The 56,130-nt window shown below is 63.3% G+C and carries 56 protein-coding genes and 4 pseudogenes (1 of these 60 running past the window's edge); 29 read left to right on the top strand and 31 right to left on the bottom strand.

Features of this window, described 5'->3' with window-relative positions:
• Positions 1-263: 263 nt before the first annotated feature.
• The 9 genes and pseudogenes from KI242_RS08465 to KI242_RS08425 form a co-directional block, all read right to left on the bottom strand.
• Positions 264-3,835, bottom strand: a pseudogene (locus KI242_RS08465) (glycosyltransferase).
• 121 nt (positions 3,836-3,956) lie between these two features.
• Complete coding sequence (locus tag KI242_RS08460; RefSeq protein ID WP_011059955.1) at positions 3,957-5,525, bottom strand: flagellar hook-associated protein 3; 1,569 nt, start codon at positions 5,523-5,525, stop codon at positions 3,957-3,959.
• 13 nt (positions 5,526-5,538) lie between these two features.
• Positions 5,539-7,590 carry a flagellar hook-associated protein FlgK gene (flgK, locus tag KI242_RS08455; protein ID WP_011059954.1) on the bottom strand — a complete coding sequence of 684 codons (2,052 nt, stop codon included), beginning with the start codon at positions 7,588-7,590 and terminating at the stop codon, positions 5,539-5,541.
• Between the two features lie 10 nt (positions 7,591-7,600).
• The gene (gene flgJ / locus KI242_RS08450; protein WP_053156921.1) at positions 7,601-8,863 is read right to left on the bottom strand and encodes a flagellar assembly peptidoglycan hydrolase FlgJ; all 1,263 of its coding nucleotides are present in this window, start codon (positions 8,861-8,863) and stop codon (positions 7,601-7,603) included.
• 10 nt (positions 8,864-8,873) lie between these two features.
• Complete coding sequence (locus tag KI242_RS08445; RefSeq protein ID WP_011059952.1) at positions 8,874-9,983, bottom strand: flagellar basal body P-ring protein FlgI; 1,110 nt, start codon at positions 9,981-9,983, stop codon at positions 8,874-8,876.
• Between the two features lie 15 nt (positions 9,984-9,998).
• Entirely contained in the window at positions 9,999-10,694 is a 696-nt protein-coding gene (flgH, locus tag KI242_RS08440) for a flagellar basal body L-ring protein FlgH (protein ID WP_011059951.1), read from the bottom strand.
• A gap of 61 nt (positions 10,695-10,755) precedes the next feature.
• Positions 10,756-11,541, bottom strand: a complete 786-nt coding sequence (gene flgG / locus KI242_RS08435; RefSeq protein WP_011059950.1) for a flagellar basal-body rod protein FlgG — start codon at positions 11,539-11,541, stop codon at positions 10,756-10,758.
• Positions 11,542-11,586: 45 nt separating this feature from the next.
• On the bottom strand, positions 11,587-12,327 hold the full coding sequence (gene flgF, locus KI242_RS08430; protein WP_015634616.1) for a flagellar basal-body rod protein FlgF: 741 nt from the start codon (positions 12,325-12,327) through the stop codon (positions 11,587-11,589).
• Between the two features lie 205 nt (positions 12,328-12,532).
• Positions 12,533-14,101: a sigma-54-dependent phenylalanine hydroxylase transcriptional regulator PhhR gene (locus KI242_RS08425; RefSeq protein WP_015634615.1), complete on the bottom strand. Its 1,569-nt coding sequence runs from the start codon at positions 14,099-14,101 to the stop codon at positions 12,533-12,535.
• A gap of 307 nt (positions 14,102-14,408) precedes the next feature.
• On the opposite strand from KI242_RS08425, the gene phhA reads away from it, so the two are divergent.
• The 6 genes from phhA to KI242_RS08400 all read left to right on the top strand — a co-directional run bounded on the left by phhA (position 14,409) and on the right by KI242_RS08400 (position 18,725).
• A complete protein-coding gene (gene phhA / locus KI242_RS08420) occupies positions 14,409-15,200 on the top strand; it encodes a phenylalanine 4-monooxygenase (protein WP_011059947.1) in 792 nt (263 codons plus the stop codon).
• 70 nt (positions 15,201-15,270) lie between these two features.
• Positions 15,271-15,627, top strand: coding sequence for a 4a-hydroxytetrahydrobiopterin dehydratase (locus tag KI242_RS08415; protein ID WP_007930096.1), 357 nt, complete (start codon positions 15,271-15,273; stop codon positions 15,625-15,627).
• Entirely contained in the window at positions 15,627-16,817 is a 1,191-nt protein-coding gene (locus KI242_RS08410; RefSeq protein ID WP_053156918.1) for an amino acid aminotransferase, read from the top strand. The genes KI242_RS08415 and KI242_RS08410 overlap by 1 nt, the downstream gene beginning before the upstream one ends.
• Before the next feature lie 194 nt (positions 16,818-17,011).
• Positions 17,012-17,143: a hypothetical protein gene (locus KI242_RS31965; RefSeq protein WP_015634613.1), complete on the top strand. Its 132-nt coding sequence runs from the start codon at positions 17,012-17,014 to the stop codon at positions 17,141-17,143.
• Positions 17,144-17,226: 83 nt separating this feature from the next.
• Positions 17,227-17,409: a hypothetical protein gene (locus KI242_RS08405; RefSeq protein ID WP_072444233.1), complete on the top strand. Its 183-nt coding sequence runs from the start codon at positions 17,227-17,229 to the stop codon at positions 17,407-17,409.
• Between the two features lie 116 nt (positions 17,410-17,525).
• Positions 17,526-18,725 (top strand): MFS transporter, encoded by a 1,200-nt coding sequence (locus KI242_RS08400; protein ID WP_011059944.1) that lies wholly within the window; start codon positions 17,526-17,528, stop codon positions 18,723-18,725.
• On the opposite strand, the gene arfB is transcribed toward KI242_RS08400, so the two are convergent.
• The 3 genes from arfB to KI242_RS08385 all read right to left on the bottom strand — a co-directional run bounded on the left by arfB (position 18,722) and on the right by KI242_RS08385 (position 21,733).
• Positions 18,722-19,135: an alternative ribosome rescue aminoacyl-tRNA hydrolase ArfB gene (gene arfB, locus KI242_RS08395; RefSeq protein WP_212806052.1), complete on the bottom strand. Its 414-nt coding sequence runs from the start codon at positions 19,133-19,135 to the stop codon at positions 18,722-18,724. The genes KI242_RS08400 and arfB overlap by 4 nt on opposite strands.
• Positions 19,136-19,339: 204 nt before the next feature.
• Positions 19,340-20,761, bottom strand: a complete 1,422-nt coding sequence (locus tag KI242_RS08390; RefSeq protein WP_011059942.1) for an amino acid permease — start codon at positions 20,759-20,761, stop codon at positions 19,340-19,342.
• A gap of 651 nt (positions 20,762-21,412) precedes the next feature.
• Positions 21,413-21,733 (bottom strand): hypothetical protein, encoded by a 321-nt coding sequence (locus KI242_RS08385; protein ID WP_134532568.1) that lies wholly within the window; start codon positions 21,731-21,733, stop codon positions 21,413-21,415.
• 49 nt (positions 21,734-21,782) lie between these two features.
• Here KI242_RS08385 and KI242_RS08380 point away from each other — a divergent pair, with 49 nt between their 5' ends.
• The gene (locus tag KI242_RS08380; protein WP_011059941.1) at positions 21,783-21,920 is read left to right on the top strand and encodes a hypothetical protein; all 138 of its coding nucleotides are present in this window, start codon (positions 21,783-21,785) and stop codon (positions 21,918-21,920) included.
• A gap of 63 nt (positions 21,921-21,983) precedes the next feature.
• A pseudogene (locus KI242_RS08375) lies at positions 21,984-22,948 on the top strand (leucyl aminopeptidase).
• A 139-nt stretch (positions 22,949-23,087) separates the two neighbouring features.
• Here KI242_RS08375 and rluB read toward each other — a convergent pair.
• From rluB to KI242_RS08345, 6 genes are all read right to left on the bottom strand, one after another.
• A complete protein-coding gene (rluB, locus tag KI242_RS08370) occupies positions 23,088-24,278 on the bottom strand; it encodes a 23S rRNA pseudouridine(2605) synthase RluB (RefSeq protein ID WP_015634611.1) in 1,191 nt (396 codons plus the stop codon).
• Between the two features lie 145 nt (positions 24,279-24,423).
• Positions 24,424-24,615 (bottom strand): DUF1289 domain-containing protein, encoded by a 192-nt coding sequence (locus KI242_RS08365; RefSeq protein WP_011059938.1) that lies wholly within the window; start codon positions 24,613-24,615, stop codon positions 24,424-24,426.
• Positions 24,616-24,692: 77 nt separating this feature from the next.
• Positions 24,693-25,706, bottom strand: a complete 1,014-nt coding sequence (gene scpB, locus KI242_RS08360; RefSeq protein WP_212806051.1) for an SMC-Scp complex subunit ScpB — start codon at positions 25,704-25,706, stop codon at positions 24,693-24,695.
• Between the two features lie 12 nt (positions 25,707-25,718).
• Positions 25,719-26,417 carry a ScpA family protein gene (locus tag KI242_RS08355; RefSeq protein WP_169893818.1) on the bottom strand — a complete coding sequence of 233 codons (699 nt, stop codon included), beginning with the start codon at positions 26,415-26,417 and terminating at the stop codon, positions 25,719-25,721.
• Positions 26,418-26,537: 120 nt separating this feature from the next.
• Positions 26,538-27,167 (bottom strand): L-threonylcarbamoyladenylate synthase, encoded by a 630-nt coding sequence (locus KI242_RS08350; RefSeq protein ID WP_011059935.1) that lies wholly within the window; start codon positions 27,165-27,167, stop codon positions 26,538-26,540.
• A gap of 13 nt (positions 27,168-27,180) precedes the next feature.
• Complete coding sequence (locus KI242_RS08345) at positions 27,181-28,041, bottom strand: PHP domain-containing protein (protein WP_011059934.1); 861 nt, start codon at positions 28,039-28,041, stop codon at positions 27,181-27,183.
• Between the two features lie 87 nt (positions 28,042-28,128).
• Between KI242_RS08345 and KI242_RS08340 the strand changes: the two genes are divergently transcribed.
• From KI242_RS08340 to KI242_RS08315, 6 genes are all read left to right on the top strand, one after another.
• The gene (locus KI242_RS08340) at positions 28,129-28,725 is read left to right on the top strand and encodes a septation protein A (protein WP_011059933.1); all 597 of its coding nucleotides are present in this window, start codon (positions 28,129-28,131) and stop codon (positions 28,723-28,725) included.
• 1 nt (position 28,726) lies between these two features.
• The gene (locus tag KI242_RS08335; RefSeq protein ID WP_011059932.1) at positions 28,727-29,026 is read left to right on the top strand and encodes a YciI family protein; all 300 of its coding nucleotides are present in this window, start codon (positions 28,727-28,729) and stop codon (positions 29,024-29,026) included.
• A gap of 110 nt (positions 29,027-29,136) precedes the next feature.
• Positions 29,137-29,547 carry a translation initiation factor 2 gene (locus KI242_RS08330; protein ID WP_019093743.1) on the top strand — a complete coding sequence of 137 codons (411 nt, stop codon included), beginning with the start codon at positions 29,137-29,139 and terminating at the stop codon, positions 29,545-29,547.
• Between the two features lie 7 nt (positions 29,548-29,554).
• Entirely contained in the window at positions 29,555-30,232 is a 678-nt protein-coding gene (locus KI242_RS08325) for a response regulator transcription factor (protein WP_011059931.1), read from the top strand.
• A gap of 143 nt (positions 30,233-30,375) precedes the next feature.
• Positions 30,376-30,813 (top strand): hypothetical protein, encoded by a 438-nt coding sequence (locus tag KI242_RS08320; RefSeq protein WP_015634603.1) that lies wholly within the window; start codon positions 30,376-30,378, stop codon positions 30,811-30,813.
• Between the two features lie 66 nt (positions 30,814-30,879).
• Positions 30,880-32,220 carry a HAMP domain-containing sensor histidine kinase gene (locus tag KI242_RS08315; RefSeq protein ID WP_077933578.1) on the top strand — a complete coding sequence of 447 codons (1,341 nt, stop codon included), beginning with the start codon at positions 30,880-30,882 and terminating at the stop codon, positions 32,218-32,220.
• A gap of 81 nt (positions 32,221-32,301) precedes the next feature.
• Here KI242_RS08315 and KI242_RS08310 read toward each other — a convergent pair whose 3' ends face one another.
• Positions 32,302-32,868, bottom strand: coding sequence for a nitroreductase family protein (locus tag KI242_RS08310; RefSeq protein ID WP_011059928.1), 567 nt, complete (start codon positions 32,866-32,868; stop codon positions 32,302-32,304).
• A gap of 122 nt (positions 32,869-32,990) precedes the next feature.
• Here KI242_RS08310 and KI242_RS08305 point away from each other — a divergent pair, with 122 nt between their 5' ends.
• Positions 32,991-34,445, top strand: a complete 1,455-nt coding sequence (locus KI242_RS08305) for a TrkH family potassium uptake protein (protein WP_011059927.1) — start codon at positions 32,991-32,993, stop codon at positions 34,443-34,445.
• On the opposite strand, the gene KI242_RS08300 is transcribed toward KI242_RS08305, so the two are convergent.
• Entirely contained in the window at positions 34,402-35,463 is a 1,062-nt protein-coding gene (locus KI242_RS08300; protein ID WP_011059926.1) for an AraC family transcriptional regulator, read from the bottom strand. The genes KI242_RS08305 and KI242_RS08300 overlap by 44 nt on opposite strands.
• A 159-nt stretch (positions 35,464-35,622) precedes the next feature.
• Between KI242_RS08300 and KI242_RS08295 the strand changes: the two genes are divergently transcribed.
• Both KI242_RS08295 and KI242_RS08290 read left to right on the top strand, forming a co-directional pair.
• Positions 35,623-35,934, top strand: a complete 312-nt coding sequence (locus KI242_RS08295; protein ID WP_011059925.1) for a DUF962 domain-containing protein — start codon at positions 35,623-35,625, stop codon at positions 35,932-35,934.
• A gap of 74 nt (positions 35,935-36,008) precedes the next feature.
• Complete coding sequence (locus KI242_RS08290) at positions 36,009-36,599, top strand: hypothetical protein (RefSeq protein ID WP_015634600.1); 591 nt, start codon at positions 36,009-36,011, stop codon at positions 36,597-36,599.
• A gap of 22 nt (positions 36,600-36,621) precedes the next feature.
• Here the strand turns inward: KI242_RS08290 and KI242_RS08285 are convergent, their stop codons facing one another.
• Positions 36,622-37,443 (bottom strand): UDP-2,3-diacylglucosamine diphosphatase, encoded by an 822-nt coding sequence (locus tag KI242_RS08285; protein ID WP_015634599.1) that lies wholly within the window; start codon positions 37,441-37,443, stop codon positions 36,622-36,624.
• A gap of 132 nt (positions 37,444-37,575) precedes the next feature.
• Between KI242_RS08285 and KI242_RS08280 the strand changes: the two genes are divergently transcribed.
• Both KI242_RS08280 and KI242_RS08275 read left to right on the top strand, forming a co-directional pair.
• Entirely contained in the window at positions 37,576-38,391 is an 816-nt protein-coding gene (locus tag KI242_RS08280) for an AraC family transcriptional regulator (protein WP_015634598.1), read from the top strand.
• A gap of 51 nt (positions 38,392-38,442) precedes the next feature.
• A complete protein-coding gene (locus KI242_RS08275; RefSeq protein WP_015634597.1) occupies positions 38,443-39,336 on the top strand; it encodes a DMT family transporter in 894 nt (297 codons plus the stop codon).
• Here the strand turns inward: KI242_RS08275 and KI242_RS08270 are convergent.
• Complete coding sequence (locus KI242_RS08270; RefSeq protein ID WP_011059920.1) at positions 39,330-39,617, bottom strand: SelT/SelW/SelH family protein; 288 nt, start codon at positions 39,615-39,617, stop codon at positions 39,330-39,332. The two genes, KI242_RS08275 and KI242_RS08270, sit on opposite strands and share 7 nt — an antisense overlap.
• A 71-nt stretch (positions 39,618-39,688) precedes the next feature.
• On the opposite strand from KI242_RS08270, the gene KI242_RS08265 reads away from it, so the two are divergent.
• Entirely contained in the window at positions 39,689-41,878 is a 2,190-nt protein-coding gene (locus tag KI242_RS08265; RefSeq protein WP_015634596.1) for a patatin-like phospholipase family protein, read from the top strand.
• Between the two features lie 96 nt (positions 41,879-41,974).
• Here the strand turns inward: KI242_RS08265 and KI242_RS08260 are convergent, their stop codons facing one another.
• Both KI242_RS08260 and recQ read right to left on the bottom strand, forming a co-directional pair.
• Positions 41,975-42,409 carry a MarR family transcriptional regulator gene (locus KI242_RS08260; protein WP_011059918.1) on the bottom strand — a complete coding sequence of 145 codons (435 nt, stop codon included), beginning with the start codon at positions 42,407-42,409 and terminating at the stop codon, positions 41,975-41,977.
• A gap of 119 nt (positions 42,410-42,528) precedes the next feature.
• A complete protein-coding gene (recQ, locus tag KI242_RS08255) occupies positions 42,529-44,655 on the bottom strand; it encodes a DNA helicase RecQ (RefSeq protein WP_011059917.1) in 2,127 nt (708 codons plus the stop codon).
• Between the two features lie 274 nt (positions 44,656-44,929).
• On the opposite strand from recQ, the gene KI242_RS08250 reads away from it, so the two are divergent.
• Together KI242_RS08250 and KI242_RS08245 are read left to right on the top strand one after the other, a co-directional pair.
• Positions 44,930-45,517, top strand: a complete 588-nt coding sequence (locus tag KI242_RS08250) for a YecA family protein (RefSeq protein WP_041116614.1) — start codon at positions 44,930-44,932, stop codon at positions 45,515-45,517.
• 10 nt (positions 45,518-45,527) lie between these two features.
• The gene (locus tag KI242_RS08245) at positions 45,528-45,923 is read left to right on the top strand and encodes a YbaN family protein (RefSeq protein WP_011059915.1); all 396 of its coding nucleotides are present in this window, start codon (positions 45,528-45,530) and stop codon (positions 45,921-45,923) included.
• An 80-nt stretch (positions 45,924-46,003) separates the two neighbouring features.
• Here KI242_RS08245 and KI242_RS08240 read toward each other — a convergent pair whose 3' ends face one another.
• Positions 46,004-46,600: a DTW domain-containing protein gene (locus KI242_RS08240; protein ID WP_015634594.1), complete on the bottom strand. Its 597-nt coding sequence runs from the start codon at positions 46,598-46,600 to the stop codon at positions 46,004-46,006.
• A 9-nt stretch (positions 46,601-46,609) separates the two neighbouring features.
• A pseudogene (locus KI242_RS08235) lies at positions 46,610-47,502 on the bottom strand (LysR family transcriptional regulator).
• Between the two features lie 359 nt (positions 47,503-47,861).
• Here KI242_RS08235 and speB point away from each other — a divergent pair.
• The 6 genes and pseudogenes from speB (at position 47,862) to KI242_RS08210 (ending at position 51,768) form a co-directional block, all read left to right on the top strand.
• Positions 47,862-48,812 carry an agmatinase gene (speB, locus tag KI242_RS08230; RefSeq protein WP_011059912.1) on the top strand — a complete coding sequence of 317 codons (951 nt, stop codon included), beginning with the start codon at positions 47,862-47,864 and terminating at the stop codon, positions 48,810-48,812.
• A gap of 62 nt (positions 48,813-48,874) precedes the next feature.
• Positions 48,875-49,169 (top strand): annotated as a pseudogene (locus tag KI242_RS31695) (DUF4440 domain-containing protein); the annotation flags it as partial.
• Between the two features lie 21 nt (positions 49,170-49,190).
• Entirely contained in the window at positions 49,191-49,406 is a 216-nt protein-coding gene (locus tag KI242_RS08225; protein WP_019093738.1) for a hypothetical protein, read from the top strand.
• Positions 49,407-49,538: 132 nt separating this feature from the next.
• Positions 49,539-50,918 (top strand): sodium:solute symporter, encoded by a 1,380-nt coding sequence (locus KI242_RS08220; protein ID WP_011059911.1) that lies wholly within the window; start codon positions 49,539-49,541, stop codon positions 50,916-50,918.
• 304 nt (positions 50,919-51,222) lie between these two features.
• The gene (locus KI242_RS08215; protein ID WP_072444248.1) at positions 51,223-51,480 is read left to right on the top strand and encodes a phosphopantetheine-binding protein; all 258 of its coding nucleotides are present in this window, start codon (positions 51,223-51,225) and stop codon (positions 51,478-51,480) included.
• Between the two features lie 27 nt (positions 51,481-51,507).
• Complete coding sequence (locus KI242_RS08210; protein ID WP_011059909.1) at positions 51,508-51,768, top strand: hypothetical protein; 261 nt, start codon at positions 51,508-51,510, stop codon at positions 51,766-51,768.
• 88 nt (positions 51,769-51,856) lie between these two features.
• On the opposite strand, the gene KI242_RS31960 is transcribed toward KI242_RS08210, so the two are convergent.
• Together KI242_RS31960 and KI242_RS08205 are read right to left on the bottom strand one after the other, a co-directional pair.
• Positions 51,857-51,985, bottom strand: a complete 129-nt coding sequence (locus tag KI242_RS31960) for a PA1414 family protein (RefSeq protein WP_011059908.1) — start codon at positions 51,983-51,985, stop codon at positions 51,857-51,859.
• Between the two features lie 133 nt (positions 51,986-52,118).
• Entirely contained in the window at positions 52,119-53,012 is an 894-nt protein-coding gene (locus tag KI242_RS08205) for a LysR family transcriptional regulator (RefSeq protein ID WP_011059907.1), read from the bottom strand.
• 104 nt (positions 53,013-53,116) lie between these two features.
• Here KI242_RS08205 and KI242_RS08200 point away from each other — a divergent pair, with 104 nt between their 5' ends.
• Entirely contained in the window at positions 53,117-54,277 is a 1,161-nt protein-coding gene (locus KI242_RS08200; protein ID WP_212806050.1) for a YbfB/YjiJ family MFS transporter, read from the top strand.
• Between the two features lie 8 nt (positions 54,278-54,285).
• Here KI242_RS08200 and KI242_RS08195 read toward each other — a convergent pair whose 3' ends face one another.
• From KI242_RS08195 to KI242_RS08185, 3 genes are all read right to left on the bottom strand, one after another.
• Positions 54,286-55,209 carry a DMT family transporter gene (locus KI242_RS08195; RefSeq protein ID WP_041774558.1) on the bottom strand — a complete coding sequence of 308 codons (924 nt, stop codon included), beginning with the start codon at positions 55,207-55,209 and terminating at the stop codon, positions 54,286-54,288.
• Positions 55,210-55,295: 86 nt separating this feature from the next.
• Complete coding sequence (locus tag KI242_RS08190) at positions 55,296-55,718, bottom strand: DUF2177 family protein (protein ID WP_053149681.1); 423 nt, start codon at positions 55,716-55,718, stop codon at positions 55,296-55,298.
• 28 nt (positions 55,719-55,746) lie between these two features.
• Positions 55,747-56,130, bottom strand: partial view of a S1-like domain-containing RNA-binding protein gene (locus KI242_RS08185; protein ID WP_015634586.1) — the 3' end only. It continues 453 nt past the right edge of the window; 384 of the gene's 837 nt are visible here — the last part of the coding sequence; its start codon lies beyond the right edge, outside the window; its stop codon occupies positions 55,747-55,749.

Below are 56,130 nucleotides of genomic sequence, written 5' to 3'. Positions count from 1 at the left end.
ACCTGGCCAACGCTACGCCTGACTCCAGGCACCGGCCACAACAGGCGAGCCGGAAGCTACCCGCACGCGTGCGCTACACCCATGAGCGCCGGAAGACACACCCGATCATCGACAGCGTTCGTTTTATGACAATTGCCAGCAAGGCTGCAGGAAACGCGCCAGTTCCATCGGTGCGTAGAGCGCAGCCCCCGCCACTGCGAGAGGCCACGCAAGAAACAAAAAAGCCACGCTTGGCAGGCGTGGCTTTTTTTGCAGCGGTTTCTTCAGTCTGCCAACCAGCCCCACATCCAGTGCTGCAGGTTGTCGGGGCCCAGCATGAAGTCGCGCCGCACCGCCTCGCGCAATTCATCTCCCATGCGGTAGCTGGCAACAGGGTCGCTGAGGTGCATGCGGATCGCCTGCAGCCACTCTTCGGTCGTGTTGCTGCGAACCCTGGTGCAAGGCAGGAAGCCACGATAGGCCTCAGTGTCGGTGCAAATGACCGGGTAGCCGCAGGCTCCGTACTCCAGCAACCGCAAGTTGCTCTTGCAGTCATTGAAAATATGGAACTCCAGAGGTGCCAGAGCCAGGTCGAGGTTCAGGCTGGCGAGCTTGAGGGGGTAAGCCTGCAAGCCGATCGCCGGATGGAACTCGTGCACATAAGGGCGCAAGGCGTCGGGGCACATGCCGAAGAACACCCATTCCACCTCAGAGGCCAGTTCACGCACGACATCGGCAATGACCTCCAGGTCCCCGGTGTGACTGGTGCCCCCACCCCAGCCAACCCGCGGCTTGCTGGAAGTACCGCGACGGCTGCTCAGCCCCGCCCAGGGCTCAGGGGCGAGCATATTGGGTACTACCCTGATATCGCTGTGCATGTCCGACAGGACATCCGCCAGCGGCTGAGTGGTGACCACCAGCCGATCGCACAGGGCAATGCCGTCGCGCAGCATCTGCTCGATGTTCGCCGGCTTGTTGCGAGCATGGCTGTTTTTCTTTGGCGCGCTGACCACGTAATCATCGAGTTCGAAGACCCGCAACGCACTGGAGTACTTCTTCATTCGCAGAATGTCGCTGGCCGCGCCGTCGCTGTAGCGCCCCTGGAGCACGATGGTATCGGGCGACAAACGCTCGATTTCCACGGTGGTCGGAGATTCGTATGCCACCCGAGCGATGACCCTGCCTGCAGCTTCCAGCTCGCGCAGTGGCCCGGTGACCCGGTAATGCCCGACCGCGCTGCTGTTGACCGGCAAGCCGAGCACCAGCGGCAAGGCTCGTGAGCAGAACGGGTTCCAGTTGTTGCGCAGGCTGGGTTCCAGGCTGAAACTGGAGAACCCCAGGCTCAGGGCCGGATTGTAGGCTGGATCGCGAGCGATCTTCGGCAGCCACTGACGGTAGAAGCGCTCCTGTTCAGCCTCCTGCATCTGCTGCTGCTCAGGCGCCTGCGGTGGCGCCAACGCCGGGGCCAGCATCAGGGTGGCGTGGGGGTCCAGACCACCAGGTAGCCATCGCGATCGACGCGCAGGCACAGGTCGGCTTCACCCAGGTCAGCGCCGAAACTCTGTTCATCCAGCCCGCCCAGACTGTCGAACACGTCCTTGCGGATCATCAGGCAGTCGCGGCTGACCGCACTCCAGTTCTGCACCACCTGCAGACGCTGCATATAACCACGGGCACCCAGTGCTTCGCCGATGAACGGCGAGCCCACGGGCCCAGACATGCCCAGTACCTGCCCGGCATGCAGGATGGAGCCATCGGTAGCAAGGATGCGCGCCCCCACGACAGCCACCTCCGGACGCTGGGCCTGGTTGAGCAACTCGTCCAGCCAGTCGCTGGTGCAGATCCGTGTGTCGTGGCTGAGCAACAGCAGGTAGTCGCCGCGAGCCTGGGCCGCAATGCTGTTGGTCAAGGCCGCCTGGTTGGCGGGGCCGGCATAAGGCAAGACCCGCAGCATGTTGCCCCCCAACTGCCCCATGGCCGCCAGCCAGTCAGCCATGTCCGGGTCGCGACTGCCGGCAGCCACCAGCAGGATCTCGTAATGGTTGTAGGCGGTCTGCTCGATCAGGCCTTCGACGCAACGCTGCAAGGCCGGCAGCGAATCCCCGCAGGTGATGATGATCGACACCAGCGGCCGCGCACCGTGCTGATAGTCGATGCGATTGAGCAAAGGCAAATCATCATGGCGGATCCGGTACTGCACGCCGATGCGCTGCAAGTGCGCAGCGACCAGCCCCTCACTGGCTTCGATGACCTGGGGCCGGGACAGCCACTTTGCGAACGGGAACTCGGACTCGATCTGGATATCGGCAATATGCTCGATGGTTTGCGGGCCCACATTTTCCACCAGCCGCCACAACAGATCCTGGGGCGCCAGCTCGCCACGTGCGCAATCGAAGCCTCCCTCGCTCAGGAAACGCTCGCGGGAAAAGGCCAGCGAGCGCCCGACATAAGGGTAGGCACGCATCAAATCGAGGTTGAAGTCGGGCTTGAACACCGGTTCGGTTGACTGACCATCAAGCAATGCGCCTTCGTCACTGTAGGCGCAGAGCATGGCCGGGGTGTTGGCGATCCGCTCGGCCAGCACCAGCAATGCCGTGTCACGCAGTTGGTCACCCGACTGCAACAGATAGAACCAGTCACAGGTATCCAGGCGAGGGATCAGTTCGTTGAGTTGCCCGGCCCAGTCGGCCCGCAAGGGTTGACGCAGCACAGCCTCCCCGGCTGTACCGGCAGCGGTGGACAACACCACGATCGTTTCGGCTGGGTACAACTGGCCGGCCAGGCTGCCCAGGGTCCGCTCGAGAGCGGCGCCATCACCTGCCAGGTCCATGACGATCGGCACGATCCGCACCCGCCGCGGCCAGCTTTCGATGCGCTGCGGCAGCAACCGCTGTTCCGCCGCCGACAGGCAACGTGCCGCCAGCCATTGCTGGTAGAACTCCTCGTAGCTTTGACTCTCGCCCCCTACCCGACCGTTGACCACGGCGCTGCGATTGCCCAGCACATGGAGCACCCCCAGCTCACGCCATGGCCGTGGCTGCTCGGCGGCTCGCGCCAGTTCAACGTAACGCACCCAGCCCGCAGCGGGCGCCGACTCGCCAGAACGCTCGGAGAGCATCCGCAATAGCCATTCCCATTCGGTGGCAACGGCCTTGAGCACTTGCGGCGTGCGGCTGAAACGCCCCTGATACAGGCGCTCGCAACTCAACACGGTGGACAGGGCCGCCAGATTGCCGCGGCGCATCAGGCAGATGAACAGCGCCAGGTCCAGCAAGGCGACAAAACCGGCGCCCTTGTGGATCAGGGCTGGCAGTACCTCCAGCACGTCGGCTCGACGCATCAGTGCCGCACTGAAGTTGCCGAGGAAGTTTTTCCGCGTGCCCTCGAAGATCGCCAGCATGTCATCGCCTTTGAGCAGCACGTCGAGCGGCGCAAAGCGGCAGTTTTCAATCCGCGGCGGAAGAATGGAGTTGCCTTCGTCGTTGAATACCCGTAGTGCGAACACCAGATTGACCTCAGGGTGCTCGATCAGCACTTGCGCCTGCAGGGCGATGCTCGGCGCAAACAGCCGGTCATCGTCGCAAAGCACCTTGATCAGCTCGCCCCGGGCCTCTTTCACGCAGCGCAACAGGTTTTTCTGCAACCCCAAAGGTTGCGGGTTGCGCACGTAACGCACCGGGTGCGCGGGTTCGCTCAGCCCTTGTACAACCTGCTGGATTTCATCGCCGGGACTGTCGTCGCAAACAACGATCTCCAGTGGCTGATAGGTCTGCGCCAAGGCACTTTCCAGAGCCTGGCTGAAGAAGCGTGGGTTGAAGGCGGGAATGACGATGCTGACTAGAGGGGCTTGGCTCACGGCGGGAAACTCTCGAGCGGCGAGCCCTGGCCAGTGATGCCAGGGCTGCAAGACCGCTTAAAAAAGACGGCTGGCTGCTCGAAGATCGCGGCGTCCGGGCGCCAGCCCGAACGCCACGCACTCAGACCTTGTTGAACAGACCCAGTTGGGCAATCTTGCTGAAGGCCAGCTGCGAGGCTTGCAGCATGGTCTGTTGCAGGGTCAGGCGGGTCATCACTTCGGCCGGATCGGAGTCGCTGATGGCCGAGCGGGTCTTGGTGTTGGCAGCTGCCAGGCTTTCGTTGATTTCGGTCTGGGTGTCCAGGGCCGAACCACGACCACCCACCGAACTGATACCGATGGACAGCTGGTCGATGCCACTGGCCAGGTTGGCCATCCCCGAGGCGAGGTCGGCCAGTTGCTTCTGGGTCGCCAGGGTGTTACCGGCGGTTGGCGTGTTCAAGGCGTTTTTCAGCTGGCTCACGGTATCCAGTATGTTCTGGGTCTCGTGGGTGTTGACCGACACACTGAACTGATCGTTGGCCGCCGGAGAAGGCGCGCCGGTCAGGGTGAAGCTCACGCCCGCCGCGGTGGCGACGTTGCCCGGCCCGACCACGCCCGAGGACACCGGCTTGCTATCAGCGGTCAGTGGCGCAGCGTACAGATCGAAATTGGTAGCGCTGGTGAACTTGAGGATCGCCGAACCACTGGGGAAGGTGGAGTTGTAGGCCACCGGATCGGTAATGCTGGTGTTCGAGACCTGAGTCATGCTCGGGTTGCCCGGAGAGCGCGCCACATTGAAGGTGTCCGGCTTGGAGCCCAGGGTGAAGGTATGCCCCGGCAGCACGGCGTTGGCGTCGTCACCGGACTTGAGGTTGACGTTCAGGCTCAGGTCGACCCCACGGAAGCTCACGGTCTGGTTCGGCGCAGTGCCGAAAACACCGCCTTTGCTGGCCTCGGCCGTCACATCGTTGCCACTGCCGTCGACGATCTTCAGCTGGGTGCCGGACACGAAGGACACGGTGTAAGGCTCGCCGCTGCGGAATTGGCTGTTGTAGGCACCGTTGTTGGCCACCTGGCCGTTGGACAGGGAAATCCGCCCGTCATCCACGGCTGGCGCGGTCATGGTGACCTGGCTGCGGCTGGTGTTCAGTGCCTGCTGGAACACGTCCCAACCGGTGCTGTTGGCGGCCATCATCATGGTGTCGCCGACCGGCAGTTGCAGGCTGCTCTGGTCACCGTTGTAGCTGTAGGTGCCATCGGAGTTGCGGCTGAACGGCGGAACGTCATCCTTGGAGCCACCGAAGATGTACTTGCCGTTTTCGTCCTGGGAGTTCATCAGGCTCAGCAACTGCTCTTCGATCTGCCCCAGTTCCGAAGCATTGGCCTGGCGGTCGGCGTCGGTGTAACCGGCGTTGCCGGCACCGGAGGCCAGTTCCTTGGCGCGGGCCAGCACGTTGTTGATGCTGGTCATCACCGATTCGGTCTGGCCCAGGGAGGCCTTGATCGAGTTGGTGTTGGTCTTGTACTGGTCCAGCAACGAAGCCTGTTGGCCCAGCTGCAGCAGGCGCGCGGCACCTACCGGATCGTCGGCAGCGGTCTTGACGCGAACCAGGCTGCTGGCCTCTTCGCTGCTCTGGACCACTTTGGAAAAGTTCTTCTGGTAGTTGGTAGCCGAGGACTCGTAAAACTGGGAGGTGGAAATGCGCATGGGCTACGACTCCTTAAAGGCTGTTGATCAGCGTGCTGAAGGTTTCCTGCGCAGCCTTGATGATCTGCGACGACGCTGTGTAGTACTGCTGGAACTTGACCAGGTTGCCGGTCTCATCATCCAGGTTGACCCCGGACAGCGAGTCCCGGGCGCCCTTGGCGTTAGCCAGGATGGTGCCGGTAGCGGCGCTGTCGAGGCTGCCCTGACTGGCCTTGGCGCCGACGTTCTCGATCAGCTTGCCGTAGGCATCCACCAGGGTGATGCCTTTGCTGGCAGAACCTGTATCGACTGTCTGCTTGCTCTGCAAACCGGCCAGCGCCAGGCCGTTGCGGTTGTCCGAAGAGCCGGCGCCGTTCACCGAGATGTTCATGCTGTCGCCGGCAGCGGGAGCGCCGGCCACGGTCATCTGCACGCCGAACGTCTTGGTCACCGGTGGCGTGCCGCCGTCGGTGATCGGCGCACCGCTGGCATCCAGCATGTTGATCTGCAGGTTGAGGGTGTTGGTCTGCCCGGGAACGATGGAGCCGCTGCCCATCTTGTTGCCCTTGGCATCGAAATAGTCGTAGCTCTGGCTGCCGCCTGCCGGCGCATTGAACACCACTTTGACCGGGCCCGAATTCTTGATTGCGGTCTGCATCTCAAGCTTGGCTGCGGCGTCGTAGTTGTCGATCGGCACACTCAAGGAAGGCTGCGCGGAAATGCTCAGGGAGCTCTTGAGCCCGGCAGCCAGCTCGGCCTTCAGCGGAGCCGCGAGGGCCAGGCGCTTGGGGTCGGTCATTTCGGTCTGGATGGTGGTAGCGGCATTGCGGGTCGGGGTGATCTTGAAGCTGTCACCGGCACCGACCGTACCATTGAGTTTCAGCGAGAAGCCATCGATCACCGGTGCCGGGCTGGTGGTGGTGCTGAAGCTGCCCATGTCGGTGCCATCGGAGCGCTTGACGCTGTAGTCGGTGGCACTGCTGAAGGTCACGGTGTAGTCGCTGGTGCTCAGCTTGCCGGTGTCCTTGATGGTGACATCGAAGTTGCCCGAGCCTGCGCTGTTGGTGGCACTGCCAATGCTGCGCTGGCTGATCATCCGGGCACTGTTGATGTCGTTGAACAGGTTGCCGCCGAAATCACCGTTCTTGTCGATGCCTTGAGCCATCAGGCTGTTCATCTGGTCGGCGACCACGAGGGCTACGCGGCCCAGCTCGTTCATCGCCGGATCCAGCACTTCGCTGCGGTAGCGCAGCAGGCCGCCGATCTCGCCACCGGTGGTGAGGTTGGTGATGTCGATGCTGCTCGAGCCCCGGTTCAACTGCAGCGCGGAGCGGCTCGGGTCGTTCTTGCCCTGCACCACTTCCAGGGTATTGGCCGAGTTACCCATGACCAGCGGCTGGCCGCTGCCCAGGTACAGGTCGACGCTGGAGCCACGCTCCGAGACCTGCACGCCGATGAAGGTCGAAAGCTGGCGCACGGTTTCATTACGCGCATCGAGCAGATCGTTGGGCATGCCGTTGCCGTTGGTCGACAGCTCGGAAATCTTCTGGTTGAGCTGGGCCACGGTGTTGGCCAGCTTGTTGACCTGGTCCGCCATGTTCGCCAGGTTGCCGTTGATATTGGTGTTCTGCTGGTTGAGCTGGCTGGATACCGAGTTGAAACGGTTGCTCAGGGCCTGGGTGTCGCTGAGCAGCAACTGCCGGGAAGCCTCGTCGGTAGGCTTGGCGTTGAGGTTCTGCACCGAGGCGAAGAACTTGGTCAGGGCGCCGGTCATGCCGGTGCCGCTGTCCGACAGCAATTGGTCGATCGGACTGATCTGCCCCTGGAACGCCGCGGCATCGCTGTTGAGCGAGGTGGCGGTGCGCAACTGGGCATCGAGGAAGCTGTTATAGACCCGGCGCACGTCCGCCAGGGTGGTGCCGGTGCCGATGAAGACGTTGCCATTCTGGCTGGAGGCCTTGGTGCCCTGCACGGTCTGCTGACGCGAGTACCCGGCGGTGTCGGCGTTGGCAATGTTGTTACCCGTGGTCATCAACGACGTTTGGCTGGCGGCCAGCCCCGACATCCCGATATTGAGCAAACTCATGATTCAGACCTTATAAATTCGTGGAAACGCCAGCCGCAGCGTAGTTCTGGTAATTCTTCATCTGCTTGGCTATCTGCGAAATCTTGCTTGCGTAATCCGGGTCCGTTGCATACCCGGCTTTTTGCAACTCGCGAACAAACTGTTCTGGTTTATCGGCCACCTTCAGCACTTCTTGATAGCGATTGTTGCTCTGCAACAAGGTCACCAGATCGTGGAAGCTGTCCTGATAGGAATCGTAGGAACGGAACGCCGCCGTCTCCTTGACCATCTGCCCGTTGCGGAACTCGCTGGTGATCGCCCGGGCCTGTGCACCCTGCCAACTGCTGCCGGCCTTGATGCCGAACAGGTTGTGGCTGCTGCTGCCATCCTGCTGGCGCATCACCGATTTGCCCCAGCCGGTTTCCAGGGCGGCCTGGGCCACCAGGTAGCGCGGATCGATCCCGATACGCTGGGCCGCCTGCTGCGCCATCGGCAGCATGGTGGCGACGAAGTCGTCGGCGGAACTGAAGGCACGCTTGGCCGGTGCCAGCGGCGGCTGGGCCATGGCCCGGCCATAGACCCGCATCTTGCCCTGGGACGCGGCGTAGCCCTGATTGACCCGCCACTCGCCCCGCAGCACGGCATCGGCGGCCGGGCTGTTGCGGGTCGGCGCGGCGTTCTGTGCGCCGCCCTCGACGGCACCGGCCGACGGCACGATGCCGGTCAACAGGCGATCGGTGAGCTTGCTGGGCAGGGACAGACGACGCTGGTTGAGCAGCACCATGTCGTTATGCGCCACGCTCGTGCGCAAAGGATCGTGGGCCCGCGAAGCCCACATCGGGCGCTGGCCGTTGACCCGGCTCAACGGACCATCCTGGGCCGTGGTACCGGCAGCGATCGGCGTCGGAGTCGCCACCGGCGCCGCGGCCGGCAAAGTCGTGGTGGCCGCATTCGGATGAGCCGGCTTGTTCTTCATCATCTGGCGCATCAGCACATTGGCCAGGCCGATACCGCCACCCTCGCGAGACAGGGACACCGCCAACTGCTGGTCATACATGTCCTGGTACTGCTTGGCGGCCGGGGTATTGAGCGGGTTGTCCTGGCCTATGACGTCAGTGGCCTTGCGCATGGACTTGAGCATTTCATTGAGAAACAGCGACTCGAACTCCTGCGCCACTTTGCGCACGTTGGCTTCGCTGTCCTTGTCGCCGACCTTCAGTTGCTGCAGGCGGTTGAGGTCGGAGTAAGACCCGGAATCGCCGCTGCCAATCAGTCCGCTCTTACGAATATCCATGGCGCTCACCTCAAATCACGATCAGGTCGGCCTGCAAGGCGCCGGCCTGTTTCAAGGCTTCAAGGATGGCCATCAAGTCGCCTGGCGCCGCGCCCACCTGGTTCACCGCCCGGACGATCTCATCCAGAGTGGTGCCCGGGCCGAACTTGAACATCGGCTTGGCTTCCTGCTGAGCATTGACCCGCGAGCGGGGCACCACCGCGGTCTGGCCATTGGACAGAGGGCCGGGCTGGCTGACGATCGGGTCTTCGGTAATGGTCACGGTCAGGCTGCCGTGGGTCACCGCCGCCGGCGAGACCTTGACGTTCTGGCCAATGACGATGGTGCCGGTACGGGAGTTGATGATGACCTTGGCCACCGCCTGCCCCGGATCGATCTCCAGGTTCTCCAGGATCGACAGGTAGTCCACACGCTGACTTGGGTCCAGGGGCGCGGTCACCCGGATCGAGCCACCGTCGATGGCTTGGGCCACGCCTGGGCCGAGCATGTCGTTGATCTTGTCGACGATGCGCTTGGCGGTGGTGAAATCCGAACGGTTGAGGTTCAGGGTCAGGCTGTTGCCCTGGTTGAAACCACTGGGCACGGCACGCTCGACCGAGGCGCCACCAGGAATCCGCCCGGCCGACGGTACGTTGACGGTGATCTTCGAACCGTCGCGTCCTTCGGCATCGAAACCACCCACCACCAGGTTGCCCTGGGCGATGGCGTAGACGTTGCCGTCGATGCCCTTGAGCGGCGTCAGCAGCAAGGTGCCGCCGCGCAGGCTCTTGGAGTTACCAATGGAGGACACGGTGATATCCACCTGCTGGCCCGGCTTGGCGAACGCCGGCAGATCGGCACTCACCGACACCGCCGCGACGTTCTTCAACTGCACGTTGCCGGAGCCGGCCGGCACCTTGATGCCGAACTGCGACAGCATGTTGTTGAAGGTCTGCAAGGTGAAAGGCGTCTGGGTAGTCTGGTCGCCGGTACCGTTAAGCCCGACCACCAGGCCATAGCCGATCAATTGGTTGGAACGCACGCCGGAAATGCTGGCGATGTCCTTCAACCGCTCGGCCTGGACGCCAAGGGAAGTGGACAGCAACAACGCCGCCGCCATCAGGTGCTTGAAATTGAGCATGAGTCTTTTCATCACCTAGAAAGGGAACAGCGGGCTGAGGAAGAAACGGTCGAACCAGCCAGGCTGGTTGGCATCGGCAAACGAGCCGGTGCCCGAATAGGTAATGCGTGCATCCGCGACCCGGGTCGAGGACACGGTGTTGTCGGTGGCGATGTCGTCCGCCCGTACCAGGCCTGCAATCCGCACCAGCTCATCGCCGGTGTTGAGGGTCATCCACTTCTCGCCACGCACCGCGATGATGCCGTTGGGCAGTACGTCGGCCACGGTCACGGTGATCGAACCGGTCAGGCTATTGCTCTGGGCCGCCTTGCTGTCGCCCTTGGTGGCGCGATTGCCGCTGTAGCCGGCATTCAGGGTCAGGTCGCCGTCGCCCAGCGGGTTGTTGGTGTTGGGCACGGCACCGAACAGCGAGGTCAGGCCAATGCTGTTGGAACTGGTCTTGGTCAGCGCCGAGTTGGCACCCTTGCTGGCGTTGGTCCGCTCGTTCAGGGTGATGGTGATGATGTCACCGACCCGGAACGCCTTGCGGTCGCTGTACAGGTTCTGCTCGAAGCCGGCCTGGTAGATCGAACCGTTGTTGGACGCGGAAGGCAGCGGCGTACGCGGCAGCACCGGCGCGTAGTAAGGGTCATTGGGCTTGGGCGGCGGGGCGACACAGCCCGCGAGCACGGCACTCCCACTCAGCGCTAGAACACAAATAAACCGATTCATGACCCTTCCTCACGATGTTGCCGGTGCACCACTTCAGACCCGTGGCGACCTCAAGACTTGATTACAGCTTCTGCGTAATGAACGAGAGCATCTGGTCCGCGGTGGAGATCACCTTGGAGTTCATCTCGTAAGCGCGCTGAGTGGTGATCATGTTGACCATCTCCTCAACGGTGCTGACGTTGGAGGCTTCCAGGGTGTTCTGCAGCGTGGTGCCGAAACCGTTGAGGCCCGGGGTACCGATCTGCGGCGCGCCACTGGCGGCGGTTTCCAGGAACAGGTTGTTGCCCTGGGCCTGCAGGCCCGCCGGGTTGATGAAGTCGGCGGTTTGCAGGTTGCCGATCACCTGGGACGCCGGGTTGCCGGCAATGGTGATGGACACGGTGCCGTCCTGGCCTACGGTGAAGGTCTGCGCATCGTTGGGCACGACAACCGCAGGCTCCAGGGCAAAACCGCTGGCGGTGACGATCTGGCCGTCGGAGTTCAGGTGGAAAGTACCGTCACGGGTGTAGGCCGTGGTGCCATCGGGCTGCAGGATCTGGAAGAAACCGCGTCCGTTGATGGCCAGGTCCAGAGGTTGCTCGGTGGTCTGCAGGCTGCCGGCGGTGAAGTTCTTCTGGGTGCCGACAATGCGCACACCGGTACCGACCTGCAGGCCGGTTGGCAGCTCGCTGTCCTGGGTGGACTGGGCCCCCGGCTGACGCTTGATCTGGTACAGCAGGTCCTGGAACTCGGCGCGATCACGTTTGAAGCCCGTGGTCGAGACGTTCGCCAGGTTGTTGGAAATGACGGTCAGGTTGGTGTCCTGGGCGGACAGACCGGTTTTGGCAACCCATAGAGCCGGAAGCATTGATTTCTCCTCTCGCGCCTGTTTTACGGCGCTAGATACTGGTAATTAGCTGATCTGCAAGACCCGAGCCATGGCCTGGTCGTCTTCTTTGGCGCTGTTCATCATCTTCACGTGCAATTCGAACTGCCGGGACAGGGCCAGCACCGCGGTCATCTCTTCAACAGCGTTGACGTTGCTCGACTCCAGGAAGCCCGAGACCACCTGGACATTGGCATCGGCGGGTGCCGGCTGGCCGTCCTTGGTCTTGATCGAGCCGTCCAGGCCTTTGGTGAGGTTCTTGATGTCCGGGTTGACCAGCTTGATGCGGTCGACCTCGGCCATGACTCGCGGGCCCTCGCCCATGGCACGGATACTGATGGTGCCGTCCTGGCCAACTTCGATCTTCTGCTCGGGTGGCACGGCGATCGGGCCGCCATTGCCCATCACCGGCATGCCGTTGCCGGCGCGCAGCACACCCAGGGCGTCGACATTCAAACTGCCGGTACGCACATAGCTTTCGCTGCCGTCGGGGCTCTGCACGGCGATCCAGCCGTTGCCGCTGACGGCCACGTCCAGGTCACGACCGGTCTCCACCATCGAGCCGGCACTGAAATCCGTTGCCGGGCGCTCGCTCATGGCAAAGGCGCGCGCCGGAAAGCTGTCACCAAATACCGGCATCGCACGGGCCTGCTCCAGGTCGCGCTGAAAACCATTGGTAGAGATGTTCGCCAGATTGTTGGCATGAGCCTTTTGCGCCAGTGCATTCTGGCTGGCGCCGGTCATTGCCACATAAAGGTACTTGTCCACAGTCTTTCCTCTGTCTGCCGGACGTTTGCCGCCCACCGCTGTACTGCGAAGCCATAAGCAATAAGCGCACCAACTTTTTCACGCAGTGGTGATCCCCAGGCGGGGCAAGGCTTTGCCTGATTACAGAGGAAAAAACAGCGCTGGCAGAAGACGGAAAAACGGCGGTCTTATGCCGCTACCGGCAAGTAACGGCCCGGATACAAGCCTAGGGATTGTCGCCGGCATTCCTGCCGACCTCGTATTCGCGCAGTTTGTTGGCGATGGTGGTGTGGGAAACCCCCAGCCGCTTGCCCAGCTGACGGCTACTGGGGTGCTCGGCGTACAGACTCTCGAGCACGGCCTTTTCAAAGCGCCCGACAATCTGTTCCAGGCCACCCTCCAGGGAGAAATCGCCAAGCGGCTGGCGCGCACCATAGTCCGGCAGCCGGATGTGCTCGGTCTTGACCGTACCGCCATCGCACAGGGAAACCGCCTGAAACAGCACGTTCTCCAGTTGCCGCACATTGCCCGGCCAGTGGTAGTGACTGAGGCGTTCCATGGCCGCCGGCGCCAGACGCGGCAACGGGCAACCGATCTGCCGGCTGGCCTGGTCGAGAAAGTGCTCCACCAGGGGGGTCAGGCCGTCGAGGCATTCGCGCAATGGCGGAATGTGCAGGGACAGCACATTCAACCGGTGATAGAGGTCCTGACGGAACTCGCCCCTGGCGCACAACTCGGAAAGATCCACCTGGGTCGCGCAGATCACCCGCACATCCAGGTACACCTCTTCATCGCTGCCGACCCGGCGGAAGCAGCCATCCTGCAGGAAGCGCAGCAGCTTGACCTGCAAGCGCGGGCTCATCTCCCCTACCCCGTCGAGAAACAGGGTGCCACCGGCGGTCAGCTCCAGCAGCCCCAGCTTGCCCTCTGCCCGAGCCCCCTCGAAGGCGCCGGGGCCGTAGCCGAACAGCTCGGTCTCGGCCATGGACTCCGGCAACCCGGCGCAGTTCAGGGCCATCAGCGGCGACTGCCCGCGCGGGCTGGCCAGGTGACAGGCACGGGCCAGCAGCTCCTTGCCGGTCCCGGTCTCGCCCTCGATCAAAAGCGGCGCATCCAGCGGCGCCATGCGCCGAGCCTCACGCACCACCGCCGCCATGACCTTCGAACTCTGGAAGATGCTGTCGAAGCCCCGCAGCTCCTGCTTGCGCACGTTGTAGATGCGCTCGCCAACGCGATCCGCCCGGTGCAAGGTCAATACCGCGCCGGCCATGGCTTCGCTGTCGTCATGTTCCGATTGCAGCGGCGCGATGTCCGCCAGGAACACATCGCCCCTGACCTTGACTCGCAACCCGTTGATCCGCGACTGGTTGGCCCGCACCAGTTCCGGCAGGTCGAAGTCTTCGGCGTAGCGCGACAGGGGAATGCCCGGCACCTCGTCCACCCGCACCCCGAGCAACTGCGCTGCGGCCCGGTTCGCCGCCACGATGGAGCCGCCCATGTCGATGGACAGCACCGGGAACTCCAGAGCCCCCAACAGCGCATTGAGCTCCATGTGCCGGCGCTCGCTGGGCATCAACCCGACTCGCTTGACGCCAAACACCCCGGCGATGGACTCGAACTTGGGGCGCAGCGCCTGGAATTGCAGGTTGATCAGGTTCGGGCAGTGCAGATAGATGGCATTGCCATGCTCGCCCCCCACCTCGCCACGGGCCACGTTGATCCCGTATTCCACCAGCAGGTTGAGAATGTCGCGCAGGATGCCGATGCGATTCTGGCAGTGAACTTTGATACGCATAGAAGGAAGGCCCTGGGACTGACAGTGAAAGGCATAAGCGCCGAAAACCGACGCTTATGGCATCGGGCTTTACAAACTTTCTGCAGGATGGCGCAGATAGTCGTCAAGATTATGTGACAGCAAACCGCTTTTTCAAACCTGAAAACCCACCACAGGGTGGAGACTCCGCCAGATTCGTAACGTTTACTTTACAAATTGATGCGCAACAGCCCTCCAACCGCACCGGCCACCTGCTGCAAAGCGTCGCACCCTCGGGTATCACTGGGGTCACACATAACAAGAACGCATCCCCTGGCAGGAGAGCAGCATGAAGCAGACGCAGTACGTGGCCCGCGAGCCCGACGCGCAAGGTTTTATCGACTATCCACCCGAAGAGCACGCGGTGTGGAACACCCTGATCACACGCCAGTTGAAAGTGATCGAGGGTCGTGCGTGCCAGGAATACCTGGACGGCATCGACAAGCTCGGCTTGCCCCACGACCGTATTCCGCAACTGGGCGAAATCAACAAGGTCCTGGGTGAAACCACCGGCTGGCAAGTGGCCCGGGTACCAGCGCTGATCCCCTTCCAGACTTTCTTCGAACTGCTGGCCAGCAAGCGCTTTCCCGTGGCGACCTTCATTCGCACCCGCGAAGAACTCGACTACCTGCAAGAGCCGGACATCTTCCACGAGATCTTTGGCCACTGCCCGCTGCTGACCAACCCCTGGTTCGCCGAATTCACCCACACCTACGGCAAGCTCGGCCTACAAGCCACCAAGGAAGAGCGGGTGTACCTTGCGCGCCTGTACTGGATGACCATCGAGTTCGGCCTGGTGGACACCCCGGCCGGGCGGCGCATCTATGGCGGCGGCATCCTGTCCTCGCCCAAGGAGACCGTGTACAGCTTGTCCGAAGAGCCGGAACACCAGGCCTTCGACCCGCTGGAAGCCATGCGCACGCCGTATCGCATCGACATCCTGCAGCCGATCTATTTCACCCTGCCCAACCTCAAGCGCCTGTTCGACCTGGCCCACGAAGACATCATGGCCCTGGTCCACCAAGGCATGCAGCTGGGCCTGCACGCCCCCAAGTTTCCGCCAAAACCCAAGGCGGCCTGAGCGGCCCGCACTCGCGAGCCGCTGCGAAAGATAGTAACTTCCAACAAGAATTGAATCCTGGGAACCCACCATGACCGCTCTGAACCAAGCCCATTGCGAAGCCTGCCGTGCCGATGCTCCTCAAGTCAGCGACGAAGAACTGCCGGTACTGATCAAGCAGATCCCTGACTGGAACATCGAAGTTCGCGATGGCGTGATGCAGCTGGAAAAAGTCTTCCTGTTCAAGAACTTCAAATTTGCCCTGGCCTTCACCAACGCCATGGGCGAGATCTCCGAGGCCGAAGGCCACCACCCGGGCCTGCTCACCGAGTGGGGCAAGGTCACCGTGACCTGGTGGAGCCACTCGATCAAGGGCCTGCACCGCAACGACTTCATCATGGCAGCCCGCACCGATGAAGTGGCCAAGACCGCAGAAGGACGCAAGTAATGCACTTCGACGCCATCGGCCGGGTTCCCGGCGACCCGATTCTCGGCCTGATGGGGGCCTACGCCAACGATCCCAACCCGCGCAAGTTCGACCTCGGCGTGGGGGTCTACAAGGACTCCCAGGGCCTGACGCCGATCCCGCGCTCGGTGAAGCTGGCCGAACAGCGCCTGGTGGACAGCCAGGACACCAAGATCTACATCGGCGGCCATGGCGACGCGGCCTTCGGCAAGGTGATCAATGAACTGGTACTGGGCAGCGATTCGAAACTGATCGCCACCCAGCGTGCGGGCGCCACGCAAACCCCGGGCGGCACTGGCGCCCTGCGCCTGAGTGCCGACTTCATCGCCCACTGCCTGCCGGGCCGTGGCGTGTGGCTGAGCAACCCGACCTGGCCGATCCACGAGACCATCTTTGCCGCGGCCGGGGTCAAGGTCAGTCACTACCCCTATGTGGGCAGCGACAACCGCCTGGACGTCGAGGCCATGCTGGCGACCCTGAACCAGGTGCCCGAGGGCGACGTGGTGCTGCTGCACGCCTGCTGCCACAACCCCACCGGCTTCGACCTCGGCCACGCCGACTGGCAACGCGTGCTGGACGTGGTACGCAGCCGCAAGCTGCTGCCGCTGATCGACTTCGCCTACCAGGGCTTCGGCGACGGCCTGGAGCAGGATGCCTGGGCAGTGCGGCTGTTCGCCGCCGAACTGCCGGAAGTGCTGATCACCAGCTCCTGCTCGAAGAACTTCGGCCTGTACCGCGACCGGACCGGCGCTTTGATCGTCTGCACCCAGGACGCCGAGAAACTGCTCGATGTGCGCAGCCAACTGGCCCATATCGCCCGTAACCTGTGGTCCACGCCACCGGATCACGGCGCGGCGGTGGTCGCCACCATCCTCGGCGACCCGGAGCTGAAAAGCCTCTGGGCCGACGAAGTGGAAACCATGCGCCTGCGGATCGCGCAACTGCGCGCCGGCCTGCTGGAGGCCTTGCAGCCTTACGGCCTGGCCGAACGTTTCGCGCATATCGGCGTGCAACGGGGAATGTTCTCCTACACCGGCCTGAGCCCTGCCCAGGTCCAGGAACTGCGTGACCACCACAGCGTGTACATGGTCAGCTCCGGCCGCGCCAACGTGGCCGGGATCGACGCCAGCCGCCTGGACTTGCTGGCTGAAGCCATCGCCCGGGTCGTATAGCAACTTGCGCACCGTCACAGGCAGCCCTCTGGCTGCCTGTGACGGCAAGCCGCACCACTCGATGAAATCCCTTTCATCCCAAAAAGCGCGATAAAAATCTTTTTGTCATTTCCAGTGCTGTATCCTGCCCAAGCTTTTTAAAAGCGCGGATCTACCCAGCGATTTAAAAAACAGACTTTGCGAGGAGCAACGACATGCATGAGATCCCGAATCTCCCCTTCCCAAGCCTGCACGAAACTGAGCAGACAACTCCGCCACAAGCCAGTGCCGACAAGCCTGTAGTGCAAGAAGCCGCCGACAGCCGCAAGGCCGACAGCGAAGACTGAAAGCTGTAACCAGACCGTGTGGAAAGCGCTACTCAAGCGCTTTCCACACCGCCTGAAACCCTCCTCCCGAGCCCCGCCGCACCATGACCGAATCCTTCAGCGAAACCCAAGCCAGCGTGCTGATCGGCACTGCCGAACAGATGATCGACGTGTGGAATCGCCTCAGCGATGAAAAACAGGCCGCCCTGCTGGCCCGCTTCGGCACCCAGGAAAATGCCCTGGCCGCCTTGGTCACCACCCGGTTGCTGGGCAACAATGACGCCTGAACCGACTCCGGCCAGGTAAAAACCTGAACAACACGTCGATTTCCCCCACAACCCCTCCCTGCACATCGGTATCATAAGCAGCCTATCTATTGAGCTGTCGCAGTGGTCCCCTTCCCATGCCAGATACCCAGCGCCCCTTGACGGTCACGCTGCACGTCGTCTCCATCGTCCTGTTCACCTTTATCGGCTACCTGAATATCGGCATTCCGCTGGCAGTATTGCCGGGCTACGTGCACAGCGAGCTGGGCTTTGGCGCGGTGATCGCCGGCCTGGTGATCAGCGTGCAATACCTGGCCACCCTGCTCAGCCGGCCCTATGCCGGGCGCATCATCGACAATCTGGGCAGCAAGCGCGCGGTGATGTACGGCCTGGCCGGCTGCGGCTTGAGCGGGGTGTTCATGCTGCTTTCGGCCTGGCTGCACAACCTGCCGACCCTGAGCCTGATCAGCCTGCTGATCGGCCGCCTGGTCCTGGGCAGCGCGGAAAGCCTGGTGGGCTCGGGTTCCATCGGCTGGGGCATCGGCCGGGTCGGGGCGCAGAATACCGCCAAGGTGATTTCCTGGAACGGCATCGCCAGCTACGGCGCCCTGGCCATTGGCGCGCCGCTGGGGGTGTGGCTGGTAAGCCGGCTGGGGCTGTGGAGCATGGGAGCGAGCATCATCCTGCTGGCGCTGCTCGGCCTGCTGCTGGCCTGGCCGAAACTCGCCGCGCCGATCGTTGCCGGCGAGCGCTTGCCGTTCATCCACGTGCTGGGCAAGGTGTTTCCCCACGGCTGCGGCCTGGCCCTGGGCTCCATCGGCTTTGGCACCATCGCCACCTTCATCACCCTGTACTACGCCACCCGACACTGGGACAACGCCGTACTGTGCCTGAGCCTGTTCGGTGCCAGCTTCATCGGCGCGCGACTGCTGTTCGGCAACCTGATCAACCGCCTCGGCGGCTTTCGCGTGGCGATTGCCTGCCTGTCGGTGGAAACCCTCGGCCTGTTGCTGCTGTGGCTGGCCCCGGATGCCAATTGGGCCCTGGCCGGCGCAGCCCTGAGCGGCTTCGGCTTCTCCCTGGTATTCCCGGCCCTGGGGGTGGAAGCGGTGAACCTGGTGCCAGCCTCCAGCCGCGGCGCGGCAGTGGGGGCCTACTCGCTGTTCATCGACCTGTCGCTGGGCATCACCGGCCCGCTGGCGGGGGCGATTGCTGCCGGTTTCGGCTTTGCCTCGATCTTCCTGTTCGCCGCCATCGCTGCCTGCACCGGCCTGGTGCTGAGCCTGTACCTGTACCACCAGGCGCCCAAGCTGCGCCAGGAACGCGAGGCGCGCTAGAAGTCCACTTTGCCGCGCCCGGCCTTGATGCTGCCGCGCTTGGCCTTGGTCTCCAGGCGGCGCTTCTTCGAACCCAGGGTCGGCTTGGTCGGGCGGCGCTTCTTCTCCACCTTGATGGCGCTGAGAATCAGCTCGGTGAGGCGCTCCAGGGCATCGGCGCGGTTCTGCTCCTGGGTGCGGTACTGCTGGGCCTTGAGAATGATCACGCCGTCACCGGTGATGCGGCTGTCGCGCAACGCCAGCAGGCGCTCCTTGTAGAACGGAGGCAGGGAGGAAGCCGGAATGTCGAAGCGCAGGTGCACCGCGCTGGACACCTTGTTGACGTTCTGCCCACCGGCGCCCTGGGCACGGATGGCGGTCAGCTCGATCTCGGCATCCGGCAGATGCACGTTGTTGGAAATCACCAGCATGGAACAGGAATCCGTCTTCAGGGCGCATAGGATACCCCCATTCCCCACGCTCTTGCGGGCCTCTTCGCTGGCAAGCCAGCCCCCTACAGCGGGCAGGCACACCGTAGGAGCCGGCTTGCCGGCGAAAGCGATCTCAGCCCCCGACAAAAATCACGGCCATGAAAAACCCGGCCGGAGCCGGGTTAGTCGTTGCCAGGGCCGCGCTTACTTCAGCGAAGCACTGGCTGCCTGCAGCGCGTGCTGGGCACTGCGCTTGTTCTTGATGCAGTAGCAGACCCACATGAACACCACCCACACCGGGATCGCGTACACCGAGATCTGGATGCCCGGGATCATCAGCATGATGCCCAGGATGAACACCACGAACGCCAGGCAGACGTAGTTGCCGTAGGGGTACCACAGCGCCTTGAACAGCGAGGTCTGGCCGGTACGCTCCATGTGCTGGCGGAACTTGAAGTGCGAGTAGCTGATCATCGCCCAGTTGATCACCAGGGTCGCCACCACCAGGGACATCAGCAGCTCCAGGGCGTGCTGCGGAATCAGGTAGTTGAGCACCACGGCGACGAAGGTCACCAGCGCCGAAGCGAGGATCGACATCACCGGCACGCCGCGCTTGTCGATCTTGGCCAGGGCCTTGGGCGCATCGCCCTGCTCGGCCATGCCCAGGAGCATGCGGCTGTTGCAATAGGTGCCGCTGTTGTACACCGACAGCGCCGCGGTCAGGACCACGAAGTTGAGGATGTGCGCCGCGGTGTTGCTGCCCAGCATCGAGAACACCTGGACGAACGGGCTGCCGCTGTAGGCATCGCCGGAAGCGTTCAGGGTCACCAGCAGGGTGTCCCACGGCGTCAGCGACAGCAGCACCACCAGGGCGCCGATGTAGAAAATCAGGATGCGATAGATCACCTGGTTGATCGCCTTGGGGATCACGGTCTTCGGCTTGTCGGCTTCCGCTGCAGTGAAACCGAGCATTTCCAGGCCGCCGAAGGAGAACATGATGATTGCCATGGCCATCACCAGGCCGCTGACCCCATTGGGGAAGAAGCCGCCGTGGGACCACAGGTTGCTCACCGAGGCCTGCGGGCCGCCGTGGCCACTGACCAGCAGGTAGCTGCCCAGGGCGATCATGCCGACGATGGCGACCACCTTGATGATGGCGAACCAGAACTCGGCCTCGCCGAAGACCTTGACGTTGGCCAGGTTGATGGCGTTGATCATGACGAAGAACACGGCTGCCGAGGCCCAGGTCGGGACGTCCGGCCACCAGTAGTGCACATACTTGCCGACCGCGGTCAGCTCCGACATGCCCACCAGGATATAGAGGATCCAGCAGTTCCAGCCCGAGAGGAAACCGGCAAAGCCGCCCCAGTATTTATGGGCAAAGTGGCTGAAGGAGCCGGCCACCGGCTCCTCGACGATCATCTCGCCGAGCTGGCGCATGATCATGAAAGCGATGAAACCGCAGATGGCATAACCGAGGATCATCGACGGGCCGGCGGACTTGAGCACCCCGGCCGACCCCAGGAACAAACCGGTACCAATCGCGCCGCCCAGGGCGATCAGTTGAATATGGCGATTCTTCAGGCCGCGTTTCAGCTCGCCCGAATGCGAGTTTTGTCCACTCATGAAAAGGCTCTCACGCAAGGTAATGTGTGTCAGACGTTGCCGCCCGGTAAAGGCTTAAGCGGCGCGGATCAAACCCCAGCGCAGGCACCAGAAGTTCAGCGTTCTTTTAACGGTCATGCGTCACCTGTTTGTTTTTATCTGTGACGAAATCGAACCCACCACGCTCGTGACGCGGCGGAGTGAACAAGGTGGATAACCTTGAGTTTATTGGCCTTGCAGCGAGCTCTTCAGCGCCTCGCAAGCGGTCTGGAAAGCACGTTTCAGGCGCAAAATGCGCGGGTACGCAGTTGGGTCACAGTTAAAACGCCGCGCATTGTACACCCCTGACTCCCTGCCGCCAGACACCGCTTTCTCAGCGTGCCGGTAACCGGAATCCTGCGGGGCCAGCCCGATGCTCGGCATCGGCGGCGCGAAAGTGGACGGACCGAGTGGGATCGTCGATGAATGAGCGAAGGCCATCGCCCATCGAAGGGTGTGGGTGAAAATCGGTTACGGCGTTCATTGCGCCTCCTTCTTGTTATGCACCTGTACGCAGGCAGATGTGCATCTCACCTGCCTTGGCGCCCCGGAACAAGCGGGCTAGAGCCTCGGCGGCGGCTTTCCCGAACAACTGCCGGCAGCTTTTCCTTACAGCACATCCATCGCCGCGGATTACAGGCGGATCACGGCGCATTTCGTAATTTTTTCTTTACGAGGCGTAACGATAAATTGCCAAACCAGATCAACTGGCGAACCGACTGCAAATTGACACCCACGCCGCCCGACAAGCGGAAAAGCCTTAGCTTTTTGTTTTCTGGGAATAAATATTTCACCTAAAAATAGAAAATAAAGTTCAGCAGAAAATAATCTAATTATTTTTTTGCACTTCAAAATGCCCTGGACTAGGTTTCCAGCCACTTGCCGGCTCAGCCAGCCGACAAGTTCCGGGAGTGGATGAGCGGCCCAGCAACCTTCCCGTTCTCCGCTGTTCAACTGCTCCGCCAATGGACTGCTTACACGCACTGTATCTAGGAGAGACACCATGCAAGCACTGGAACAAGACCTGGAAACCGAACTGCAACTGGACGACTGGTTCGAAGCCGCCACCCATGAAGCAGCAGTGGAAATGATGCAGGCTGACGCGGTGGTGCCATTCGGCACTGCCATGTGGCCGATGTAAGGCGCCCGGACCGGTGCAGGCCTGGTGCCTGCGCCGGTCACCTTTGTCCTCCAGGGAGGTTTTATGGACCAGACCCGCGCCATCCGCCATTTCCTGTACTACCTCGAGCGGCATCCGGCCTTGAGCGGCGCCCAGCCCTCCAAGGTGGTGATCGGCCACACCGCCGAGTACCAGGCCATGGTCAGCGCCATCCTCGAACAGTCGCGCCAGGCCACCCCACTGACAGTCAGCGCCCTGCGCCTGGACCAGGAGCCGGCGGCGACCCTTGCCCAGGCCATCATCGACTGTGACCTGTACATCTTCTTCTACGACTCCTCGACCCTGCCCCAGCCACGCCCCGACGGCCCGGAGTTCCTGCGGCCACTGCATGGGCTGATGGCCGAGCACTGGAAGAAATCCCTGCTGTTCAAGGATTACGGCGAGTACTTCTACGACACCTTCAGCGTCGAGCCGCAACGCATTGCCGACCTCAACGCCACTCTGATCCGCCGCCTGTCCCAGGCCACCACCCTGAGCTTCAGCGACCTTCAGGGCTCATATTTCGAAGCGCCCTTGAACAGCGTGAAGAAATGGACCGACATCAACGGCGTCGGCAACTACGACCTGGCACCGGGGGAAATCGCCACCCACAGCGATGCCATCAACGGCCATGTGAAGTTTCTCGGCACCTTCCTCAGCACCATCCCTTTCGCCCGCAAGTACGGGATACTGAAAGCACCGCTGGAACTGTGGATCGAGAACTCCAGCATCAGCCGGGTGGCCACCGAGGTGCCAGGGCTGGCCAATGACTTCAACAAGTACCTGGATGCCAACCCGTCCAACCGGCGCATAGAGGAACTGGGAATCGGCACCAACGAGGGCATCAGGTCCCTCTACGGGCGCAACTCCGGCTTCGAAGAGCGCCATTGCGGCCTGCACCTGGGCCTGGGGGCGGCGCCAAAGGCAGCCATCACCTGGACCTGATCTTCAGTTCCGGAGTGCTGGCGGTGGATAACAAGCCTGTGTTCGACGGCCAGTTCGCCTTCTAGCGTAGGAGCTGGCAAGCGAAGGCCGCTATCAGCCTGCGCAAGCCGGGCGGCCCGGTTCGCCGGCAAGCCGGCTTCTACGCAGTTGCAGGCAAAAAAAACGCCAACCCGGAGGTTGGCGTTTTTGTCGGCAGGCCGGGAATCACTCCGGCTTGCGGCGACCAAAACCGGGACGCTGGCCGGAACCGGCCGGGGCGCCACGGCGCTTGCCGGACGGGGCGTCCTTGTCCAGCACCAGGCTTGGGCGCTTGGACTTGGGCGCCGGCTTGGCCGGACGCTTGGTGTCCGCCGGGCGGTCGGCCACCGGAGTGCCGCGGCCAGTAGCCGGACGCGGAGCACGGGAGCCACGCTCGCCATCCGGACGGGCAGCCGGCTTGCGGCCAGGACGCTCGCCTTCGATCTGCGGCTCGCGGGAAACACGCGGGGTGGCCGCGCTGCCATTGGCCGGACGCAGGGTGCGCACGCGCTCGCTCTTGCCCACCGGACGCGAGGATTTGCGCTGCATGCGCTCCAGCTTGTCCTTGGACTTGGCATTGAGCTGCGGCATGGCCACCGGCGTCAGGCCGACTTCGGCGCTGAGCACATCGACTTCGTACTGGCTCATTTCGCGCCAGCGGCCCATGGGCAGGTCGGAGTTGAGGAACACCGGACCGAAGCGCACGCGCTTCAGGCGGCTGACCACCAGGCCCTGGGATTCCCACAAGCGGCGCACTTCACGGTTGCGACCTTCCATCACCACGCAGTGGTACCAGTGGTTGAAACCTTCGCCACCGGGCGCCTGCTGAATGTCAGTGAACTTGGCCGGGCCGTCTTCGAGCATGACGCCGGCCTTGAGGCGCTCGATCATCTCGTCGTCGACCTCGCCACGCACACGCACCGCGTACTCACGGTCCATCTCGTAGGAAGGGTGCATCAGGCGGTTGGCCAGCTCACCGTCGGTGGTGAACATCAAAAGACCGGTGGTGTTGATGTCCAGGCGGCCAATGTTGATCCAGCGGCCTTCGCGCGGACGCGGCAGCTTGTCGAACACGGTCGGGCGGCCTTCCGGGTCGTCGCGGGTGCAGATCTCGCCGTCGGGCTTGTTGTACATGATCACGCGGCGCACCGATTCGGCGGCCTCTTCGCGCTTGATCACCTTGCCATCGATGGAAATGGCGTCATGCAGGTCGACGCGCAGGCCCAGGGTGGCCTCTTTGCCGTTGACCTTGATCCGGCCCTGGCTGATCCAGGACTCGACATCGCGGCGCGAGCCGACGCCGATGCGGGCGAGGACTTTCTGCAGTTTTTCGCCGGCTGGACGGATTTCCTGGTCGTTCTGATCGGTATCGCTCATCTGGGCACCTCCCGGTGTGTCGCTTCAGGCTTGAGCGGCCTGAAGGGTGGAAAACAGGGTCTGTGGCGAAGGGATCGCCAAAGGGTCGCGAATCATACGCTCATGGCGGCGGTTGCGCATCACAGACTAGTTGATAAGTCGCCCCTCAGGACTTTTTCCGCCGGCCGGTGGCGCGCAATTGCAGCAGGCGCATGGCGGCTTCAGCCAGCACTTGACGGCGCTCGGCCTTGTCGAGCTTCTTCCAGGCCTTGATCTCACGCTTGCTGCGCCCGCAGCCGATGCAGATGTCATCGCTGAACTTGCACACGCTGATGCAGGGATCCTTGGCAGAACTCATCCATCACCTCTGTAGGAGCCGGCTTGCCGGCGAAAAAAACCGCCAGCCATACGCCGAGCCGGCCAACGACTACAAGGTCAATCGTCCAGCAGGCGGCGTTCGTTTTCGATGGCTTCGGCCAGGGCCAGGGCTTCGGCCTCTTCCTCGCTCAACTGCGGCGTAGCAGGCTCTAGTGCGGCTACTGCGGCGAGCAACTTGGCCCGGGCCTCGGCCACGCCCAGCACATCATCCTCTGCTTCGACCGGCGGCCGGTCCTCGGGTTCGACCGGGAATTCATCGGGCTCATCGGCGAGGACCTCAGATTCGGTCCGGGCCTCCTCCTGCGGGAGATCCGTCACCGGCTCTTGTATCCCTCCCTGCTCCGGTTCCACCACACCATCACGGTGCAAGTCTTCGAAATCGGTCTTGATCCCCTCCTCCATGGAATCCAGCTCCAGCAGCAGGGTATGGAAGCTGGTTTCTTCCTTGGGTTCCTCCGGCTCGGCGCTGGCATCGGCCAGTTGTTGCAGGTGCTCGGGCACCGGCGCGTCGTCGAATTCCAATACCGGCTCGGCCTCGATCTCCCGCAGTTCCGCCAAAGGCGGCAGGTCGTCGAGGTTCTTCAGGTTGAAGTGATCGAGAAACGCCTTGGTGGTGGCGAACATCGCCGGCTTGCCCGGTACGTCGCGATACCCCACCACGCGGACCCACTCACGTTCCAGCAAGGTCTTGACGATATGGCTGTTGACCGCCACGCCACGCACGTCCTCGATCTCGCCCCGGGTGATGGGTTGGCGATAGGCGATCAGGGCCATGGTTTCCAGCATGGCGCGCGAGTAACGCTGTGGGCGCTCTTCCCACAGGCGGCCGACCCAGGGCGCGAACTTCTCGCGGATCTGCAGGCGATAGCCGGAGGCCACTTCCTTGAGCTCGAAGGCCCTCCCTTCGCAGGACTTGCCGAGCAGGGCCAGGGCTTTCTTGAAGACCGCCGGGTCCGGCCGCTCGGCTTCTTCGAAGAGCTCGAACAGGCGTTCCAGGGACTGGGGTTTTCCCGAGGCCAACAGAAAGGCTTCGAGCAGGGGCGCCAGCTCGCGGGGTTCATTCAGGTTCATGATTTAAGCTCGTTATTCGGCTCGCGCCCGTACGTGGATGGCCGCAAAGGGCTCATTCTGCACCAGCTCGACCAGGGATTCCTTGACCAGTTCGAGGATCGCCATGAAGGTCACCACCACCCCCAGGCGCCCTTCCTCGGCGGTGAACAGCTCGACAAAGGGCACGAAACCGCCGCCCTTGAGCCGCTCCAGCACATCGCTCATGCGCTCGCGGGTGGACAGCGCCTCGCGGCTCACCTGATGGCTTTCGAACATGTCGCCACGGCGCAGCACCTCGGCCATGGACATCAGCAACTCTTCCAGGGCCACATCCGGCAGCAGCTTGCGCGCCCGGGCCTCCGGGGCGTCGAGCTTGGGCACCAGCACATCGCGACCGACCCGGCTCAGGCCGTCGATGCCCTCGGCGGCCGCCTTGAAGCGCTCGTATTCCTGCAGGCGGCGGATCAGTTCGGCCCGCGGATCGTCCTCTTCTTCCTCGACCTCGGCTGAGCGCGGCAGGAGCATGCGCGACTTGATCTCGGCAAGCATTGCCGCCATCACCAGGTACTCGGCGGCCAGTTCCAGGCGCACCGACTGCATCAGCTCCACATAACCCATGTACTGGCGGGTGATCTCCGCCACCGGGATGTCGAGGATGTTGATGTTCTGCTTGCGGATCAGGTACAGCAGCAGGTCCAGCGGGCCTTCGAAGGCTTCGAGAAAGACTTCCAGGGCATCCGGGGGGATGTACAGGTCCAGGGGCATTTCCATGACCGCCTGGCCGTAGACCATGGCGAAGGGCAGCTCCTGCTGGGCGCCGGCCTGGTCGTCGACGGTTTCCACTGCGGACATCTAGGCCTCGGCCATGAACGGCGCGGGGTCGCCGCAACCGACGCGGATCACTTCCGGCTCGCCGTCGGCGAGGTTGATCACCGTGGACGACTCGGTGCTGCCGAAACCGCCATCGATGATCAGGTCCACCTGGTGCTCCAGCAACTGGCGCATCTCGTAGGGATCGCTCAGGGCCTCGGTATCACCGGGCATGATCAGGCTGACGCTCATCAGCGGCTCGCCCAGCTCGGCCAGCAGCGCCAGGGCGATCGGGTTGCTCGGCACCCGCAGGCCGATGGTCCGGCGCTTGGGGTGCAGCAGCAGGCGCGGCACTTCCCGGGTGGCGTTGAGAATGAAGGTGTAGGGCCCCGGCACATGGGCCTTGAGCAGACGGAAGGTGCCCGTGTCGATCTTGGCGAACAGGCCCAACTGCGAAAGGTCGCTGCAGATCAGCGCGAAGTTGTGCTTGTCGTCCAGCTGGCGCAGGCGTCGAACCCGTTCGATTGCGCCCTTGTCGCCCATCTGGCAGGCGACGGCGTAGGACGAATCCGTGGGATAGATCACCACACCGCCGCCGCGAATGATCTCGACGGCCTGTTTGATCAGGCGTGGCTGGGGGTTTTCCGGGTGGATCTGGAAAAATTGACTCACTGTCTCTACCTGTTCAGGCGGCAATAATTGGCTCATGTTTGAACCGACACCAAAGGGGCGGCAGGTCTTCCGGGACCGGGCGATACTCACCAATCTCGGACCAGCCTCCAGGGCCATGAAAGTCACTGCCAGCGCTGACCAGCAGTCCGAATTCACGAGCAAGGATAGCCAAACTGCCCACTTGCTCTGCAGGTTGGTGGCCATTGACCACTTCGATAGCATGACCACCGGCTTGAATATAGTCGGCAATCAAGCGGCGACGCTTGCTGCGGGTGAAATCGTAATGCCAGGGATGGGCCAGGCTGACCCAGGCCCCCGCGGCCCGCAGTGTGCCGACGGTTTCTTCCAGGGTCGGCCAGTGCTGCTTGACGTCCCCCAGCTTGCCGGCCCCCAGCCATTTGCGAAACGCCTCGGCGCGATCCTTCACGAAACCGGCACGCACCAGGTAGTCGGCAAAGTGCGGCCGCGCCGGTGCATTGCCACTGTCCCCCAGTTCCTGCTGGATCGCCCGGGCGCCTTCCAGCGCTCCCGGCATGCCCTTGAGGGCCAGCTTGCGGCTGATCTCCTCCGAACGCAGCCAGCGGCCTTCGTGGAGCTTTTCGATGGCTTGCACCAAAGCCGGGGCCTGGGTATCGAAGCCGTAGCCCAGCACATGGATAGTGGCGCCGCCCCAGGTGCAGGAAAGCTCGACGCCATTGACCAGCTGCATGCCCAGTTGCTGCGCCGCCTGGCGCGCTTCGTCCAGCCCTTCGAGGGTGTCGTGGTCGGTCAGGGACAGGATTCGCACGCCTCTCTCGTACGCACGCGCAACCAGAACCGCGGGCGCCAGGGCGCCGTCGGAGGCCGTGCTATGGCAGTGCAAATCAACATTCACAGGACGATAAAACCTCAAGTCAGCTGGCGCTTTCGCTACCAAGGATGTTTGTTATTATGCCGGGACATCCTGCTTCTGGCTGCCACTGTGAAACAATTCATCGACTTCATCCCGCTGTTCCTGTTTTTCATCGTCTATAAAATTGATCCCCGCGTCGTCGACCTTGCCGGTCACGAAGTCACCCTGGGCGGCATCTACAGCGCCACAGCGGTGCTGATCATCAGTTCCCTGGTGGTGTATGGCGCCCTGTTCATCTCCCAGCGCAAGCTGGAAAAAAGCCAGTGGCTGACCCTGATCGCCTGCCTGGTCTTCGGCAGCCTGACCCTGGCCTTCCACAGCGAAACCTTCCTTAAATGGAAAGCTCCGGTGGTCAACTGGCTGTTCGCCCTGGCCTTCATCGGCAGCCACTTCGTCGGCGACCGCCTGCTGATCAAGCGCATCATGGGCCACGCCCTGACGTTGCCAGACCCGGTATGGACCCGCTTGAACATCGCCTGGATCGCCTTCTTCCTGTTCTGCGGCGCCGCCAACCTGTTTGTCGCCTTCACCTTCCAGAGCATCTGGGTCGACTTCAAGGTCTTCGGCAGCCTGGGCATGACCGTATTGTTCCTGGTGGGCCAGGGTATCTACCTCTCGCGCCACCTGCATGACGCCGATCCCACCACCCCGAAAACCGAGGACTGACATGCTTTACGCAATCATTGCCACAGACGTCGCCAACTCCCTGGAAAAACGCCTGGCCAACCGGCCGGCGCACCTGGAGCGGCTGCAAGTGCTCAAGGATCAGGGGCGCGTGGTACTCGCCGGCCCGCACCCGGCGATCGACAGCAATGACCCGGGCGCGGCCGGTTTCAGCGGCAGCCTGATCGTCGCCGAGTTCGACTCCCTGAGCGCCGCCCAGGCCTGGGCCGACGCCGACCCGTTCGTGACCTGCGGCGTCTACGCCCATGTACTGGTCAAGCCGTTCAAGCAATCGATGCCGTAAATCCTCCCGGGTGCGATGAACCTTCGAGGTTCATCGCGCGCTCAATCGCTCATTATTCTCGTTTGACTGCCGACAACCTGCCCAACACTCGATTGGAATCAGGAGTTTCGATGCGCCAAGGTCCGCTGTGCCTGCTGTTGGTCATGTTGTCGATCGGGGCTCCAGCCCTTGCCGAGGAAACCCAGGACACCGGCCATTCCACGCCGCTGTCCCTGAGCGCCGGCAGTCAGATCACCGAGTTGCAGCAACGCTTGAAAGAAAGCGAGCGCCTGCGCGATGAACTGAGCAAACAATTGCAAAATACCGATGCCGAACGGGAAAGCCCCCAACTGACCCGCTTGCGCCAGGAGAACCAGCGCCTCAAGCTGCAACTCAAAGAGGCCCAGGCCAACCCGGCACCCCGCCTGTTGACCGATCAACAGCAGTGGTTCGTCACCGGCGGCGGCGTGGCCCTGCTGGCCCTGCTCTGCGGGATCTTCGCCAGTGGCGGGCATCGCAAGCGTCGACAATGGCTAAATTGAGAGATTCATGAGCGACCTGTTACTGATTGATGATGACCAGGAGCTGTGCGAGCTCCTGAGCAGCTGGCTGAGCCAGGAAGGTTTTCTGGTGCGGGCCTGCCACGATGGCCTGAGCGCCCGTCGCGCCCTGGCCGAAACGGCGCCGTCAGCGGTGGTACTGGACGTGATGCTGCCCGACGGCAGCGGCCTGGAGCTGCTCAAGCAACTGCGCAATGAGCACCCCGACCTGCCGGTGCTGATGCTCTCGGCCCGTGGCGAACCCCTGGACCGCATCCTCGGCCTGGAACTGGGTGCCGACGATTACCTGGCCAAGCCCTGCGACCCCCGTGAACTCACCGCCCGCCTGCGTGCCGTACTGCGCCGCAGCCATCCGGTGGCGGCCTCCAGCCAGATGGAACTGGGCGACCTGTGCTTCAGCCCGCTGCGCGGTGTGGTCAACATCGACGAGCAGGACATTACCCTGACCGTTTCCGAAAGCCGCCTGCTCGAAGCCCTGCTCAAGCAACCGGGCGAGCCCCTGGACAAGCAGGAACTGGCGCAGATCGCCCTGGGCCGCAAGCTGACCCTGTATGACCGCAGCCTGGACATGCATGTCAGCAACCTGCGCAAGAAGATCGGCCCGCACCCCGACGGCCGTCCACGGATCGTCGCCCTGCGCAGCCGCGGCTACTACTACAGCCTCTGACCCCGATGTGCCCTGGCAGATATGTCAGGGCCGTGAAATACCTTCTTTACCCAAGCTTTACCCTCCGCTGACTGCCGCTGACCTTGATCTGGGTAACCTGAACTCATCCGGAACTTACCGGGAATGAGACAAGGAGATACACCATGCGCAAGACCCTGATCGCTCTGATGTTCGCCGCCGCCCTGCCAACCGTGGCCATGGCCATGCCGGAAGGTCACGGCCCGATGGGCCCCATGGACGGCCCTCGGCACAGCGAGCACATGCGCGGCAAAGGCCCTTTCAGCCAACTGGACCTGAGCCGTGAACAGCGCCAGCAGATCGGCAAGCTGATGGGCGAGCAAATGCACGACCGCAAGGCCGTGGTGGAAAAGTACCTGGAGAAACTCTCGCCGGCCGACCAGAAAGCCATGAAGGATGAGCTGACCGCCAAGCACCAGAAGACCCAGGCCGATATCCGCGCCCTGCTCAAGCCAGAGCAGCAGAAAGAGTTTGACGCCATCGTCAAGAAACAAGAGGAGCGTCGCGCCGAATGGGCCGAGTTCAAGGCCTGGAAAGCGCAGCAACCGCAAAAAGCGCAATAATGCGTTAGCGTCCACCCCCAGCCCAGTGGCCTCCCCCCACTGGGCTTTCGCGTTCGAGGAGTTCCTGTGCGTTCATTGTTCTGGCGCATCCTGGCCAGCTTCTGGCTGGCCATCACCCTGGTTGCAGGGCTGTCGATCCTGCTCGGGCACATGCTCAACCAGGATGCCTGGATCCTCAGCCGTCACCCCGGCCTCAACAGCCTGACCGAGGAATGGACACAGACCTACGAGAACCAGGGCGAGGACGCTGCCCAGGACATCCTCCAGCAGCGCAAGCGCCAGTACCACATCGATGTCCAGGTGCTCAACGAGAGCGGCGACCCAGTGGTTCGCGGCACCTTCCCGCGCCGCGCCGCGGCCTTCGAAGCCCGGCAGAACAATGACGACCGGCACCTGCCCTGGCGCCGCCTGACGGCGGAATACACCAGCCCGAAAACCGGCGACACCTACCTGTTCATCTATCGCATCCCCCATCCGGAACTGGACGCCTGGCACCGCGACAGCCTGACCTGGCCCCTCAGCGCCCTGGCCATCGCCCTGGTGGTGCTGACCCTGTTCAGCCTCCTGGTCACCCTGTCCATCACTCGTCCCCTGAGCCGCCTGCGCGGCGCGGTACACGACCTGGGCCAGGCCACCTACCAGCAGAACAGCCTGGCGCGCCTGTCCAACCGCCGCGACGAATTCGGTGTACTGGCCCGGGACTTCAACCGCATGGGCTCGCGCCTGCAGAGCCTGATCGGCAGCCAGCGCCAACTGCTGCGGGACGTGTCCCACGAACTGCGCTCGCCCCTGGCCCGCCTGCGCATCGCCCTGGCATTGGCGGAACGGGCCGCCCCCGAAGAACGGGAAAAGCTCTGGCCGCGGCTGACCCGCGAATGTGACCGCCTGGAAGCGCTGATCAGCGAGATTCTGGTGTTGGCCCGGGTCGATGCGGACAACGCCAGCGCCGAAGAAGTGGACCTCAACGCCTTGCTGGTCGCCGTGCAGAAAGACGCGCAACTGGCCTGCCCGGAACAGCCGGTGCTGATAACCGCCCCGCCACAGCTGCACCTGCGCGGTTGGCCGACCATGCTGGAGCGGGCAGTGGACAACCTGCTGCGCAACGCTCAGCGCTTCAACCCCGCCGGGCAAGCGATCGAAGTCACGGCCCAACGCCAGGGCGAGAAGATCCAGATCAGCGTGCGCGATCATGGACCCGGCGTAGAAGCCGAGCACTTGAGCCAGCTGGGAGAGCCCTTCTTCCGCGCCCCGGGGCAAAGCGCTCCGGGCCATGGCCTGGGGCTGGCCATCGCCCGCCGCGCCGCAGAGCGTCACGGTGGCAGCCTGCTGCTGGCCAACCATCCTCAGGACGGATTCATCGCCACCCTGGAACTGCCCCTGGTCCCCGGCGCCGTGGTGCAGGCCTGAACGCAACGCGGGCAAGCCGCTGCCGCCGGGTCCGGCAACAGCGGGTTTGCCCGCGAGGTACACAGCGTTAGAAGAGGAAAATCAGGCCTTGGCAGTCCAGGCGCTGACGAACTCGGCGGTATCGACCTTGGGGGCGATCCGCGGCTCATTCAGCGGCGTGCCAAGATAAAGGAAGGCAATGATCTCTTCGCCGTCCTCCAGGCCCAGGCCCTTGGCTACATGGGGCGAGTAGGACAACTCGCCAGTACGCCACACCGCGCCGATCCCCTGGGCGTAGGCCGCCAGCAGGATACCGTGGGCCGCGCAGCCCGCTGCCAGCAACTGCTCGCTCCTGGGCACCTTGAAGTGCTCCTGCAAACGGGCGACCACCACAACCACCAGTGGTGCGCGCAGGGGCATGGCGCGGGCCTTGTCCAGGGCCGCCTGGGTCACTTCGCCGCCCTGCAGCTGTACCGCCTCCACCAGCAACTCGCCCAACTGCTCGCGTGCCGCACCTTCGACGGTAAGGAACCGCCAGGGGCGCAACTGACCATGATCCGGCGCGCGCAGGGCGGCGGCGAACAAGGCTTCGCGCTGCGCGGCGCTAGGCGCGGGCTCCACCAGGCGCGGCACGGAAACACGGTTGAGCAAAGCGTCGAGAGCCTCCATCGGCCACCTCCTGAAAAAAATGTCCGGCCATTCTAGCGGGATCTGCCGGCCGGGTGCCGGTTTACATGCCCTGCCCCGCAGGTAGAATGGGCGCCCTTCATCTACCAGCCCGAGCGGAACACATGGCGTTGCCGACCTTAAGGATCATTGGTTTCATCATCGGCATCTTCCTCATCACCCTGGCGATCGCCATGGTGGTGCCGATGGCGACCCTGGTGGTCTTCGAACGTACCGGCGACCTGCCGTCCTTCCTCTGGGCCAGCATGATCACCTTTATCGCCGGCCTGGCCCTGGTGATCCCCGGGCGCCCCGAGCACGTTCACCTGCGCCCCCGCGACATGTACCTGCTGACCGTCTCCAGTTGGCTGGTGGTGTGCATCTTTGCCGCCCTGCCATTCCTGCTGACCCAGCACATCAGCTACACCGACTCGTTCTTTGAAAGCATGTCCGGCATCACCGCCACCGGCGCCACGGTGCTCAGCGGCCTGGACAGCATGTCGCCTGGGATCCTGATCTGGCGTTCGATGCTGCACTGGCTGGGGGGCATCGGCTTTATCGGCATGGCGGTGGCGATCCTGCCGTTGCTGCGTATCGGTGGTATGCGCCTGTTCCAGACCGAATCCTCGGACCGCTCGGAAAAGGTCATGCCGCGCTCGCACATGGTCGCCCGGCTGATCGTCGCCACCTACGTGGGCATTACCATCTTTGGCAGCCTGGCGTTCTGGTGGGCCGGGATGAACGTGTTCGATGCCATCAACCACGCCATGTCGGCGATCTCCACCGGCGGTTTCTCCACCTCGGACGATTCCCTGGCCCACTGGAAACAACCGGCGGTGCACTGGGTGGCGGTGGTGGTGATGATCCTCGGCAGCCTGCCCTTCACCCTCTATGTGGCCACTTTGCGTGGCAACCGCCGGGCGCTGATCAAGGATCAGCAGGTCCAGGGCCTGCTCGGGCTGCTGCTGGTGACCTGGCTGGTACTCGGCACCTGGTACTGGTGGACCACCAACCTGCACTGGCTCGAGGCCCTGCGCCACGTGGCGCTGAACGTGACGTCGGTGGTCACCACCACCGGCTTCGCCCTGGGCGACTACAGCCTGTGGGGCAATTTCTCACTGATGCTGTTCTTTTACCTGGGGTTTGTCGGCGGCTGTTCCGGCTCCACTGCCGGCGGGATCAAGATCTTCCGCTTCCAGGTCGCCTACATCCTGCTCAAGGCCAACCTCAATCAACTGATTCACCCGAGGGCGGTGATCAAGCAGAAGTACAACGGCCATCGCCTGGACGAAGAAATCGTCCGCTCGATCCTGACCTTCTCGTTCTTCTTCGCCATCACCATCTGCATGATCGCCCTGGCCCTGTCGCTGCTGGGCCTGGACTGGATGACCGCCCTCACCGGTGCCGCCAGCACCGTGTCGGGCGTGGGCCCGGGCCTGGGCGAAACCATCGGCCCGGCCGGCAACTTCTCGACCCTGCCGGACGCCGCCAAGTGGATCCTGTCCCTGGGCATGCTCCTGGGCCGGCTGGAAATCATCACGGTGTTCGTGTTGTGTATTCCGGCATTCTGGCGTCATTGACCGGGGCCGGCGCGGCCTGTAACCGCGCTCGGTACTCACCGGGCGTGGCATCGAACCAGCGGCGGAATGCACGGAAGAAGTTGCTCGGGTCGGCAAACCCCAGCAAGTAGGCAATTTCCAGCAGGGTCATGCGCGGCTGCGCCAGGTACTGCTCTGCCAGTTCCCGGCGGGTGTCATCCAGCAGCGCCTGAAAGCTGGTGCCCTCTTCCTGCAGGCGGCGCTGCAAGGTGCGCTGGGACAGGTGCAGCGTCTGCGCCACCATCTCGCGCTTGGGCTCCCCCTGGGGCAGCAGGCGACACAAGACCTGCCGCGCCTTGTGGGTCACCCGGCTTTCGGAGAAGCGCGCCAGGTATTCGCCGGCGAAACGATCGTGCAGCAGGGCCATGGCCTCGTTGGCGGTGGGCAGCGTGGCCTCCATGTCGGCACGCTCGAAGATCAGCGCATCAAAGGGCGCGGCAAACACCAGGGGCGCGTGGAACATGTCCTTGTAGGGTTGCAGGTCCCCGGGCTGCTCGCCCTGCAGCAACACCTTGCGCGGCTGCAACGCGCGCCCCGTCAGCCAGCCGCACAAGGCCAGGGCACAGGCCAGCGAAGCCTCGGCACTTTGCCGGGTGGGCGGTAAATGGTCGCCATGCACCGTCAGGATCAGTGCATAGCCCTCGGGAAGAAGGCGGAAACTCAAGTCAGCGCTTTCGGCAATGATCCGCTGATAACGCACCAGCCGCTGAAACCCCTCCGCCAGGGTACGACTCGACATCAATGCATACCCGGCCACGTGAAAAGACGCCGGACGCACCACCTTGCCCATGTTCAGGCCGATCGCCGGGTTGCCGGAAAGCTCGACGGCGCGCTGCCAGAGCCGGGTCATGGAGTCCTGGGTGAAGCGCGCGTCGGGATCTTCCAGGGCACCGTAGTCGAGCCCCAGCTGCTTGAACAGGGCCCGGCAATCCAGGCCGTCCATCTCCAGGGCCTTGACGATTCCCAGGGTCCAGCTTGCAGAAGTCGTTCGTTCGCTCATGAGGGGTTCTTACATGATGAGCCGCATGCTACGGCCAATTTCCCAAGGATACTAAAGTGGCGCCTATTGTCACTGGCCTGCGCCGCCAAGGACTCTAGACTCAAATAAGCTCCCCGCCGAACATCCGCCGACAGAACAACAGACACAGAGATCGCGGCCATGGAAAACATCCGACAGTTCAACAGCTTCGCCGAGTTCTACCCCTACTACCTGAGCGAGCACAGCGACAGCACCTGCCGACGCCTGCACTTCATCGGCACCAGCCTGGTGATCTTTATCCTCGCCCTGGCCATCGGCAAAGGCGCCTGGTGGCTGCTGCTGGTGTTGCCGATAGCCGGCTATGGCTTCGCCTGGGTCGGGCATTTCTTCTTCGAGAAAAACCGCCCGGCCACCTTCCAGCATCCGCTGTACAGCCTGCTGGGGGACTTCGTCATGTACCGCGACATGATCCTCGGCAAGGTGCCCTTCTAGACCCCAGGGCCGCCAGCGGCTCCCCAGAGGGCCAGGCCTTGCAGACCCGCCCCATGACAACAAGAGGATGGCCGATGAACACCCATGCGCGCTTTACCCATATGCAGGACGGCACCCAGGAGGACTGGGCGATCATCGCCGCGGATTTCAGTGCCTACGCCAAGCAGTTGCCGACACGCATCCTGGCCCACCTGCAATTGCTGGAAGGCGACTTCGGCGGCTTCCCGGTGGACCGCCTGACCCATTCGCTGCAGACCGCCAGCCGTGCCTGGCACGACGGGCGCGACGAGGAATACGTGGTCTGCGCCCTGCTCCACGACATTGGCGATACCCTGGGTTCCTATAACCATCCGGATATCGCCGCCGCCATTCTCAAGCCCTTTGTCAGCCCGGAAAACCTGTGGATGGTGGAGAAGCACGGGATCTTCCAGGGTTACTACTTCTTCCATCACCTGGGCATGGATCGTCACCTGCGCGAGCAGTTCAGTGACCACCCGCTGTACCAGTACACCGCCGAGTTCTGCGCCAAGTACGACGCCGCCGCCTTCGATCCGGCCTACGAGAGCCTGCCCCTGAGCTTCTTCGAGCCCATGCTGCAACGGCTGTTCGCCCAGCCCCGGCAGTCGCTGTACAAGGCGGCCATGGAGCAGGCCAGCCCGGCCTGAAAAACGGTGGCCGGCCCAGGGCTCAGGCCGGCTCCGCGACTTTCATCCGCTCAGCCTTGAGCAGGGCCTCACGGGCCTGGGCCTCGGCCAGGCGATAGAGTTCGATGCTGCCGTCCCAGTGCTCGATCAGGGCCGTGCAGGACTCCACCCAGTCACCGCAATTGAGGTAATCCACCTCGCCCACCTTGCGGATCTCGGCATGGTGAATATGGCCACAGACCACCCCGTGCAACTCGCGCTTGACGCATTCGTGGGCAATGGCTTCCTCGAAATCGCTGATGAAGCTCACCGCCGTCTTGACCTTGTGCTTGAGGTAGGCCGACAGCGACCAGTAGCCATAGCCATAACGCGCCCGCCAGTGGTTGAGCCAGCGGTTGAGGGTCAGAGTGAACTCGTAGGCCGAGTCGCCGAGAAAGGCCAGCCAGCGGTGATAGCGGGTAATCACATCGAACTGATCGCCGTGGATCACCAGCAGATGACGCCCGTCCGCAGTGACATGTACCGCCTCGTCCACCAGTTGGATATTGCCGAGAATCAGCCTGGAGTAGCGCCGCAGGAATTCGTCGTGGTTGCCGGTGACGTAGATCACCTCGGTACCACGCTTGCTCATGGTCAGCAGGCGCCGGATCACGTTGGTATGGGCCTGGGGCCAGTACATGCCGCCGCGCAGCTTCCAACCATCGATGATGTCGCCCACCAGATAGATACGATCGGCGTGATAGGCCTTGAGAAAGCGCGCCAGGTGTTCGGCCTGGCAATCCCGGGTGCCCAGGTGCACATCTGAAATCCACAGGGTCCGCACCCGTTGCTTGCGGCTGGGCTTGGCGAGTTCGGCATGGGTCATGGACGCTCTCCTGGATTTTTTGCGAGCTTGCGCCCCAGCGATTAATAGCCCATGACACAAATGCGGCAGTGCGATGACAGCGCGAAACGCCCGACCGCCGGTGTAGACTGGCCGCCTGCCAAGGAGACCGTGATGGGATCTATCCTCACTCTGCGCCACTACACCCATGACCTGATCGCCCACAGCCACGAACATGCGCAACTGGTGTTCGGCCTGCGTGGCCAGCTCGATTTCGAAGTCGAAGGCCAGGGCAGCCAGGTGCAGCAGCAGAGCTTCGTGGTGGTGCCGGCCGGCGCCCGGCATGTCTGCGGCAGCCCCAGCGGCAGCCATTGCCTGGTGCTGGACATACCCGGCGAACACTGGGTTCAGCAATCGTTGGGGGAACATGCAGAGGCCAGTCGGCGTTTGCTCGATGCGCCCCGACACCAGGTCCTGGGGCCGAGCCAGAGCCGCCTGGTCAACTGGCTGGCGGACAGCCCGGTGGACGACCCCTTGATTGCCCAGCAAGGCGCGGTCTTGCTGCTGGCCAGCCTCAATCATCGCGCCGACAGCCAGCCCCGCGAGCGCCGCCTGCCCTATGCCGCCCTGAATGCCCATATCGATCATCACGCCGCCCACCCCTTGCAGGTGGCCGACCTGGCCCGTATCGCCGGGCTGTCCGCTGCCCGCCTGCATGCACGGTTCATCGCCGAGTGCGGGGCCAGCCCCATGGAATACGTGCGACGCCGGCGCTTGCACATGGCCCTGGAACTGTTGCGCGGATCGACCTTGCCCATGGGCGAAATCGCCAGCCGCGTGGGTTACAGCTCCCAGAGTGCCTTTGCCGCGGCGATACTGCGGCAGTACGGCCACTCGCCGCGCCAACTGCGCCAAGGGGCAGACGCTAGTCCCTCGACAAAAAACGCCAGGATCGCGACAGACCAACAGGCCGCCCCGCCCGTAGACTGAGCCCATTGCCGCCTAAGGCCATTACTGCCCGTCTTGTGGTTAAGGATAAAAATGACTCCGCGTACCGCCCTTGGCGCCTTGCATATCGGTGCCCTGATGTTCGGCCTGACCGGTGTATTCGGTAAGCTCGCCGCCGCTTCGCCCGCGGTCATCGTCTTCGGCCGTGCAGCCTTTGCCGTGCTCGCCCTGGGCGTCTTCGCCCGCCTGGCGAGCAACACCCCCTGGCAGAAACTGGCCGCCACCGATTGGCGGCGCCTGCTGCTCAGCGGCCTGCTGCTGGCCGGGCACTGGGTGAGTTTCTTCGTGGCGGTGAAGGTCGCGGGGGTGGCTATCGCAACCCTGGGCTTTGCCAGTTTCCCGGCGTTCACCGTGATTCTCGAAGGCCTGATCTTCCGCGAGCGGATCCGCTTCAACGAAATGCTGTTGGTGCTGCTGGTCAGCATCGGCCTGGTGCTGGTGACCCCGGACTTCGACCTGGCCAGCCAGGCCACCACCGGCCTGCTCTGGGCCGTGGGCTCGGGCCTGCTGTTTGCGCTGCTGTCACTGAACAACCGTGCCAGCTCCGGGCGGATCCCCGCGGTGCAGGCGGCGCTCTGTCAAAACGTGGTGGTCGCCCTGTGCCTGTTGCCGGTGGCGGCTCCCGAGCTTGGCCAGGTGCGGGCCATGGACTGGCTGTGGATCAGCCTGCTGGGAATTTTCTGCACCGGTCTGGCCCACAGCCTGTTTGTCGCCAGCCTGGCAGTGATCAAGGCGCGCACCGCAGCGGTGGTGTTTGCCCTGGAACCGGTCTACGGAATTACCGTGGCCTGGTTGCTGTTCGGCGAAAACCCGACCCTGCGCATGTTGTTCGGTGGGGCCTTGATCATCGTTGCCATCGTGGTTTCAAGCCGCCTTTCGGCGGGTTCGGGCAGCAAGGCAGCCACGGCTGAAGCCGGCTCTCACTGAGTACGGTCGTTGTGGCCCAGGTCGCGCTCGGGGTCGATCTGGTCGCGAACCCGCTGCTTCAGCACCTTGGCCTCGGGAAAGCCACCATCGGCCTTGCGCTCCCAGATCTGCACGCCATCGCAGGTGATGCGAAAGGCCCCGCCGGTTGCCGGCTCCAGGGACACCTTGCCCAGGTCGTCGCTGAAGGTGCTCAACAGCTCCTGGGCCAGCCACGCCGCCCGCAGTAGCCACTGGCATTGGGTGCAATAGGTGATGATCACTTCGGGTTTACGTTCAGTCATGGTACGGCCGACTCCTGGATTCAAGGGCGTCGTTATAATAGCCGGCTTTATCGCCCGCCCCGAGAACCGTAATGCGCCGCCTGCTGTCCTGCCTGTTCCTCTGCCTGCTGCCCTTGCTTGCTCAATCTGCCGAAGCGCCACGACCGAAAATCGGCCTGGTGCTGTCTGGGGGCGCCGCCCGCGGCCTGGCCCACATCGGGGTGCTCAAGGCCCTGGAGGAACAGGGCATCCGCATCGACGCCATCGCCGGCACCAGCATGGGCGCGGTGATCGGCGGGCTGTATGCCTCGGGCTACAAGATCGACGAGCTGGAAAAGCTTGCGCTGAACATCGACTGGCGACAGGCCTTGTCCGATGCCCCGCCCCGGGAAGACGTGCCGTTCCGGCGCAAGCAGGACGACCGGGATTTTCTGGTCAAGCAGAAGCTCAGCTTCCGCGACGATGGCAGCCTGGGCCTGCCGCTGGGGGTGATCCAGGGACAGAACCTGGCACTGCTGCTGGAAAGCAAGCTGGCCCACGCCAGCGATACCCGTGACTTCGACAAGCTGCCGATCCCCTTCCGGGCCGTGGCCACCGATATCGCCAGCGGCGAGAAAGTGGTGTTTCGCAAGGGCCACCTGCCCCAGGTGATCCGCGCCAGCATGTCGATCCCGGCGGTCTTCGCACCGGTGGAACTGGATGGCCGTCTGCTGGTGGACGGCGGCATGACCGATAACATTCCCCTGGACGTGGCGCGGGACATGGGAGTCGACATCGCCATCGTGGTGGACATCGGCACACCGCTGCGTTCGCGCAAGCAACTCAATACCGTGGTCGACGTGCTCAACCAGTCCATCACCCTGATGACCCGGCGCAACTCGGAGGTGCAACTGGCGGCACTGCACAAGGACGACGTACTGATCCAGCCAGCGCTGTCGAGCTTTGGCGTTACCGACTTTGGCCGGGCCCAGGAAATGATCGACGCCGGCTACCGCGCCACCCGTATCCTCGACGCGCGCCTGGCCCGTCTGCGTCCGGCCCATGCGCTGGATGCCGAACTGACCGCTGCGCGCCAGCCCAGCCAGCGCACGCCGATCATCAGCGCGATCAAGGTGGAAAACGACTCCAAGGTCAGCGACGAAGTGATCCGCTACTACATCCGCCAGCGCATCGGCGAGCCGCTGGACCTGGGCCGCCTGGAAACCGACATGGGCACCCTGTACGGCCTGGATTTCTTCGAACAGGTGCAGTATCGCGTAGCCCACAAGGGGCAGGACAACACCCTGGTGATCAGCGCCCGGGGCAAGCGCAGTGGTACCGACTACCTGCGCCTGGGGCTGAACCTGTCCGATGACATGCGTGGCGACAGCGCGTTCAATATCGGCGCCAGCTACCGCATGAACGGCATCAACAGCCTGGGTGCAGAATGGCTGACCCGGGTGCAGATCGGTGATCAGCAGGAACTCTACAGCGAGTTCTACCAGCCACTGGATGCCGGTTCACGCTACTTCATTGCGCCCTTCATCGCCGCCGAAGCGCAAAACGTCGAGGCGGTGCTGGACAACGACCCGATCGCCGAATATCGCGTGGAACGCTACGGTTTCGGGCTCAACCTCGGGCGCCAGATCGGCAACAGCGGCGAAGTGCGTTTCGGCGTCGGCGAGGCCTGGGGCAAGGCCGATGTGCGCATCGGCGACCATAACCTGCCCAGCGAAAACTTCAACGAAGGCTACTACCAGTTGCAGTACTCCTTCGACTCGCTGGACAACGTCTACTTTCCTCACTCCGGCGAAGACATCAAGCTGAGCCTGCGCCAGTTCGAACCGAGCCTGGGTTCGGACAATCGCTACCGGCAGTGGGAGTTCAAGCTGGACAAGGCGCTGAGCAGCGGCCCCAATACCTTTGTCCTAGGCGGTCGCTATGGCCGGACCCTGGACAACGCCGACGTGGTGACGTCCAGCTTCCTGCTCGGTGGAGCTCGACAACTGTCCGGTTTCCGTCAGGACGCCCTCTCCGGGCAGAACATCAGCCTGGCTCGCGCCGTGTACTTCCGTCGCCTGACACCGCGCTCCTACCTGCCCCTGGACTTTCCACTGTACCTGGGAGGCTCGCTGGAGCGGGGCCGGGTGTGGAACAACGACAATGCCTTCGACAGCGGCTACATCAACGCGGCAAGCATCTTTCTCGGCTTCGACACGCCGCTGGGGCCGCTGAACTTCAGCTACGGCTTCAACGACGACAACCAGAAAGCCCTGTCACTGAATCTGGGCCAGACCTTTTGACAGGCACGCAAAAAACGCCCCTGGGCGCAGCAGGCTTGAATTCGGAATGGCAGAGGAACAAGACAAACCGGGGTCAGGCAACCCCGGTTGAAGGCGTCAGGATTTTTCCAGATTGGCCAGGATGCGTTCATGAACGCGAATGCAGACCCGCAGGTCTTCTTCGTCAACGCCAACGAACAGCTCATGACGCAGGGCGGTGGCGATGGTTTCGATCTGTTCGATCAAGGGCCGGGCGGACGGACAGAGAACGATTTTCTTCGCCCGGCGATCTTCCACCACCGACTGGCGCTGAACCAGGCCCTGGGTTTCCAGGCTGTCCAGCAGCCGGGCCAGGGTCGGCCCTTCTACGCCGACGCTTTGCGCCAGCTCGCGCTGAGTGGGCGCCTCTTCGAAGCGAGCCAAATGCAACAGCACCAGCCAGCGGGCCTGGGACAGGCCGAGCCCCGCCAGGCGGCGGTCCAGTTCGGCACGCCAGCCGCGAGACATATGCGCCAGCTGCATACCAAAACGGTGTTCATCGGTTAACGGCATAAAACACTCATGATCAGACTGAAAATAAAGAAAAACTAATTATTAGTCAGCTAAGCATGCCCCTTGCCCGGAGGCAAGGCCTGTAAAGGACTGAATCGTTACAACATTGACGCACCCCTTCACATTTCAAACTCCGACTCCAAGGCCGCACGCACGCAATACAGCACCCCTTCCGGCACCCTTCCGGCAAACACCGGGATAACCTCGGCTACTGGCGGCAACTCGCCCTCGCCGTCGAGGAACGCATCCTGGATCTCTCCCAGCAGGTCTTCCGGCAAGTCCAGGGCCTGCTCCAGCGACAGCTGCTGCTTACCGATGGCTTCGGCGAGCAGGGTGTAGACGTTCTTTTCCGTGCACTGCAACTGGCCGGCGATCTGCACCGGGGTCATCCCTGCACGAGCCAGGGTGATCAGTTCATGGCGCAGGTCGGCAACCACTTTCGGCGCCTCGACACCGCCGCCGAGGACTTCGAGGAAGGCTGCGCCATAACGTTCCAGCTTGCGCGCACCCACGCCGCTGACCTCGGCCATTTCGGCCATGGAGCCGGGCTGGCTGCGGAGCATTTCGAGCAAGGTGGAATCGGGGAAAATGACATAAGGCGGCACCCCATGTTCTTCCGCCAGCTTGCGTCGCAGGGCCCGCAGCGCCTCCCACTGCTCGCGCTCCTCGCCCCGTACCAGCTGGCTGGCCTGGCTGGTGCTGCTCTTGGGGGTGGTTTGCGGCTTGAGATCACGACGCAACTCCAGGGTCACTTCGCCCTTGAGCAGCGGGCGGCAGCTGTCGCTCAGGCGCAGGCCGCCATAACCTTCCAGATCGATGTCGGCCAGGCCGCGGGCCACCAGCTGGCGGAACAGCGAGCGCCATTCGCCTTCGCTGCGGGCCTTGCCGACACCAAATACCGACAGGTGCTGATGGCCGAAACTGCGGACCTTTTCCGTGTCCTTGCCCAGCAGCACATCCACCAGGTGACCGACACCGTAGCGCTGGCCAGTGCGATAGATCGCCGACAGCGCCTGGCGTGCCGGCTCGGTGGCGTCCCAGGTCTGTACCCCATCGACGCAGTTGTCGCAGTGACCGCAGGGTTGCGGCATGTCTTCATCGAAATAGGCCAGCAGGGTCTGGCGCCGGCAACGGGTTTCCTCGCACAGAGCCAGCATCGCATCGAGCTTGTGCTGCTCAAGACGCTTGTGGCGCTCGTCGCCCTCGGAGTTCTGCAGCATCTGCTTGAGCATCAGCACGTCCTGCAGCCCGTAAGCCATCCAGGCGTCTGCCGGCAGGCCGTCACGACCGGCGCGACCGGTCTCCTGGTAGTAGGCTTCCAGTGACTTGGGCAAGTCCATGTGGGCCACGAAGCGCACGTTGGGCTTGTCGATGCCCATGCCGAAGGCAATGGTGGCCACCATGATCAGGCCTTCTTCGTTGAGGAAGCGCTTCTGGTGATAGGCCCGCAGCTCATTGGGCAACCCGGCATGGTAGGGCAGCGCGGTGAAACCCTGCTCGCAGAGAAATGCAGCCACTTCGTCGACCTTTTTGCGCGACAGGCAATAGACGATCCCGGCATCGCTGCGCCGCTCGTTGAGGAAGGCCTGCAACTGCTTGCGTGGCTGCTCCTTGGGCACGATGCGATAGAAGATGTTCGGCCGGTCGAAGCTGGAGAGAAAACGCTCGGCGTCCTGCAGGTGCAGGCGATTGACGATCTCTTCCCGGGTGCGCTTGTCAGCCGTGGCAGTCAGGGCAATGCGCGGCACCTGGGGGAACATTTCCGCCAGTTGCCCCAATTGCAGGTATTCGGGGCGGAAGTCGTGGCCCCACTGGGACACACAGTGGGCTTCATCAATCGCGAACAAGGCGATTTCCAAGCTCTGCAGAAACGCCAGCATGCGCGGCTGGACCAGGCGCTCGGGGGCCAGGTAGAGCATCTTCACTTCGCCGCGCCGGATGCGCGCGGCCAGGTCACGCTGCTGCTCTGCGCTGAGGGTGGAGTTCAAGGCTGCCGCCGCGACACCGAGTTCCTCTAGGGTCGCAACCTGGTCGTCCATCAGCGCGATCAGCGGCGAAACCACCACCGCCAGCCCTTCGCGAAGTAGCGCTGGGACCTGGAAACACAGCGACTTGCCACCACCGGTGGGCATCAGTACCAAGGCATCGCCGCCGCTGGCCACGCGCTCAATGATCGCACCTTGGCGACCACGGAAACTGTCGTAGCCGAAGATGTCCTTGAGGACGCGTTGAGCCTGTTCGAGCATGAAAAACTCCAAAAATCGCTGAAATCCCTGGGGGCAGACTGGACGAAAAGCCGGCACGCTTCACCGACATTTGCGTTAGCGGACTTGTCCGGAACGGACGGCCAGCCTGCAGGGCATCACAAAACGCGCGAGTATACCCGACCCCTTCCCGGCAGAGGGCACCGACAATGGACCGCTGGTAACCTTTAGAACCGCTCAAATCGGCACCGCGGCTGGCTTGAGCGCGCAAGAAAGCCTAGAATTCAGCATCGTTTATTCCCCAAGGTAGCCGTCAATGTCCTTCGCTGAGCAACTAACCCGCCTGCAAGTCTTCCTCGATGCAGATGATCTGCACGACGAGGCGCTGGACTACGTGGCCGCTCACGGCTACCTGACCGCGCTGTCCATCTGCTCGGAAAGCGTTCCGGACCGTGAATGGATCGACGCCCTGTTCGCCGAAGAGCCGCACTACCGTGACGACGCCGAACGCGAAGCCATCGAGTCGACCCTGCTGGCCCTCAAGGCGCACATCGCCCGCCAACTGGCTTCCGACGAAGAATTCGAGCTGCCCTGCGAACTCGACCTGGGCGACGACCCGGACGACTCCGACCTGCGCGGCTGGTGCATCGGCTTCATGGAAGGCGTGTTCCTGCGTGAAGCGGCCTGGTTCGAAACCGCCGAGGAAGAAGTCAGCGAGATGCTGCTGCCGATCATGGTGGGTTCCGGCCTGTTCGACGAACAGCCGGAGTTCTCCGACATCGCCAGCGATGCCAACCTGATGGACGACATGATCGTGCAGATCCCGGAAGCGCTGACCGCGCTGTACCTGCTGTGCAACGCCCCCGACGAAAAACCTGCACTGCTCAAGCCGCGCCACCACTGAGTCGTTGCCTATGGCCAAGCCCATAGGCCAACGCCCCCTGCTATGGCGTTACGTTCTGCTGGCCATCGGCTGGTCGAGCGTAGCGCTGGGGGTAGTGGGTATCTTCCTTCCTGTATTGCCTACCACGCCTTTCCTGCTGCTGGCAGCCGCCTGCTTTGCCCGTAGCTCGCCACGCTTCTACCAATGGCTGGTGCAACACCCGCGCCTGGGTCCGTGGATCCGCGACTATCTCGACGGCAACGGCATTCCGCTCAAGGGCAAGGTCTACGCCATCGGCCTGATGTGGTTGAGCATCGGCTTCTCCTGCTACCTGGTGCCATCGCCCTGGGCCCGGGGCTTCATGCTGACCAGCGCGGTGCTGGTGAGTCTCTATATCCTACGGCAGAAGACCCTGCGGCGCTCCTGAAGGTTTGTGGGGTGGCCGGCAAGCGCGGGGCCACCGCGCACCATCGCCGCCTGCGGCAGCGGCGCCAGATTCGGGAGCGGTCAGGATTTGGCGTGGTTGCGCTGGTAGGTGTCTTCGCCCATCGCGGCAATCTGCCCTTCGATCAGGGCCTCGAAAGGCCGCAACAGCGGCTCGAACGAAGCAGGAGCTTCAAGTACCTGCAATGCCTGAACGATCGCTTCCACAGTGGACAAGGCTCCCGGCCCCGGGGCCTTGCGCAGGCGATAGCGAGACTCCACCCCAGTCGCCAGGGTCACCCTTGGCAGCGCCGCCAGCAACGGATTGAGGTGCAGCAACTTGCGCGCCTTGCGCCAGGTGCCGTCGGGCACCACCAGCAGCAGCGGTGCATCCGTCTCGGCATAGGCCTGCAATGGCCGGGCATCATCCGCCGGGAACAGCAGGCATGCTCGATATCCGGGCTGGTCGAGCAACGCCGGCAGCTCCTCGAACACCTCCCCCACCACCAGTTCGGCGTTGTTCAGCCCCAACGCCGCCAGACGTGCGGTGTTCAAGGCATGATTGACCTCACTGGGATGCTGCAACAACAGCACTCGGGTGCGGCTGGGTAGCTGCGGAATCAGCGGGCACAGACAATGGCCCGCAGGGCGCAGGCAACGCTCGCAGCGTGCTCGAGACATGGGACCTCCTTATGACTGGTTGAGCTGCGCCTTGAGCAGGTCGCGAAAGGTCTGGATCAGCGGCTCTCGACCGCGTCCGCGACGCATGATCATGGAGAACGGCGCCTGGTAGCCAAAGGTTGCCGGCAGCAGCACCCGCAAGTCGCCCTTGTCCGCCCAGGCCTGGGCGTAATGTTCCGGCAGGTAGCCGATGTAGGCGCCGGACAGCACCAGGATCAACTGCGCCTCCATGCTCTCCACCGTCGCCGCACTGTGCTTGAAGCCGTGCCGGGCCAGTTCGGCCTGGCTCCAGTAGCCGCGGCCGACCATGCGTTGCTGGGTGATCACCTGCTCGGGAATGCGCCGCTCGCTGTACAGCGGGTGACGGTTGCTGCAATACAGCCAATGCTGCTCGCGGTACAGCGGCATGTACACCAGGCCGCTCATGCGCGTGGAAAAGGCACCGATGGCCAGGTCCAGGCGATTGTCCTGCACCCCCAGCTGCAACTCGTGGGGCTCATCACCGACAGGTGCAGGTGCACCGCCGGATGCTCCTGGCTATAGGCGCCGATGGCCTCGGCGAACGGCAGGGCCTTATCGCTCACCGTGGAGTCGATCACCCCCAGGTTCAAGGTCCCGCGAAGCTCGCCCTTGAGGGCTGCGGCGTACTGTTCGAAACCTTCCAGCTCGCCCAGCAGGCGCAGGGTTTCCTGGTGGAACAGCTCGCCCTTGCTGGTCAGGCTGAAACCGCCCCGGCCACGGTGGCAGAGCACCAGGCCCAGGGATGCCTCCAGCTGGCTCATGTAGGTGCTGATGGCCGAGGTGGAAAGATTGAGTTCGTGCTGGGCGTTGGCGAACCCCTGATGCCGCACCACGCTGACGAAGATGCGCAATAGTTTCAGATCAGGTAAAGCGTTGGCCATGACAGGCTCCGATAACAGGCAAAACGACAACGTCCCTGCGGCGAGGGTGCGGGTTCTCGCCGAGCGGCAAAGCAATCCCGATGGCCTCCATGCCCGCTTTCAATCCAACCCTGCAACCCGGATAACGGCGGCTGCACCACCGGACGGGAGCAAGCTCCCTCGCCACCAAGGGCCTGGGGAGCAGCGCGGGAGTCTAGCGCGCCATCGGCCATTAGTTTAGAAAAATCTGAACTAAGTATTTGTTCGTAGCGATTCTTTCCCCGCACTACATTTCGCAGAATCGGCCCCACTCGGTTGCTCGGGCAGGATTCGCTGCGCCGTCGACCCCATAAATATAAAACAACGATGAGGCCTATCCCGTGGACAAGATTCTCCACCAACCACTGGGCGGCAACGAAATGCCGCGCTTCGGCGGCATCGCCACCATGATGCGTCTTCCCCATCTGCAATCCGCTGCCGGCCTGGACGCTGCGTTCGTCGGCGTGCCCCTGGACATCGGCACCTCGCTGCGTGCCGGCACCCGTTTCGGCCCGCGGGAAATCCGTGCCGAATCAGTCATGATCCGCCCTTACAACATGGCCACCGGTGCTGCCCCGTTCGACTCGCTGTCGGTGGCCGACATCGGCGACGTAGCGATCAACACCTTCAACCTGCTGGACGCGGTGCGCATCATCGAAGAAGCCTATGACGGCATCCTCGAACACAACGTGATTCCCCTGACCCTGGGCGGCGACCACACCATCACCCTGCCGATCCTGCGGGCCATCCACAAGAAACACGGCAAGGTCGGGCTGGTGCACATCGATGCCCACGCCGATGTCAACGACCACATGTTCGGTGAGAAGATCGCCCACGGCACCACCTTCCGCCGCGCCGTGGAAGAAGGCCTGCTGGACTGCGACCGCGTGGTGCAGATCGGCCTGCGCGCCCAGGGCTACACCGCCGAAGACTTCAACTGGAGCCGCAAGCAGGGCTTTCGCGTGGTCCAGGCCGAAGAATGCTGGCACAAATCCCTGGAGCCCTTGATGGCCGAAGTCCGCGAGAAAGTCGGCAACGGCCCGGTGTACCTGAGCTTCGACATCGACGGCATCGACCCGGCCTGGGCCCCAGGTACCGGCACCCCGGAAATCGGTGGCCTGACCACCATCCAGGCCATCGAGATTGTCCGTGGCTGCCAGGGCCTGGACCTGGTGGGCTGCGACCTGGTGGAGGTTTCGCCGCCTTATGACACCACCGGCAATACCTCGCTGCTGGGCGCCAACCTGCTGTACGAAATGCTCTGCGTACTGCCTGGCGTCGCCCATCGCTGAGACTCAGCACATGCTGCGCGCCGCCAGACCGTTTGCGGCGCAAAGCGGTACTACCCGCTTCATCTTTACCCCGTCCTCGGCTGCTGTTGCGCAATGCCTGCCAGGCATTAGCCGGGCCGATGACGGGCCAAGGATGGTTCCGAGGTGCGGTGACGCATCCCGGACAACGCCGTCGTCCGCCCACAAGGGGACGGCGCCGGATTGACTCATGACGTAGCCACGAAGCTGCGCATGCAAGGGGAGCAAGACTTCAGCCAGGAACGCGAAACCATTGGGTCTTGCACAAAACAACAAGGCCTCTGGCTGGCCTGTCACAACCATTTGTCCGCTGTGCCGGAAGGGCTGCCACCCCCTTAGCCAATGTGATCGGAGCAGATCATGAATAACAACAAAGAAAAAAACCCTAGCAACATCGCAACCAACAGGATCGGACAGATCCTCGAGCACCAGCGCGACACCAGGCCTTGCGACCTGTTTCGCCTGCCCCCCGGCCTGGCCAGCACCGCCATCGCCACTCTCGAAACTGCGCACTCCAGCATGGCCAGCCGCTGTACCAGCGGGCTGCTGGCAAGTCGCGCGCTACTGCCCGGATAACCTCCTGGAGCGGCCGGCCTCGCGATAGAGCCCCTGGGTCTTGCACACGACTTGACCCCGCCTTCGCTGAGCAGCCAGCACCTGCATGAACCGTTTGTTTCACATAAAAAAGATAATCGGAGACACGCCACCATGGCTTTAGATCTATTTGTCGTACTCATCTATGCCGCCGGCATGCTCGTACTCGGCTACTACGGCATGCGCAAGGCCAAGACCCACGAGGACTACCTGGTGGCCGGCCGCAACCTGGGCCCGACCCTGTACATGGGCACCATGGCCGCCACGGTCCTGGGCGGTGCCTCCACCGTCGGCACCGTGCGCCTGGGCTATGTCCACGGCATTTCCGGTTTCTGGCTGTGCGCCGCCCTGGGGGCGGGGATCATTGCCCTGAACCTGCTGCTGGCCAAGCCGCTGCTCAAGCTGCGCATCTTCACCGTCACCCAGGTGCTGGAGAAGCGCTACAACCCCATGGCCCGCCAGGCCAGCGCAGTGATCATGCTGGCCTACGCGCTGATGATCGGGGTGACTTCGATCCTCGCCATCGGCACCGTTCTGCAAGTGCTGTTCGGCCTGCCGTTCTGGGTTTCGGTTTTGCTGGGCGGCGGCGTGGTGGTGGTGTACTCGGCGATCGGCGGCATGTGGTCGCTGACCCTGACCGACATCGTCCAGTTCGTGATCAAGACCGTCGGCCTGATGTTCATCCTGTTGCCGATCTGCCTGTACCGCGTAGGCGGCTGGGATGAGTTGGTGGCCAAGCTGCCAGCGTCCAGTTTCAGCTTCACCGCCATCGGCTGGGACACCATCATCACCTACTTCATGATCTACTTCTTCGGCATCCTGATCGGCCAGGACATCTGGCAACGGGTGTTCACCGCCAAGACCGAGAAAGTCGCGCAATACGCCGGCACCCTGGCGGGCTTCTACTGCATCCTCTACGGCCTGGCCTGCGCCCTGATCGGCATGGCCGCCCATGTTCTGCTGCCGGACCTGGACAACGTCAACAACGCCTTTGCCGCCATCGTCAAAGCCTCGCTGCCGGACGGCATCCGTGGCCTGGTGATCGCTGCGGCGCTGGCCGCCATGATGTCCACTGCCAGCGCCGGCCTGCTGGCCGCCTCCACCACCCTGACTGAAGACCTGCTGCCAAGGCTGCGCGGCGGCAAGCAATCGAGCCTGGGGATCAACCGCCTGTTCACCTTCCTCACCGGCATCGTGGTGCTGGGCATTGCCCTGGTGGTCAACGACGTGATCAGCGCCCTGACCCTGGCCTACAACCTGTTGGTGGGCGGCATGCTGATCCCGCTGATCGGCGCCATTTTCTGGAAACGCGCCACCACTGCCGGCGCTATCGCCAGCATGGGCCTGGGCTTCGTCACGGCTCTGGCCTTCATGTTCAAGGACGGCCTGGATGCCAACACACCGATCTACTACAGCCTGGCCGTGGGCCTGGTGAGTTTCGTGGTGGTGAGCCTGGCTTCCCGGCGCCCTGCGCCCCTGGCCAACGCAATCTGACGTGAAGCCGGAGGTCTGAAGCTTTTCTTCGACGGGTGCGGCGTCGGTGGCCGCACCCGTTTTTTTTCGCCTGGCAAAAGCCTCGCGGCAGCGACGGGCAAAGCCCGCAGCCATTTTCGTCAGGGCCATGAATGGACGAATGGTTACCCCGCCGGAAAAAAACCTGTGCTGTACTCAGATCCAGCGACGACTGTTCCCGCAGGAAAACAGTACAAGGATCGCTGGCCGCCTCAGTGCACGCTATCGCTTCACCCTTGGATGGGGTCATAAAACAATAAGAGCCTCTCCCTGCCCCGAGGTGTTTATGGACCGTTTCTCCATCCAGCAAAGCATCCGTCATGCCATCGATGCACAAATGGCCCAGAAGTGGCCAATCCCGCCCTGCCAGGCCCGCGAACACGACACCTACTCCCTGGACCTCAAGGCCCTGCTGCACAGCCTGGAGCGAGAGTTCAACATTCGCCTGGATCCCGACCGCGACCTGTATCGAATCAGCAGCATCAGCGAGCTGAGCCTGTTCATCCTGGAAAAGACCCGCGCCGACGCTGCCCGTCCCGCCTGACCTGCTGTCGTATCGGGAGCAACGCAGATGAACCGGGCCCAAGCGCGCGCGGCAGTGCACCTGCTCATTCGCCACTGGCTGGATGAGCCTGTGGATTTCGATGACCAGAGCGGTCTCTCTGAACTGGGGCTGGACAGGGATGATATCGAGGCGCTGCTGTGGCGCCTGGAGGACAGGTTCGACCTGGGTGTCTTGCCCCGTGAAGAGCAGCGAGCGCTCGGGCAACTGGAAAGGGTGGATGACCTGGTGCAATGGTTATTGGAAAAGGCCCGGCAAAACCAGGATTGACCCGATTGCCCCAGGCCTGTGGCCCAGCGACTGCCGGCTAGAAGACATCCGCGAGAGCCGGAGCCTGCACTCCGCTCTCGCCTCTGCTTCAGCGACGACGTTGTTGACGGCGCCGCAGCTCTTCGTCGGTAGGAATCGGCACCGGTTGCAGCGGTGGCTCGATCAGGCCCAGTGCGACGCCAAGGTCGTGCAGCCAGCTTTGCAGTTTGTCTTTCATAGTGCCCCCTCAGGGTCGTGCCGAGCGGCGATACTGCGCCGCCTCAAGCAGATAATAGCCCTATCTTTTCCAGCGCGCTGCTGCGCAATGGCAATGAACTGTTACTGGATTAAAGCCAATGGCCATCGGGTGCTCAAGCATGGGCCCGCGCCTGCTGCGCAAGCTGCACGCCAGCGCCTTGTTGCAGCTCGATCCAGGCATTGAGGTTGGCCCCGACCATGCCCTTGCGCCACATCAGCCAGGTAGTGGCACGGGCAAAAGGCTCGGCCAGGGCATGCACCGCCACGCTTTCGCGCCCCGGCAGGCTGTCGAGCATCGACTGAGCCATCAGCGCCACCCCGGAACCGGCGATCACACAGGCCAGCATGCCCTGATAGGACTCGATCTCCATGGCCCGCCCCATCGCGGCGTGGTAGTGGGCAAACCAGGATTCCAGACGCATGCGATAGGAGCAGCCCTGGCGAAAGGTGAACACCGCACGGCCCTCCACGTCCCGGGCCGTACGCACCGGCGGATGGTCGGCTTCGCTGATCAGTACCAGGGTCTCGTCGCACAGGGGCACGCCATCCAGGCCTGCCAGCTCCAGCGGCCCGTCCACCAGGGCTGCATCCAGGCGCCCGGTGAGCAAGCCTTCGAGCAACTCGCCGCTGGGCCCGGACTGCACCTGCAGGTTCACCGCCGGATAGGCCCGGTGATAACGCGCCAGCAATGCAGGCAAGTGAATCGCCGCGGTGCTGTACATGGTGCCCAGGACAAACTCCCCGGCCGGCTGACCGCCCTGCACCGCGGCATGGGCCTCGTCGTGCAAGGCGAACAGGCGCGCGGCGTAATCCAGCAGCACCTTGCCCGCCGGCGACAACTGCAGGCGCTGACGCTCGCGCAGGAACAGTTCGACCCCCAGTTGCTCCTCCAGTTGCTTGAGCCGGGTCGAGAGGTTCGACGGCACTCGGTGCAGGCGCTCGGCGGCGCGAGTGATGGAGCCTTCCTCGGCCACGGCCTGGAAGATGCGCAATTGGCTGAACTCCATGACTTTCTCCAAAACTGAACAAGTTACTCAATATTATTCATTTTTAAAGAAAGTCAATCAGTCCTAGCCTGACGGTCATTGTCCCCATCGATGGAAAGCCGACCATGTCTCCCCTGCTCCGCCTGCTCGCCAGCTTCATTGCCCTGATGATGGCCATGGGCATTGGCCGCTTCGCCCTGACCCCGCAACTGCCGCACCTGATCAGCGAAGGCCAGGTCGACCTGACCGCCGCCGGGCTGATTGCCGCCGCCAATTACCTGGGCTATTTCCTCGGAGCCCTGGACGCCATGTTCGCCCGGCGTCCGGCCCAGGTGCGCCTGCGCCTGCTGGGCGGCTTGTGGCTGTGCGTGCTGCTGACCCTGGCCTCGTTCTGGGCCCAGGGCTTCTGGCCGCACCTGCTGCTGCGCTTCGGCACCGGGGTGGCCAGCGCCTGGGTGCTGGTGATGATCACGGCGCTGAGCCAACCCCTGGCCCAGGCGGCGGGGCGGCCACGCCTCGGGGCCCTGGTGTTCGCCGGCCCGGGGCTGGGCATCATGCTAACCGGGCTACTGGCCCTGGGCTCCAATCTTCTGGGGCAAAGCTCGGCCAACCTGTGGCTGCTGTATGCCGCGGTCGCCTTGTTGATGCTGCTGGTGATCCTGCCGATCCTGCCCCCGGCCTCGGCGCGCCCCAGTGGCGAAACGCAGAGCGCCTGCGCCACTGAGCACAGCGTGGCGCGCCTGGGGCTGGTCTACGCCCTGTATGGCGTGGGCTACATCATCCCCGCGACCTTCCTTTCGCAGATGGCCAATGCGCGCTTCCAGGGCCAGTGGCAGGCCGACCTGTTCTGGCCCGGTTTCGGCCTGGCCGCGGCCCTGGGCGTGGCCCTGGCCAGCCTGCGTCGGCACACCCCGCACAGCACCCGGCAATGGCTGATGGCGACCTTGTGGCTGCAGGCCGCCGGGGTCTTTGCCTGCCTGCTGGGCAGTGGCCTGGGGCTGGTATTGGGCGTGTTGCTGTGCGGCACGCCGTTCCTGGCCTGCATGCAGTTGGTGATGCAGCGCTCCCGGGAACTGGCACCGCAGTCGGCCCAGCGCAACGCCGGCCTGCTCACTGCCTGCTTTGCCGTGGGCCAGTTGAGCGGCCCGTTGCTGGCCGCCCTGAGCAGCCACTTCAGCGGCGACCTGCAGCTGGCGCTGGTGGTGGCGGGCTGCGGCTTGCTGATCGGCGCCAGCCTGCTCTGGCAACTGCGACCAACGGCACAGCGCTGTGCGGTCGTCTCGTGAAGCGCGGGCTACAACAAGCGCTGGATCCGCCGCCGCAGCCACTGTTCGGCGCTGACGAAGGTAATACCCAGCAGCACCAGCATTGCCCCCAGCACGAAGTTGAGGCTCAAGGGCTCGTCCAGTAACAGCACGCCGAAGGTCACGCCGAACATTGGGGTCATGAAGGAAAACACTGCCAGGTTCGCCGCCAGATAACGCCGCAGCAGCCAGAACCAGGTCAGGTAGCTGAAGAACGATACCACCAGCCCCTGGAACAACACGCTGGCCACCGCTACCGGCGTCAGGCTGACCTGGGTCACCTGGCCGCTGAGCACGGCGATCAGCAACAGGCCGACGAAACCGACGATCAACTGATAGAACAGGGTCAGGGTCGCCGGCGCCTCGGACAGCCGCGAAGCCCGCACCACCACTGTGGTCGCGCCCCAGGCCAGCCCCGCCAGCAATCCCAGAATGTCGCCCAGGAGCATGCGCCGGTCCAGGTTGTCCAGGGAGATCCCGCCGGCAAAGGCAATGCTGATGCCGATAAAGGCCAGGACGATCCCCAACCATTGCAAGGGCCGCAAGCGTTCGCTGGGCAACAGCCAATTGACCCCAAGGGCGGTGAAGATCGGTGCGGTGTAGAGAAACACCGACATGTGCGCGGCACTGGTGAGCTTCAGGCCTTCGGCGATAAACAGGAACTCCAGGCCGAACAGAGCGCCGGCCAGCAAGCCGCCGCGCCAGGTACTGGAAACCTGGGACCAGCCGCCTTTCCAGCACATCAGTAGAGCCACCAGCAGCGCCGAGATCCCCGAACGGGCGGCCGCCTGCATGATGGGCGCAATGTCCGCCGCAGCCCACTTGATCATCACCTGCTGCACGCCCCAGATCAGGCACAGCCCCAACATCACCTGCAGGGCAAACCCATCGGCGTTGCGCCGTTCGATGCTCACCGCCATACCTCACATTGATTCAATGACATGACCCCTACCCGAAATAAAGAACTGCCGCCGCGCCTGACGGGTCCCCTGGAGCAGACCTAGTTCCCGCCGTTTGCGCCAGGCGCCCAGCGGCAGGCACAGAAGACGCCGAAACTGCAGGCCAGGGCACTGGCCAGCATGCCCCAGGCCATGTCCAGCAGCGCCAGGGAAGCCGACCAGCCCTGCAAGGTCGCCCAGTTGCTCAGGTCATAAGTGCCGTAGGCCACCAGCCCGAGCAGCGCCCCCAGGCACGCAGCCCGGCGCCAGCCGCCCTGCTGCAGGGCGGGCCGCACGGCGAACAGCAGGCAACCGCTAACGTAGAGGAGGTAGAACAGCGCTGCCGGCAACAGCCGTGGCTGTTCCAGCAGCAGCGCCCCCAACTGGGCCCGGTAGGTTTCGCCCATCATCAGCCCCAGCCAGAGCGCGTCGAGTAGCAGGAACGCCAGCAAGGTGGCGAGCCAGGCAACCAGCGTGGTTTTCATAAGCCTCGCCCGCAGCGTGAAGTGAGTCTCAGCTTAGCTCGATACGATCCGCGTGAATGACAATCTGGCCCTGCTTGTAGAGGGCACCGATGGCCTTCTTGAAGTTGCCCTTGCTAACCCCGAACAAACTGCTGATCAAGGCCGGGTCGCTCTTGTCGCTGACCGCCAGCGAGCCATCGTTTTCCCGCAACTTGGCGAGGATCTTCGAGTTCAGGCTGGTAGCCGCCTGTTCACCGATAGGTTGCAAACTCAGGCTGATCTTGCCGTCGGCGCGCACTTCCTTGATGAAACCTTTCTCTTGCATCCCCGAGCGCAGGAACTTGAACACTTCGTTCTTGTGGATCAGGCCCCAGTGCTTGTTGTTGATGATGGCCTTGAAGCCCATGTCAGTGGACTCGGCCACCAGCAAGTC

The organism is Pseudomonas sp. Eqa60 (genome assembly GCF_018326405.1).
In the GTDB taxonomy this organism is placed as follows: domain Bacteria; phylum Pseudomonadota; class Gammaproteobacteria; order Pseudomonadales; family Pseudomonadaceae; genus Aquipseudomonas; species Aquipseudomonas protegens.
This window is presented reverse-complemented; position numbering and strand designations above follow the sequence as displayed.

Coding starts and splice junctions, on each gene's coding strand:
- KI242_RS08245 (WP_011059915.1), top strand. CDS start 45,528: ATGGCCAAGCCCATAGGCCAACGCCCCCTGCTATGGCGTTACGTTCTG.
- KI242_RS08300 (WP_011059926.1), bottom strand. CDS start 35,463: ATGAGCGAACGAACGACTTCTGCAAGCTGGACCCTGGGAATCGTCAAG.
- KI242_RS08240 (WP_015634594.1), bottom strand. CDS start 46,600: ATGTCTCGAGCACGCTGCGAGCGTTGCCTGCGCCCTGCGGGCCATTGT.
- flgK (WP_011059954.1), bottom strand. CDS start 7,590: ATGAGTTTGCTCAATATCGGGATGTCGGGGCTGGCCGCCAGCCAAACG.
- KI242_RS08270 (WP_011059920.1), bottom strand. CDS start 39,617: ATGACTGAACGTAAACCCGAAGTGATCATCACCTATTGCACCCAATGC.
- KI242_RS31960 (WP_011059908.1), bottom strand. CDS start 51,985: ATGAAAGACAAACTGCAAAGCTGGCTGCACGACCTTGGCGTCGCACTG.
- flgH (WP_011059951.1), bottom strand. CDS start 10,694: ATGAATCGGTTTATTTGTGTTCTAGCGCTGAGTGGGAGTGCCGTGCTC.
- arfB (WP_212806052.1), bottom strand. CDS start 19,135: ATGCTGGTGATTTCCAACAACGTGCATCTGCCGGATGCCGAGATCGAG.
- KI242_RS08310 (WP_011059928.1), bottom strand. CDS start 32,868: ATGGAGGCTCTCGACGCTTTGCTCAACCGTGTTTCCGTGCCGCGCCTG.
- KI242_RS08325 (WP_011059931.1), top strand. CDS start 29,555: ATGAGCGACCTGTTACTGATTGATGATGACCAGGAGCTGTGCGAGCTC.
- KI242_RS08190 (WP_053149681.1), bottom strand. CDS start 55,718: ATGAAAACCACGCTGGTTGCCTGGCTCGCCACCTTGCTGGCGTTCCTG.
- KI242_RS08275 (WP_015634597.1), top strand. CDS start 38,443: ATGACTCCGCGTACCGCCCTTGGCGCCTTGCATATCGGTGCCCTGATG.
- KI242_RS08210 (WP_011059909.1), top strand. CDS start 51,508: ATGAACCGGGCCCAAGCGCGCGCGGCAGTGCACCTGCTCATTCGCCAC.
- KI242_RS08445 (WP_011059952.1), bottom strand. CDS start 9,983: ATGCTCAATTTCAAGCACCTGATGGCGGCGGCGTTGTTGCTGTCCACT.
- phhA (WP_011059947.1), top strand. CDS start 14,409: ATGAAGCAGACGCAGTACGTGGCCCGCGAGCCCGACGCGCAAGGTTTT.
- KI242_RS08410 (WP_053156918.1), top strand. CDS start 15,627: ATGCACTTCGACGCCATCGGCCGGGTTCCCGGCGACCCGATTCTCGGC.
- KI242_RS08205 (WP_011059907.1), bottom strand. CDS start 53,012: ATGGAGTTCAGCCAATTGCGCATCTTCCAGGCCGTGGCCGAGGAAGGC.
- KI242_RS08220 (WP_011059911.1), top strand. CDS start 49,539: ATGGCTTTAGATCTATTTGTCGTACTCATCTATGCCGCCGGCATGCTC.
- KI242_RS08415 (WP_007930096.1), top strand. CDS start 15,271: ATGACCGCTCTGAACCAAGCCCATTGCGAAGCCTGCCGTGCCGATGCT.
- flgJ (WP_053156921.1), bottom strand. CDS start 8,863: ATGGATATTCGTAAGAGCGGACTGATTGGCAGCGGCGATTCCGGGTCT.
- KI242_RS08405 (WP_072444233.1), top strand. CDS start 17,227: ATGACCGAATCCTTCAGCGAAACCCAAGCCAGCGTGCTGATCGGCACT.
- KI242_RS08400 (WP_011059944.1), top strand. CDS start 17,526: ATGCCAGATACCCAGCGCCCCTTGACGGTCACGCTGCACGTCGTCTCC.
- scpB (WP_212806051.1), bottom strand. CDS start 25,706: ATGAACCTGAATGAACCCCGCGAGCTGGCGCCCCTGCTCGAAGCCTTT.
- KI242_RS08330 (WP_019093743.1), top strand. CDS start 29,137: ATGCGCCAAGGTCCGCTGTGCCTGCTGTTGGTCATGTTGTCGATCGGG.
- KI242_RS08280 (WP_015634598.1), top strand. CDS start 37,576: ATGGGATCTATCCTCACTCTGCGCCACTACACCCATGACCTGATCGCC.
- KI242_RS08460 (WP_011059955.1), bottom strand. CDS start 5,525: ATGCGCATTTCCACCTCCCAGTTTTACGAGTCCTCGGCTACCAACTAC.
- KI242_RS08425 (WP_015634615.1), bottom strand. CDS start 14,101: ATGCGTATCAAAGTTCACTGCCAGAATCGCATCGGCATCCTGCGCGAC.
- KI242_RS08320 (WP_015634603.1), top strand. CDS start 30,376: ATGCGCAAGACCCTGATCGCTCTGATGTTCGCCGCCGCCCTGCCAACC.
- KI242_RS08290 (WP_015634600.1), top strand. CDS start 36,009: ATGAACACCCATGCGCGCTTTACCCATATGCAGGACGGCACCCAGGAG.
- KI242_RS08225 (WP_019093738.1), top strand. CDS start 49,191: ATGAATAACAACAAAGAAAAAAACCCTAGCAACATCGCAACCAACAGG.
- KI242_RS08335 (WP_011059932.1), top strand. CDS start 28,727: ATGCTTTACGCAATCATTGCCACAGACGTCGCCAACTCCCTGGAAAAA.
- rluB (WP_015634611.1), bottom strand. CDS start 24,278: ATGAGCGATACCGATCAGAACGACCAGGAAATCCGTCCAGCCGGCGAA.
- KI242_RS08215 (WP_072444248.1), top strand. CDS start 51,223: ATGGACCGTTTCTCCATCCAGCAAAGCATCCGTCATGCCATCGATGCA.
- KI242_RS08285 (WP_015634599.1), bottom strand. CDS start 37,443: ATGACCCATGCCGAACTCGCCAAGCCCAGCCGCAAGCAACGGGTGCGG.
- KI242_RS08260 (WP_011059918.1), bottom strand. CDS start 42,409: ATGCCGTTAACCGATGAACACCGTTTTGGTATGCAGCTGGCGCATATG.
- KI242_RS08250 (WP_041116614.1), top strand. CDS start 44,930: ATGTCCTTCGCTGAGCAACTAACCCGCCTGCAAGTCTTCCTCGATGCA.
- KI242_RS31965 (WP_015634613.1), top strand. CDS start 17,012: ATGCATGAGATCCCGAATCTCCCCTTCCCAAGCCTGCACGAAACTGAG.
- KI242_RS08295 (WP_011059925.1), top strand. CDS start 35,623: ATGGAAAACATCCGACAGTTCAACAGCTTCGCCGAGTTCTACCCCTAC.
- KI242_RS08365 (WP_011059938.1), bottom strand. CDS start 24,615: ATGAGTTCTGCCAAGGATCCCTGCATCAGCGTGTGCAAGTTCAGCGAT.
- flgG (WP_011059950.1), bottom strand. CDS start 11,541: ATGCTTCCGGCTCTATGGGTTGCCAAAACCGGTCTGTCCGCCCAGGAC.
- KI242_RS08305 (WP_011059927.1), top strand. CDS start 32,991: ATGGCGTTGCCGACCTTAAGGATCATTGGTTTCATCATCGGCATCTTC.
- KI242_RS08265 (WP_015634596.1), top strand. CDS start 39,689: ATGCGCCGCCTGCTGTCCTGCCTGTTCCTCTGCCTGCTGCCCTTGCTT.
- KI242_RS08200 (WP_212806050.1), top strand. CDS start 53,117: ATGTCTCCCCTGCTCCGCCTGCTCGCCAGCTTCATTGCCCTGATGATG.
- KI242_RS08390 (WP_011059942.1), bottom strand. CDS start 20,761: ATGAGTGGACAAAACTCGCATTCGGGCGAGCTGAAACGCGGCCTGAAG.
- recQ (WP_011059917.1), bottom strand. CDS start 44,655: ATGCTCGAACAGGCTCAACGCGTCCTCAAGGACATCTTCGGCTACGAC.
- KI242_RS08380 (WP_011059941.1), top strand. CDS start 21,783: ATGCAAGCACTGGAACAAGACCTGGAAACCGAACTGCAACTGGACGAC.